Here is a 54,609-nt window from a genome sequence, read left to right on the forward strand (position 1 = left end):
GCACGGCCGTACCGCACCGAGCAGGAACGGCGCGACGCCTACCCCGCCTGGCTCCACACCTACAATCACCACCGCGGACACACCGCGCTCAAGGGCCAACCACCCGCCAGCCGCGTCCCCAACCTCACGGGTCAGAACAGCTAGGGCCTGGTCACCCGCCCGGTCGGCCGCAGCAGCCGCCAGGCCAGCAGCGCGCCGGCCAGCACCAGCAGCGCCGCCAGCCACGCGGCGGTGCCCAGGCCGTGCACGAAGGAGCCCCGGGCCGCTTCGGTGAGCGCAGTGCCGGTCGCCGCGGGCAGCGTCCGGGCGGCCTCCATCGCCGCGCCGAGCGACTGCCGCGCCTGCTCGGCCACCGCCGGCGGGACGTCCGCCGGCACCCCCACCCCGCGGGTGTAGACGGCGGTCAGCACCGAACCGAAGAGCGCTATCCCGAGCGCGGTGCCCAGCTCGTACGCGGTCTCCGAGACCGCCGAGGCGGCCCCGGACCGCGCGGCCGGCGCGGCGGTCAGCACCATGTCGGCCGAGAGCGTGTACACCAGCCCCTCGCCCGCGCCGACCACCGTGAAGACCGTGGCCAGCAGCAGGTAGCCGCTGTCCTGCTGGAGCCAGCCGAGCGCGCCGAGCGCCAGGCCCAGCGCGGCCATGCTGCCGACCAGGGTGGCCCGGGCACCGGCCGCCCGGGCCAGCCGCGCGGTCAGCACCGCGGTGACGGTCGCGCCCACGAAGGCCGGCATCTCTGCCAGGCCCGCCCTGAGCGGCGAGTAGTCGCGGACCAGCTGGAGGTACTGCGACATGAAGAACACCACGCCGGCCAGCCCCAGCACGGCCACCAGCGCGCCGACCACGGCCGCGGTGAACCGTCGGTCGGCGAAGAGCCGGACGTCCAGCAGCGGGGTCTCCAGCCGCAGCTGGCGACGGACGAAGAGGACCAGCGCGGCCGTCCCGAGCACGGCCGTGACCGGCACGTTCCAGTGTCCGGGCCCGTTCGCGGCGGCCTCCTTGACCGCGTAGACCACCGCGATCACCCCGGTCATCGACAGCAGCACGCTGAGCACGTCCCAGCGGCCAGGCCTGGGGTCGCGCGACTCCGGCAACAGCCAGAGGCCCAGCCCGATCAGCAGGGCCATCACCGGCAGGTTGAGCAGGAAGACCGAGCCCCACCAGAAGTGCTCCAGCAGGACCCCGCCGAGCAGCGGCCCGGCGGCGGCGCCCGCGGTGGCCGCCGCGCCCCAGATGCCGATCGCGGTGGCTCGTTCCCGGTCGTCCGGGAAGAGCGCGCGGATCAGCGACAGGGTGGACGGCATGATGGTCGCCCCGGCGACGCCCAGCAGCGCCCGGGCGGCGATCAGCCAGCCCGCGGCGGGGGCGTAGGCGGCGAGCAGCGAGGCCGCGCCGAACGCGGCCGAGCCGGTCATCAGGAGGCGCTTGCGGCCGATCCGGTCGCTCAGCGAGCCCATGCTGACCAGCAACCCGGCCAGCACGAAGGAGTAGACGTCACCGATCCAGAGCAGCTGGGTGGCGCTGGGCCGCATGGTCTCGGTGATCTCGGGGATCGCGAGCACCAGCACGGTCGCGTCGACGACCACCAGCACGATGGCGAGGACGAGCACCGCGAGGCCGGCCCACCGGCGGTTCCGGCCGGCGGACGCGAGGGAGGTGGGGCTGAGGGCGCGGGTGGTGCTCATGGGGAAGTGCTCCTGAGGGCTCCGCCGAGGAAGAGCTCGATGAGGGAGAAGACGCTGTCGCGAGGAGCCAGCCGGCCGTCCTGGACGGCCCAGCCGACGCCCGCGAGCAGGTCGAAGAAGGCCTCGCTGAGCCAGCCGGCCGACAGCTCGATCCGGAAGACCCCCTGCTGCTGGCCGCGCAGGAAGAGCGCGCGGACCCGGGCGTCCTGCTCCTCCCAGAGTGTGCACAGCTCGGCGTCGTCGAAGAGCTGGTTCTCGCCGGCCAGGAAGGCGCAGAGCGCGGCGTCCGGCACCAACACCTCGGCGAGCCGGCGCAGCGCGGCCTCGGCGTCGCCCTCCTCGATCGCGGCGGTGTCCAGGGCGGCGTTGTAGGTCCGCAGGCCGAGCAGGCCGACCTCGCGGATCAGCGCCTCGCGGCCCGGGAAGATCCGGTGCAGCGAGGCGCGGCTGATCCCGGCCGCCCGGGCGATCTCGTCCAGGTGGGCGGTGGGCTGCCGGGAGAGCACGCCCACGGCGGCGGCGAGGACGGAGTCGCGGTCGATGGCCATGAGAACAGAGTAGCTCATGTGAGACATACATGTCTCACATGAGATTCCGGATTCGCGGCTGCGACGCTCGGTGAGCGGCTGGGGGCGGCAAAAAACCGGAGGCGGCCTGTCGCCACCTCCGGTTCGCCGGGCCCGCGGTCCAGCTCAGCTCTGGTTGTAGAACCCGCTGTCGTCCAACGGCCGGTCGATCACCGTCACCTCGACCTCGGCCGGGGTGAGCAGGAAGACCCGGCGAGCGATCCGCTCGATCCCGCCCTGGGTTCCGAACACCAGTCCGGAGGCGAAGTCGACCATCCGCTTGGCCTCGGCGTCGTCCATCTCCGTCACGTCCATGACCACCGGGGTGCCGGACCGGATGTGCTCGCCGACCGTCCGGGCGGACTCGAAGCCCGTCGGCTTCAGCGAGACGATCTTCGCCATCTGGGGAACCGTCGGCGTCGCGTCCGCGCTCGTCCACGGATCCTCGTACACCGCGGCGGGGTAACTCCCGGAGGGCATCAGCCACCCGTTGTGGTGCTCGTCGCGAAGTGCTCCCATGCCGCGCCTCCCTGTCCTGTCACTCGTCCGGTCCCGTGCGCCCCGCGGCCTCTGACGCGTCATCCAGTCGCCGGAACTGTCCGAGTATCGCACTGATCACCACTGCGGCGCCCGCCCAGGCACGCCGTTCAGCGTAGTGGCGCATGCCATCGGCATCCGCCGTTCTCACAGTGATCGGACGAGCCGGCCGGGCGCCCGGTTGCGGGTCTGCGCCAACTGAGTAGGCAAGCTCACCCGATTGACGCCACGTCACTCACCTGTTCGGCCGTCGATCGCCTCGCGCAGCAGATCGGCGTGCCCGTTGTGCCGCGCGTACTCCTCGATCAGATGGGTGAGGATCCAGCGGAGTGTCACGCCCCTGTCACGCCCCCCGGTGGCGGCGACGCGCTCCAACGGCAGACCGCGGAGGGCCCGGTCGGCGAGTTCGACCTCCCGGCGCCAGGTCGCGAACGCCTCGGCCGGGTCGGCGGTGTCGACGTCGTCGAAGTCGCCGTCCGGCTGCTCCGGCGACCAGTAGAGCGGATCCGGCCGCTCGCCGAGCAGCACCTCCTGGAACCAGTGCCGCTCCACCGCGGCCAGGTGCCGCACCAGGCCGAGCAGGGAGAGCGTGGACGGCGGCACCGCGCGGTGGCGCAGCTGCTCGTCCGTCAGTTCGGCGCACTTCCGGGCGAGCGTGGCCCGGTGGTAGTCGAGGAAGGCCAGCAGGGTGGCCCGCTCGTCGGCGGCCGGCGGGGGATCGGTGCGCACCAGGGCGTCAGGGCTCGTCATGCCGGCCATCCTCGTGGATCGTCCGGCTGCGGGCGAGGGGATTTGACCGGACGGTACGCTCCTCGCAAGGGCCGGCGTCGGCCCACCGGACCGAGGGAGCCCCCCATGTCACGCCCCGTCACCATCGTCACCGGCGGCGGCCGCGGGATCGGCGCGGCGATCTGCCGGCGGCTCGCCGCGGAGGGGCACGATCTGGCGGTCGGTTACCGGCACGACGAGGCGGCGGCCGAGGAGGTGGCCGCCGACGTCCGGGCGGCGGGCGGCCGGGTGGTCACCGTGCGGATGGACACCACGGTGGAGGCCGACGTCGACCGGCTCTTCGACACCGCGGCCGGCGAACTCGGTCCGGTCACCGGCCTGGTCAACAACGCCGGGGTGACCAGCCCGCTGGGCCCGCTCGCCGAGGCGCGAGCCGAGGACCTGCGCCGGGTGGTGGACGTCAACCTGGTCGGTTACCTGCTCTGCGCCCGGCGCGCCGCCCGCGACCTCGGGCCGGGCGGAGCCATCGTCAACATCTCGTCCGCGGCGGCCACCCTGGGCAGCCCGGGCGACTACGTGCACTACGCCGCGACCAAGGCGGCCACCGACGCGCTCACCGTCGGGCTGGCCAAGGAGCTGGGTCCGGCCGGGATCCGGGTCAACACGGTTTCGCCCGGCATCGTCCACACCTCCCTGCACACGGACTCCGGCGAGCCCGGCCGCCCGGACCGGCTGGCGCCCGGCATCCCGCTGCGCCGGGCGGGCGAGCCGGACGAGATCGCCGGCGCGGTGGCCTGGCTGCTCTCGCCGGACGCCTCGTACGCCACCGGCGCGAACCTGCGGGTGGCCGGCGGAATCTAGTGGCAGGCCCTAGACCGTCGCGGTGGCCCGGCGTCGGGAGCGTCGCATCGCCAGCAGGCTGAGCAGGCCCAACAGCACGATCACCGCGGTCGAGGCGAGGAACGCGGGCGAGCCGGGGGAGCCCGCCGCCGAGCCGGCCACCACGTAGGCGGCGGTCCCGGGCAGCACGCCCAGCGCGGTGCCCGCCAGGTACGGGCGCAGCCGCGTGCCGGAGAACGCCGCGCCCAGGTTCACCGCCTGGAACGGCACCCCGGGCACCAGCCGCAGCAGCAGCACCGAGCGGAACCCCTGCTCGGTGAGCCGCCGGTCGAGCGCGGTCAGCGCCTGGCCGCGCAGCAACGGACGGACCGCCTCCCGCCCCAGCCCGCGGCCCAGGCCGAAGGCGAGCGCGGCGCCCAGCGTGGTGCCGAGTACCGCCACCGCGACGCCTCGTTCGGCGCCGAACAGCAGCCCGGCGGCCACGTTCAGCGCCGGCTTCGGCAGGAAGGCCAGCGTGCCCAGGGCGAAGAGCAGCACGAAGGCGGGCGCCCGCCAGGCCCCGGGCACCGCGTCGGCGGCCCGGCTCGGGTCCCAGAGCAGCACCGAGCCGGCGGCCGCGGCCAGCAGCAGCGCCAGCAGTGTGAACCGGACCCAGGGCGAGCGGGCGGAGCGGGTGAGCATCCGGCGAGCGTAGTGCAAGGCGTCGCCGGTCCGTGCGGCCCGGGTTCCGCCTCCGCCGCCGGGCGCGGCGCGAGCGGCGGTCAGCGCCGGGCCGAGCCACCCCGGGCCGAGGCGCGGCCGTCCATCAGCCCGACGGGGCCGCACCTGCGACGAGGACCTGGGCGCTCAGCGGTGCTCCGCCTTCGGGCGCAGCAGGGCCACACCCACGCCGAGTCCCGTGGTGGAGGCGAGGTGGACCAGGAGCGCCTTGCGGTTGGGTGCCCACACGCCGGTGGTCGGCCCACCGGACCACATCGCGGCGCCGATCCCGGCGGCCGCGGCGACCATGCCTCGCCACACGGCGGGGCTCCTGTCCCGACCGGCCAGGACCCCCGTCACGAGGACGCCGACCGAGCCCGCGGTGATCAGTACTTCACGTGCCATGTGGTACTGGACGTGCCCCTCACCATGGCGAACCTGCGGCGCGCGGTACGTCTCGTCGGTGATGTGGGTGGCGGTCTGCCACACCGAGGGCGCCACGGCGGCGACCCCTGCCAGGGTGACCACGGCCCCGGCCCGCTGTCGTGCCGAACTCATCGGTTCCCGACCTTCCTGGGTGCGAGCTGCCTGGGACACGAGCTCTCCGGACACGAGAGCATTCATATAATGACCCTCATTTCATCGCTGGAGCGTGATCCAGCATCAGAAGGGGCAGCAGATGAGGCGGACGCCACGCACGGACCATGTCGACGACATGGTGGAGGTCCTCGCCGGCGCGTTCGACCCCGAGCTGTTGGAGGCCAAGGCGCTCGCCTACCGCCTGCGGCGGATCAGCCACTGGCTGGAGACCGAGATCAAGCGCGAACTGGCTCCGCACGAGATCGAGTTGTGGGAACTGGAACTGCTGGCCTGCTTGATCCGCGCCCCTCACCAACGGCTCACCGCGGGTGAACTGGCACGGCAGATGCAGTTGACCTCCGGTGCTGTCAGCAACCGGGTGGGCAGGCTGGAGGCGAAGGGGTGGGTGCTGCGTGACTTCGCCCTCCACGATCGGCGCTCGGTGACGGTCACGTTGACCGAGGAAGGCCGCAGTCGAGCCCTGCGGGTGTTCGCCACCAAGACCGAGACCGAACTGCGGCTGCTCTCCGCGCTTCCGCCCGAACGTCGGCGCCGGGTCAACGACGATCTGCGCACCGTGCTGTCGGACCTGGAGGCGGGGAAGGACGCCGTCGGCGCACGGTAGGCCGGACGTCGTCACCGCGTGTTCTCCCGGTCGGCGTCGCGGACCGCGGGGTCGGGCGCCGACCAGCTGCCGAGCAGGCGCAGGGCGTGTGCGGAGGGACTGTCGGGTTCGGCGGTGTAGAGGTAGAGGGCCTGGTCCGGGTCGTCGGGCAGGGTGAGGGACTCGTAGTCGAGGGCCAGTTCGCCGACCAGGGGGTGGTGGTAGTGCTTGGTGCCGTGGGTGTACTCGAGGACGTCGTGATCGGCCCACCACCGGCGGAAGTCCTCGTCGTGCACGGACAGTTCGCCGACCAGCCCGGTCAGGCGGGGGTCGTGCGGGTGGCGCCCCGCGTACAGGCGCAGGGCGGCCACGGTGCCGCGGGCCGCGGTCTCCCAGTCGGCGAGCAGGTCGCGGGCGGTCGGGTCGAGGAAGATGAACCGGGCGAGGTTGCGGTCGCGGTGCGGCAGCGCGTCGAAGTCGGTGTACAGGGCCTTGGCCAGGGTGTTGGCGGCCAGCACGTCCAGCCGGTGGCCCATGATCATCGCGGGGGTGTCGGTCAGGGAGTCGAGCAGCCGGAGCAGACCGGGCCGCACCCGCTGCGCCGGCACCACGCGGCGCCGGGCCGAGCCCGGCCGGGGGCGGCCCAAGTCGAACAGATGGGCGCGTTCGGCCGCGTCCAGGCGGAGCACGCGGGCCACGGCCTCCAGGACCGACGCCGAGACGTTCGAGTTGCGCCCGCGCTCCAGCCGCACGTAGTAGTCGACGCTGATGCCGGCCAGCCGCGCGACCTCCTCGCGGCGCAGCCCCGGCACGCGACGCCGGCTGGTCACCGGGCCCAGGCCGGCCTCGTGGGGACTGATCCGGGCCCTGCGCGAGCGCAGGAAGTCGCGCAGCTCAAGATTGGGCTCGCGCCCCGCTGACGTGCTCATTCGTTCAGGTTAGGGCGGTGTGCGCCGTCGTGGCACGGTGAGAGGGGGGTCTGGCGGACCCCCCGTGCGCCCTGCCCCCGCTGCCGGTGCGCGGCACGCTCCCCACGGTGGTCTCCTGGAGTACGGCACACCGTTCGTACCTGTCTGAAGAGGGATCGCCTTGTCCAAGCCCCTGATCGTCATCACCGGTGCCAGCTCCGGCATCGGCGCGGCCACCGCCCGCCTCCTGTCCGCCCAGGGACACCCGCTGCTGCTCCTCGCCCGGCGACTGGAGAAGCTGGAGGAGCTCGGCCTGCCCGAGACCCTGTGCCGCAGGGTCGACGTCACCGACCGGGACGCGCTGCGGGCCGCCGTGCGCGAGGCCGAGGAGCGGTTCGGGCCGGCGGACGCGATCGTCAACAACGCCGGGGCGATGCTCCTGGGCCGGATCGCGGACCAGGACGCCGAGGAGTGGGACCGGATGGTCGACCTGAACATCAAGGGCGTGCTGTACGGGATCCGGGCCGTCCTTCCCGGCATGCTCGCCCGTGGCACCGGCACCATCATCAACGTCAGCTCCATCGCCGGCCGCAAGACCTTCCCGAACCACACCGCCTACGTGGGCACCAAGTTCGCCGTCCACGCCATGTCGGAGAACCTGCGGGAGGAGGTCGCCTCCCGCGGCGTGCGCGTGGTCACCATCGCCCCCGGGGCGGTGGAGACCGAACTGCTCTCCCACACCAGCGACGAGCAGATCAAGAGCGACTACGAGGCATGGAAGAAGTCCGCCGGCGGCGCCCTGGACCCGCAGGCCGTCGCCGAGGCCATCGCCTACGCCTACCGCCAGCCGCGGAACGTCACCATCCGCGAGATCGTCCTCGCCGCCACCGGCCAGGAGGCCTGACCAGCGTGACCCGGACGCGCGGCCGGTCGCCCCGGGGCGGTCAGCGGCCGATCTGTTCCAGGCGACGGAACCGGGCCGCGGACCAGGTGGCGTCCAGCGAGACGAGGCTGACACCGTGCCAGCCCAACTCGACGAAGGCGGGCATCAGGGTGTCGCGGCCGAGGTCGCTGACGCCGCCCTTGCGGTAGGCGATCCAGGTCCTGGTGGTGTCGGGGGTGGCCGACAGCACGGCGGGAGCATCCCGGTGCAGCTGCCGGCTGTCCTCGGCGAACAGCACGATCACGTTCGCCGACTCGCCGCCACCGGGCGGCTGGAGGGTGACGCCGTCCGGCAGCGGTCCGAGGACCGGCGGTTCGGTGTCCGGTGCGTTGATGACGGTCAGCACGTCTCCCGGTTTGATGCCGAGTTTCTCGGCCTGCGTCTTCGGCATGAGAGCTCCCCAAGTGCGAGGTTCGGACGGATCGGGTGGCGACGACGATCCGGTCGCCGTCGGACTCCTCGATGATCGCCCGGGTGCGCCGGGCGGTCTTCTCGGGTTCCTACCGGAGGGTGCCACCTGCCACCGTCAGACGGGCACAGACGTGCTCCGCGTCGGCGATCCCTCGCGGGCCGCTGGGCGCGATCCCGGGCGCGCCAGGTGCCTCCCGCCCGCCGTCGGGGCTCACCGACACCGCGGGCCCGCACCCGGCCGCAGCCGTGACCGCACGGTTCGTCCCGGTGCTGCGGCCGCCGTGGCGCGGTTCCACGGCGGCCGCGATTGATCGGGTCTGATAGAAGATTTATAGAACTGCTGCTGATTCCTATTCCTTGTCTCTCGATAATGAAATCTCTGCCGTTCGAATTCATGAGACGGTGATCATGGCGGGATTTTGCGGTCGCCGGAATTCCGGATACTCATTAGATGGCCATCTGGGTCTCATTCGGTCTTCAGTCGCGGGCGTTTCATCCGATGGCCAACGCCTCGGGTTCGCTCTACGGCCCGCCTGACCGGCGGATTGGCTGTCCGGGCCGGGTGGCAAATATGAGAATCCGATGATCCAGTTGCTCGAAGCGACTTTGGGGTTTTAGTTTTCTCGTGAGGGCAGCGAGGCGCCGGTTGGACTTCCTGAGTTCCTGGCCGTGCCTGGTGGGTTTCACACTCCTGCGGTTTTCCGTGAAGTGCGGCCGGCCGTTTCGACTGTTCTCGGGGGATGCCTGGGGGCGCAACCCGACTGGATCGTGTCCTTGTCAACGAAAGGAAAATGATCATGCTGACTCAGATGGATTTGGAAAAGCAGGGAGCCGGCCTGCTGCCGGGGCGTGAGGCGCTGGCGGTGATGCGGCTGGGCGCCGGGAGTCACCAGCCGTGCCCGCCGGTGCACCACCAGCCGGCGCCGTGTCCCCCGGCCCCGGTGCACCACCAGCCGTGCCCGCCTACCCAGCACCAGCCGGCTCCGGTGCACCACCAGCCGTGCCCGCCTACCCAGCACCAGCCGGCTCCGGTGCACCACCAGCCCATGCCGGTCCAGCACCAGCCGGCTCCGGTGCACCACCAGCCCATGCCGGTCCAGCACCAGCCCATGCCGGTGCACCACCAGCCCGCGCCGGTCCAGCACCAGCCCGCGCCGGTGCACCACCAGCCCATGCCGGTCCAGCACCAGCCCATGCCGGTCCAGCACCAGCCCATGCCGGTGCACCACCAGCCCGCGCCGGTGCACCACCAGCCCATGCCGGTCCAGCACCAGCCCGCGCCGGTCCAGCACCAGCCCATGCCGGTCCAGCACCAGCCCGCGCCGGTGCACCACCAGCCCATGCCGGGTGGCAAGTGCTGACCGGGTGATCGGTCCGGCTGGCCGCTGAACTCGGCGCTGTCGCCCTGGGCCGTCGCCCGGCTCCTGACACCGGACGACGTGCGGGTCTGATCTCGACCACCCGCACGGGCACCAAGGCGCGGCCAACGGGGGCGAGCAGTCGGTCCGAGGACCGGCAGGACCCGCCGGCGGCCTCCGGACGAGGGTGACAGGCCGAGCACTCCGGTCGCCACGACCGGTCCGGCCGCCACCGCCGGGCAGTCCTGGCCGAGCTGCCCGAAGAAGTCCCGGCTCGAAAGACCCGGGATCGAGACTCCCTCGCCGCTCTCACCGGCGAGGGAGTCTCTCCATGAAATCCGCCGGGCCGTGGTACCGCGGCCGCCGTCATCCGGCTTGTCTCCACGGCCCGGCGGTTCGGATCGCTCGCCTCCCCACGGGGAGGCTCAAGACGTCACGGTGTTCGCCGGGCGGGGAGGACGGCCAGTGGACATGTACGCCCCTGGAACGGAATTAATGCCACCGGACGGGCCACCGCCGAGTGAAGGTGTTATCGCCCTGACGCAGGCCTACCGATGGAATACCGACCGGCAGACGCTGAGGCTGAGAATAGCGCAGGTGCCACAGCTCACCGACGGGCTGGAACTCCATGGCCTTTACCACGGCTCCGGATTCGTCGAACCGCTCTACACCGCACGCCGGGGGGACGGCCAGGTCGTCCACCTCTCCCTGCTCCTCTACCAGACGGCCCGCGCAATCGACGGAATCCGCGACACCGAGCGGATCGCCGCCCGGGTGAGCGCCACCTTCGGCCAGGAGGTGAGCGCGGAAAACATCGCCTATCTCGTCGAACAGAAGCTGCGACCGCTCGGAGTCGTCGCCCATCCCGCCCACGGCACCGCGCTGGCAGCCGATGTCCCGGGCCTGGACATGCTCGTCGACCTGCGCGGACGGGGGACCCTGCTGCGCCCTCGGGCGGTCAGGACCATCGCCCGCCTACTGGCCCGGCTCCACCACCCGCTGGTCGTCACACTGGTCCTGGCCGCGGCCCTGGGCATGGACTTCTGGTTCTTCGCCGTCCACGGTGCGGTGCCCGCCCTGCTGACGGTCCTCAACCAGCCCGCCACCCTGCTGGCCGTCCTCGCCCTGGTCGCCCTCTCCCTGGTCTTCCACGAGTTCGGCCACGCCTCGGCCTGCCACTACGGTGGCGCCAGCCCAGGACGCATCGGCTGCGGCCTCTACCTCCTGTGGCCGTCCCTGTTCACCGACGTCACCGACGTCTACCGGCTGCCCCGCCGGGGACGGCTCCGCACCGACCTGGGCGGTGTCTACTTCAACCTCGTGTACATGCTCGCCCTGGTCGGCGCGTACGCGGCCACCGGCCGCCCGTTCCTGCTCGCCGCCGTCTACCTGGGGCACTTCGAGGTCCTCGAACAACTGGTCCCCGCCGCCCGCTTGGACGGTTACTACATCCTGGCCGACCTCGCCGGCATCCCCGACCTGTACGGACAGATCGGCCCCGTCCTGCGCGGGGCGATCCCGGGACGCCGCGAGGACCCGCGGGCCCAGGCCCTCACCGGTCGGGCCCGTACCGTCATCACCACCTGGGTCCTCGCGGTGTTCCCCCTCATCGCGGCCGACCTCGGGTACACGTTGTGGAACCTGCCCGGCATCGGCGCCACCGCATGGCACTCGATCAGTGCCCAGGCCGTCGCACTGGTGCGGGCGCTCGACCGCGGCCAGGCGACCGGTGCGGTCGCGTCCCTCACCGGACTGCTCATGCTGGTCGTCCCGTTCGCGGGCACCGCGCTCATGCTCGTCGGCCTGGCCAAGGCACTGGCCCGAGGAGCCGCCGGGATCAGGGCGCGCCGGTCGGTAGCCCGGCGGCGCCCGCACCGGCGGCCGGCCGCGACCGCCCCCGACCGCCGCCGGCGCAAGCGCGACGGGGCGGCATGAGCGGCCAGGCATGGAGCGCACTGGTCGGTGGCCTCCCCGCCCTCCTCGTCCCGCCACCGGCCGACCCGGTCGACCGACCCGTCCGGGCCCGGGACGGCTGGTACGACCAGGACCAGCCGTGGAGCCTCGCGGCTCCCCACCGCGGGTGGCAGGCCGTGCTGCGCGGGGAGCGGGCCCTGACCGTCAATCGGCCCGGCGGGTCCCTCTGGTACCGGGGGCACCCCCACCTGCCGTCGCACTGGCGCAGGGCGGCCCACACCCAGCACGTCCTCCTCCTCGTCACCGGCCCCTTCCAGCGCCTCACCGACTTCCCCCGGGCCGTCGAGGCCAACGCGCTGAAACTCCTCCTCACCCCGCTGCGCGTCCAGGCCCTGTCAGCCGGCCAGCTGCGGGATGACGGATCCTGTGACGCGTGCGGGACAACCCCCTGACGCATGATCACGCGGGTCGGTCAGCCATCCGTGATTCGGTCGCGGCGACGCACCCGTCGACGAGGTGCGGGCGCCAGTGGATCCGGTCGGGCTCACGCCCGACCGGAACGGCCGGACGGGTCAGCTCGCCGGGGCGGTCGACTTCGCGACGGCGGCGGCGAAGTCCGGCTGGACGCCCAGTTGGGCGAGCATGACGCTCAGTCCGACGTAGCAGTTGAACTCCTTGATCCTGCCGTCCTCGATGTACCAGAAGTCGGCGGTCGGGATGCTGAGCCTGGCACCGGTCGGCTGGACGGTGCCGGCGGGCGTCTCGAACGGCCCGGTGAAGGTGCCCTCGATCGTCAGCTCGACGGCGACGAGGTCGCCCATGACGTGGAAGCGGTGGAGCTCGCGGTGGATGTCGGGCGCCAGCCGGCCCATGAAGACCACTTGGTCGCCGAGGCGCTCACCCCGGTAGCTCTCGCCCGCGACGACGTTGTTGAACACGCCGTCCTCGGCGAACAGGTCGATGAACCCCTGGACGTCCAGGACGCTGCCCTCGGCCGCGTGGTACGCCGCCCGGACCACGGCCGCTGCGTCGGTAGTCATTGCCTCCCCTTCCGATAGAACAAATCAAACGCTTGCTTTAAATTGTGCGCACGGCCCGACCCCTGTCAAGGAGTCGTCCGGATTCTTCGGGTCCGATGGGCGCCAGCGCGAGCCAGTTCAGCAGGCCGGCCGCCTCAGGCCTGGAGCGTCAGTTGCGGCAGCTCGCGCAGGGACTGGCCCGGCAGGACGCCGCGGCGCGGATCACCGAGCTGCTGGTGGCCGAGCGGCCCGCCTTCCGGGTGCGGACCTCGGAGGCCGCGCGCGCCTTCACCGCGGTGAAGCCCGCCGACCTCGACGGCTCGGCCGTGCAGGCACTGACCGGCGCACGGATCGCCCAGGGTCGCCAACGGCGCGAAGCGAGCACCGCGCTGCCGGGTGCGTTGCGCGAAGATCCGCCGCGGCGGCCGGACCGCCTCGACCTCCCGTGCCCACACCGGGGAACCGGGCGCGAGCGGGTGTCAGCCGCTGGGTGACGAGCGGTGCCGCCACCGCTGATCAGGCCCCGGGCTCGTGCTGCCTCGTGGTCATCCCGGTGATCGTGGCGGTCAGGATCCTGGCCAGTCGGGGTTCGACCTCGATGACGGCGTGGGCGAGGCGGGGGTCACTGCGGTAGAGGGCGGCGACGTCCGCGGGCGGCGTCGCGATCTGCCACAGCGCCCCGGCCAGCGCGACGGCGGTCGCGATCAGGTCGCCGGCGTCCTGCTCGTCCAGGGTGGGCAGTTGCTCGCGGACGGCGGCGATGATCGGCCCGCGGGCGGCGAGCGTGGCGAGTTTGAAGTCGCGCACCGCGTCCAGCGAGACGTTGCGTTCCAGGTTGAGCGGGGCGTGGGCGAGCAGGTCGCAGAACATCCCGCGGGTCGCGAGCGTGGCCGCGAAGGCCCGCGCCACGCTCTCCGGGCCCGGATCCGCGCTCGCACGCAGCTGCTCGGACAGCTCCCGCGACCACTCCTGCCAGCCCTCGGCGGTCAGCCGCAGGAAGATCTCCTCGCGCGTCTCGAAGTACCGCAGCAGGGCCGACTTGTGCATCCCGACCGCGGCGGCGATGTCCGTCAGGGTGACGGTCCTGATGCCGTGCTCCCGGCCGAGCGCCTGGGCGGCCTCCAGGATCGAGGCCTCGCGCAGACGCTTGGCCTCGGGGGAGCGGGCGCGCTGAAACTCCGAGGCGTTCACCCGAGCATGGTATCGGAACGCCGTTGCGTTATTAGCAGAACGCTGTTGCGTTATTAGCGCAACGGTGTTTCACTAGCTGCATGCAACAGACCTGGTTCATCACCGGCTCCTCGCGCGGCTTCGGCCGCACCCTCGCCACCGCGGCCCTCGAGGCCGGCGACCTGGTGGCCGCGACCGCCCGGCGCCCCGAGCAACTGGCCGACCTGACCGAGCGCTTCGGCGAGCGGATCCGCCCGATCGCGCTCGACGTGACCGACCCGGCGGCCGCACGCGAGGCTCTCGCCGAGGCGCGGCAGTACTTCGGGCGCATCGACGTCCTGGTGAACAACGCCGGCTACGCCAACGTCTCACCGATCGAGACCACCGAGGACAGCGACTTCCGCGCGCAGTTCGAGACGAACTTCTGGGGGGTCTACAACGTCACCAAGGCCGCGATCCCGCTGCTGCGCGAGCAGAAGGGCGGGCTGGTCATGCAGTTCTCCTCCATGGGCGGCCGGGTCGGCGGCTCTCCCGGGATCGCCTCGTACCAGGCGGCCAAGTTCGCCATTGACGGGTTCAGCCGCGTCCTGCGCGCCGAGACGGCCCCGTTCGGCGTCAAGGTCCTGGTCGTCGAGCCCAGCGGGTTCCGCACCGACTGGGCCGGTCCCTCGATGACCGTCCACGACGTCCCGGCCGCCTACGCCGAGACGGTCGGAGCCATCCACGCCCGGCTGCGGCGGAACAGTGACGGACCTCCCGGTGACCCCGTCCGCGCCGCCGAGATCCTCGTGCGGATGGCGAAGCGGCGCGACATCCCCCACCACCTGCCGCTGGGCGTCAACGCGGCCGAAGGCTCCATCGCGATGGACCGCCAGCTCCTCCACGAGGACCTGACCTGGCGCGAGGTCGCCCGCTCGGCCGACTCCACCGAGCCCTATCCCGCGCCCTTCCCGCCCGACACCGTCGGCTGACCCCTCGCGGCCGAGGCGGCCGGTGATCCGGCCACGACCGTTCCGTCGCCGCGCGCGGTGCGGTGCGCCGTCGCACGGGAGTCGCCGGCGGGGGAGCAGCTCGAGAGGCCACCTGGCGCTGCGGCCTGAGGTCCAGTGCGCGGGGCTCGCTCTCAGACGAGGTTCAGCGCGTCCAGGAAGTGGTCCGCCACCTCGTGGTCGCCGGTCACGGTCGTACGCTCGCGCCAGGGCAGCCGGGTCGTGGCCCAGCCCGTGAAGTCGTGCGCGGTCGACTCCACGGTGGCAGCCGCGGGAGGGTCGGCGGTCGCCCGTGTCACGGTGATCCTCCCTCGGCCCGGGTCGAGCATCGACTCGCCACCGCCCGGCCCGGTCAGCCTCAGCCGGATGGGCCCGGCCAGGCTGTCGACGAGGCCCGGCTGCATGTTCGGCAGGCCGGCCAGGAGCCAGTTCACGGCAGGCCGCAGCCGGACCTCGTCCGGTTGGGGCAGCCGGCTCCGCAGCGGGCCGCGGGGAGCCAGGACGTCCCAGCGCAGATGGTCGTGGAAGTCGAACGCGCAGAGGTCGGCCATGGTGTGCAGGGGATAGGTCCCCAGGTCGAGGTAGGGCGCACGGGTGGAGGCATACGGCTCGTTCTGCAGGGAGCCGAAGACCGTCAGGGCTTCGGCGGACCGCCGTGTGAAGTCCCTGAGCACGTCGTCGGGGGGCCAGTCGGCCTTCTCGGACACGTGCAGGTCGTTGAGGCGCTCGATGCCGAGGTCGGTGTCAAGGACGTCGCCCCTCACCGCGGCCATCAGGATCCCCAACAGATCAGCCAGGTGAGCGGCGACGTCCTTGACCGACCAGCCGGCGGCGGCGCTCGGGGCGGTCCATTCGTCGTCGCTCAGCGGCCGGAGCACTCCCAGGACGTCGTCGGTGGTCACCCGCAGGCCGGCCATGCCCTCCACACTCATCTCATCCACTCCTCGGCGCGGACGACGCGTGCATGCGAACCGCTACATCCATGCTCGTGCCGACTCGTCGGCGTGGCATCACGCACCGACGCGATCGCATGGGACACCGACAAGAATCCGTGGCCACTTCTGGCGAAGATCACCATCACCGACTGGGGCCCGCTCGCCGAGGATGTGAGCCGGGCCCGTCCGGTGCGAGCCCCGGGGCATCGACAGCCTCGTCCGATCGAAGTGGTCACCGCCCCGGGGGCGCGTTCGGCAACGTCGTCCCCGACGAGGCCACCGTCCCGCTGGAAACCGTCGACGACGTCCGCCGCGGCGTGGAACCGCTCACTGCCGCGGCAACCTCCATCTCCGCACCCGAAGGGCCCCACGAGTGAGCCTCCGCGAGATCAAGCCCGGCAACCGCGGCTACCTCTACGTCAACAGCCATCCGACCGGCTGCAAGACGGTGGTCGACCGCATGTGGCAGCGGACACCGGACCCTGCTGGCGACCGGCCCGGCCCGGTCGCCCTCGTCATCGGCTCCAGCGGCGGCTACGGACTGGCCGCGACCCTGGTCGGCCTGCGCGCCCACCGGATGCGCGGACTCGGCATCGCCTTCGAGTCCACGGCGACCGAGCGCCGCACCGCCAGCGCGGGCTGGTACCGCACCGCGCGGACCGCCGAACTCGCCGCCGAGGCCGGCGCCGACTTCACCTTCCTCAACGGTGACGCCTTCTCCGACGGCGTCAAGGACGAGGCCGCCGACCAGCTCGCCGCCCGCTTCGGCAAGATCGACCTGCTCATCTACAGCATCGCGGCCCCGCGTCGCACGGACCCGCTGACCGGCGAGGTCCACCACTCCGTCATCAAGCCGCTCGGCGCCGACTACCAGGCCAAGACCCTCGTGTTCGAGGACGGCCTCCCGCGGATCGGCGAGCTGCACCTGCGGGCCGCGGACGAGGCCGAGCGCGACGCGACCGTCCAGGTCATGGGCGGCGCCGACTGGCAGCTGTGGATCGACGTCCTGCGGTCCAAAGGCCTGCTCGCTGAGGACTTCCAGACCGTCGCCCTCTCGTACGTCGGATCCGACATCACCGCCCCCATCTACCGGGCCGGAACCATCGGCGCCGCCAAGCAGCACCTGGAGGACACCGCCCGCGCCATCAACACCCGGCTCAGGGGCACGGGCCACGCCTACACCGTCGTCGCCGGCGCGGCCGTCACCCAAGCCTCCACCGCCATCCCGAGCATCGCGCTCTACACCAGCATCCTTCACCGCGTAGCCGGTGACAGCTGGCAGACCACCGTCGACCAGGCGGCGGCCCTGTGGGACCGGCTCGCCGGCGACGCCGAACTCGACCTGGACGACGAGGACCGCATCCGGCTGGACGGCTGGGAGATGACCCCCGGCGTTCAGGCTGCCGTCCACGCCACGTGGGACCAGGTTGACGCCGACACCGTCGCCACCAGCGCGGACACCGGTTGGTTCCGCGACCAGGTCGGCCAGCTCCACGGTTGGGACGTTCCCGGCGTCGACTACGAGGTCGCGACCGAGACCACCGTCCCGTGGCCCGCTGTCCCGTCGTCCGACGTCTGATCACCGAGGACGTCGGCGAACGGCTCCCCCCGGCTGCCCCGCTGCCGGGGGCCGGTCTCAGGTGAAGCGGTGGAGCCATCCGCTGACGAGGCCGTCCAGCCGGTCGGCCCGCAGCCGGTAGACGCGTTCGCGTCCCTGCAGCTTGACCTCGATCAGTCCGGCTTCCTCGAGGAGGCGGAGGTGCCGGCTGGTGGTCTGCCACGTGTTGGTGAACAGATTGGCGATGGCGCCCGAGGTCATCGCGCCGCCGTTCGTGTGGAGCACCAGCAGGATCGCCCGGCGGGTGCGATGGGCGAGTGCGCTGAAGACCCTGTCGAGCTCCTCCAGTTCGACGAGGCCGCGCATCGGCTTGTCGCTCACTGGTCGAGCGTGACCGGGCGGTAGGCCGGGAAGGTGATGCCGACGGGGTCGGTCGGGACGGCCCGCGGTTCGACGAGGCGCTTGATGGCCTCCCAGAGCGGGATGACGTCGGGGTGCACGTGCGCGGGGTCCACCCCGCCCGGCTCCCAGGTCATGACCTCCACGTACACCGGAGGCTCGGAGACGCTGCGGAGGACCAGGGGGCGGTCGTCCGTGACGAATCCCAACGCGTTGAGCGTGGGCCAGTTCCTGGCCAGCACCTGTTCGAACTCCGCCTCGGCACCCGGGCGCACGAAGTACGTGCCGATGACCGTCTCGCGCCTGTCGTTTTCATCAGTCATATGGCTTAGATTAAGCGACTCTGCTGAGAGTCACAAGCGGTTCCGCCCCTCGACCGCGGGCACCGCGGCGGGCCGCCGCGGCGCACCAGTGCTCCTCGGTCTCGCTGCTGCGGTGGTATGGCCCGTTCGGGTGCCTGCTGGACCGTGGGGATGTCGCTGGGGGGTCTGAGAGCCGGTGGGGTGGGGTGCAGGTCGATGGTGGCGTTGATGGTGAAGGCGGTTGCGGCGGATCAGTAGGTGCGCCTGCCATCCGGGGTGGCGTCCCCGGCCCACTCGGCGATGGTCCAGCAGTTCCCGCGAGGCGGATCCGATAGGAGGTCGAGCACGAACTGCCGTATCCACCAGTGGGGTTCGACCCCGTGAACCGGTCCGCGATCCGGTCCGCGATCCGGTCCGTCAGGGCCTCGAATGCCTCCTGCCGGCGGGCAGGGTCTGTGGTGTGACCCGCCGACGCCGTGTGATCGCTTGTCTTCATTCAATGCCGGAGGAGTTCGCAGAAGCGGTCCAGGGCGCGGTCGGTGCGGCGGCGGTCGCCGGTGGTCGTGAGGTCGAACAGGAGGCCCCGGATGACGGCCATGACCAGCGTGGGAGCAACGGTGTCGTCGGGGCCGGTGGCGATGTCGCGGAACGTGGCGCCGAGGGTGTTGAACCAGTCCGTGATCGCCTCGGCCTGGTTCGGGTAGTTCTCGGGGTGGGCCAGGCCGTCTGCGTGCACCTCGAAGAACAGTCGGACGAACGCGGCGCGCTCGGGTGCGCTGATCCAGGCCCAGATGCCGCGCAGGCGTTCCTCCGGAGAGGCTGCCTCCGGCGGGAGGTTCTCGGCCAATCGTGTCGCACCGCGGCGCCGGGCCTCGGCGAGGACCGCGGACACCAACTCCTGCTTGCTGCCGAAGTCATAGAGCAGCATCCGCGGGCTGGTGTCGAGAGCCGCGGCCAGCGGCCGCAAGCTCAACCCGGCCAGGCCATGAACCAGTACGTAGTCGGTCGCCCGCGCCAGCGTGCGCTCCCGCCGCGCGGGATCTGGGGGTCGCCCCACGGTGGATCATCCTCTCGGTCCCACGGATCTGAGCCAACGTCAGTATATGGTACGACTGTTTCAATAATGGGAAGGGGACAGTCATGTACACACTCGATCGGGCACTCGCACTGGGCGCTGGAGGCCCCGTTGGCGCGGCCTGGATGGCCGGACTGGCCTGCGGACTGCGCCGCGGCGGGGTGGATCTCAGCGAGGCCGATCTGATCGTCGGCACGTCGACTGGCGCGATCATCGGCGCAGTCCTGGCCACCGGCCAGGACCCCGGCCGGCTCGCCACCCCTGTGCGCCCCGCCGACTCCGACGGCACCCCGCCCCAGGTGGACGGGCGCCGGCTGGGCGAGGCGTTCACCGTGCTCGGCGATGCCGCCTCGAACCCGGCCGAGGCGTGGCGCCGGGTGGGCCGGATCGCACTCGTCGCCGAGACCGGTCCCGAGCAGGCGCATCTCGACCGGATGCGCGCCATGGTCGGCGCGGACCAATGGCCGGACCGGAAGCTTCTCATCACTGCGCTGGACGCCGAGACCGGCGAGCAGGAGATCTTCGACCGTGCGAGTGGCGCACCGCTGCCCTCCGCCGTGGCGGCAAGCACGGCCTTCCCCGGCATCTACCCACCGATCACCATCAACGGCCGTCGATACATGGACGGCTCCCTGCGGTCGGCGACCAATGCCGGACTCGCGGTCGGAGCCCGCACGCTCGTCGTCATCGACCCGCAGGCGCACCTGTTTCCCCGTGAGTTGCTCCTCCAGGAGCTGATGGGCGTCGGGGCGCACACAGTGGTGACCATCGAGCCCGATCCAGCATCAGTACGCGCCTTCGGCTCGGACCTGAACGACCGGAGGGCCTGGGAGCCGGCCTACCAGGCGGGCCTTCGCCAGGCCGCCGATGCTGCGGTGCGGCTCCGCCTCGCGTGGAAGACCGGATCCGACACGGACTGATCGCCGCCCGATCTCCGGAGTGGTGCTGCCCCGCCCTCGGCCCTGGCCCTGCCGATGGCTGATCCGCGACCACTCACCGACCGTCAGCAGGCCGGCCGGTCACGGATGCAGCTGGGGCAGAGCCGGTTACCAGGGCATGTACGTCTGCGTGGCGCTGGTGTCCACGTGTACGCCGCAGTACCCCTTGTTGTTCCCGTTGTGGTTGACGGTCCAGGATGGCGTCACCTGCTGATGGTTGGAGCCACAGATGGAGATTCCTGCGAAGTCAATGTTGCCGCTGGCTGGGAGCTGGTTGCAGCCCTTCATGCCGTAGAACTCCATGATGCCGCCCTGCGCGGAGGTGAAGGACTGCCCGGCATTGATGCTGAGGTATTTCTTAGGAGGTGGGCTGTGTCGGGCCTCAGCTTGATGTTGAACGTCGCTGGTCACCCGACCGGCTGACGTGCGGTTCTTCTCGGGACAGCAAGAGCAGCCGTCCCCCGCGCTTCGGGATGTCGGGTAACGAAGCAGAGGAAGTCGGCCGCTGATGACGAGTCAGCCCGTCGGGCCGCCGCCCGCTGTCGAGGCCTTGAATGATTACGAACCAAAGGCGGGTGGCCGGTTACTGACCCACGCTCCTGGCCGAGTCCCGAACCCTCCTGCAGTAACTGTCCGTTGATATCGGAAAGTTCCGGAGGCATCCCAGTTGGTTTGATCGACAGGACGTCAGGTACTCACTCTCCCGATCCGATTCGGCCCGGCGGGCGCGACTGATCGAATCCGCGACAACCTCGTTCCCCCTCTCGTCGAGGCCGAGCGCGCGGGCTGGCTCGGCGAGCCCGAAGGACCCAAAGGCAACCCCGCTGGCGCCGAGGACAAGCTCGCCAAGTTGGACACCACCGCAGCCCGCACGGCCACGGCGGTCGATCTCGAGATGCCCAGCTCGACCCAGATCACCGGGCGTTCCGGGGACACGTGAAGACGGATATGCTTCGGCGACTCAGCAGATCGGAAGCGCAAATCTGGGGGTGTCATGAGTCTGCCGTTGCTGTTCCTCGACGTCGACGGACCCCTGAACCCGTATGCGGCGAAGCCTGAGAAGCGCCCGGAGGGCCACACCACCCTCCGCGTCCCACGGGAGAACGGGGTGGCTGGGGAGCCCGGGAGGCTGCGGACCCGCACGAGGCCACTGCGGGTGTGGCTCAACCCCGATCACGGGCGGGCACTGCTGGCTCTCGGCTACGAGATCTGCTGGGCCACAACCTGGATGAGCGACGCGAACAAGTGGATCGGACCTGCGCTCGGTCTGCCGGAGCTGCCTTTCGTCGACTTCGGTGACGCCCTGTTCAACGAGCGCCCCGATGGCGTTCATTGGAAGTCGGAGCCATTGGTGGAGTACGCCAACGGCCGACCGTTCGCTTGGGTGGACGACGAACAGGGCGAGGCGGATCATGCACACGTGGCTGCCAACCACCGCGCACTTGCCTTGCTTCACCACGTCAATCCACGGATCGGTCTGCGGAACGACGACTTCACTGCCCTCGCGGCCTTCGCCGCATCCATCGGCACGCCGACGCACACTCCCTGAGCTTCAAGCGACTAAGACCGATCGGCAAATGGCTCACTTGAGGCGGTGGGTGGTGGGGCGCCTGGCGCCACCTCAGCGCGGTCTGAGGCCGTCCATGAGCAGGTCGAGCAGGCGTCGGGCCTGGGCGGGTTCTCCGGACTTGGCGGCGACGGCGAGCATACCGAGGATGCTTGCGGAGACGTCGTCGGCGCGAGCATCGGCGCGGATGTCCCCAGCGGTGGCGCCGGCGTCGAGGATCGTGGTGATGGCCGACAGGAGCTCCTGTCGAGTGTGGGCGAGGGAGATTTCGCCGGAATCGATCATGGCGAGCAGGGTGTCGGTCATGCCGTGCTTGGTGGCCTGCCATTCCGCGAACAGGTCCATCCACAGGCGCAGCGCCTGCGCGGGCGGGTGGCTGGCGAGCAACTCGCGTGCCCCGGCCGTCAGTCGGACGACCTGGTCTTGATAGACGGCGTCGACGAGCGCTTCCCGGGTCGGGAAGTGGCGGAAGAGGGTGGCGACGCCGACGCCCGCCTGTCGAGCGATAGCGCGCATCGATGGCTCGGTGTCGGAGGTGGCGAAGGCGCGGGTGGCCGCAGCGAGCACGGTCTCGCGGTTGCGCGCGGCGTCGGCGCGCAGCTGCTGGTGGGCTGCCGGGGATGGTTCGGTGGCCATGTCTAAGCGGATCACGTTCCATTTGAGTCGGTCCTGGGGGTAGTCTAGGCCCGAGATAAACGGAACACGTTCCGATTAACCCTGGAGGAGACCTCATGGCCGAACCCGCTTCCGCGCCGGGCATCATGCGCACGGTGCGCTTCCACGAGAACGGCGAGCCCGTCGACGTCCTGCGCCTGGAGACCGCTCCCGTGCCCGAGGCGGGACCCGGCCGCATCCGTGTCGCCGTGCACGCGTGCGGACTGGCCCCGGCCGACTGGGCGCTGTGCCGCGGGCTCTTCCCCGGGAGCCTGCCGCGCGGCATCGGCTGCGACGTCTCGGGCACCGTCGAGGCCGTCGGCGCGGGCGTCACGGACGTGGCCGTCGGCGACCGCGTGTTCGGCACCGCTGACTTCGCCGGCCAGCCGAGCGCCGGCGCGGCGGACCGCGCCGTGCTGGACCACTGGTTCGCCGTGCCCGAGGGCCTGGACCTCACCCGGGCCGCCGCGCTCCCGATGGCGCTGAGCACCGCATCCTGGCACCTCGCGCGACTCGGCTTGGCCGCGGACCGCACGATCCTGGTCAACGGTGCCGGAACCACCATCGGCTACGCGGCCGTGCAGATCGCTCTCGTCCGCGGGGCGCGGGTGATCGCGACCGCCGGGGAGACCTACACCGAGCAGTTGCGCGACCTGGGAGCCACGGTGGTTGGCTACGGCGAAGGCCTGGCCGAGCGGGTCAAGGCCCTCGGCGTCGGCCAGGTCGACCTCGTCTTCGACACCGCGCCGCCCAACGGCGCCCTGCCCGAACTCGTCGAGATCGTCGGCGGCGATCCCAAGCGTGTGCTGACCTGCTCCGACCTCGCCGCGGCACCGGAGATCGGGGTGCGCGACACCTTTCACGAAGACCCCGCGAAGCGGACCGACGACGAACTCTTCGGCGTCTTCCCCGAGTTCGCCCAGCTGGCCGCCGAAGGCAGGTTCACCGTGCCGGTCGCCGGAACCTTCCCCCTCGCGGACTGGCGCAAGGCCCTTGAGATCAGCCTGACCGGGCGCGCCCGCGGGAAGCTCCTGCTCCTGCCCGCCGTCGGCGCCGATTAACGACCTGGTGCGTGATTGCGACGGCGATGTGACTGCCCGATCGCCCGTCCTCGGTCAGGCGGTGGCGGTACGGTCGGAGACGAGGCCGGCGATGGCGAGGTAGGTGGCGGGGAGGGTGTCGCGGCGGTGGGTCCAGCGCGCCAGGCCCTTCCAGCGTTTGTGGTCGGCGAGGGCGTGCTCCACGGGGATGCGCTGGGACGAGTGCTCGTGGCGGGCCTGCTCCCGGGCCTCGTGGACTTCCGGTGCGGCGATCTTGTTCGGCTTCCTCGGTGGTGTGACCGCCTTGCCGGGATGGTCCCTCCGCAGACCCAAGTAGCCGTCGTCGAGAAGCACTTGGACTTTGGGGAACTGTCGGAAGAGGTCGTCGATGCCCTCTCCGCGTATCGCGGTGGTGTCGTGCATGCGTCCGGGGCGGAGGTTGCCGGCCCAAAGGGTGCGGCCCTTCGCGTCGGCGATGACGGTGGCCTTCATCGTGTTCTGCTTCTTCTTGCCGGAGACGAAGGCCCGCCGCCCGCCCCGGTGCGAGGCCGGGCGGCGGACCTGGACCTCGGTGGCGTCCAGTCGCAGCACGACGCCCTCGGCCTGGGCATAGGCGAAGACGTCTGCCAGGGTCCGTAGCCGGACCCCGGGACGGTCGGGCACCGCGAAGCCGCGGGCGGCGAGCAGGCCCCTGACCTCGCTGATTGCCCGGGTTACGGTGGAGCGGTCGACGCCGAAGAGCAGGGCCAGGACGGCGTGGGGCAAGTCGTGGCGCAGGTGGATGAGTGTGACGGTCACCCGGTCGACGAACACGAGCCGATGCCTGGCACCCGCGCCGGCCGCCCGTTGCCGTGCTCCACCACGGGAAGCGTCGCGTCGGCCCTCGACCACGGCCTGCCACGGAGTAGCCACTTCGACGACCAGATCCGCCAGATGCCGCCGCGAGACGCCAGTCAGCACACGATGGCTGAGGACCGCGCGGTTCACCTTGATCGTCACACCGTCAAATCATGCCGCCCACAACACCCCTGGTCACATCGCCATCGCAATCACGCACCAGGTCGTAAGTAACCGGAGAGACCACCCGGGCTCGAGACATTCACCGCACTCAGGGCGAGCCCGACCGCAGGCCGACCCAATGGGCGGGTCGCCGCCCGAGAATACGACGCCCCCGGAATAGGACCGACCGGCGATGGGCGCTGGAGGGCTGGGGCGGGCGGCAACGGGCACGGCCCTACGCGATCATGGAGTTCTCTACGTTCTGTGAGTGTGTCCGAGGAGGAGCTCGATGTAGGACGAGTTGCTTGTTGCGGAAACCTGTTCCTGCACTACGCGTTCGACTTGTGGCTGGGTCGGGAGTTCCCGACCGTGCAGTTCGAACGCTACGCGGACGACGCGGTGATCCACTGTGTGACCGGGCGTCAGGCCCACGGGGTCTTGGCGGCACTCGGGGACAGGATGGCGGAGGTCGGGCTGCGGCTGCATCCCGACAAGACCCGAATCGTCTACTGCCGGGACGGGCAACGACGGAGCTCATACGAGCACACGTCGTTCACGTTCCTGGGGTTCACGTTCCGACGCCTCCAACTGACGATAGGTCAGTGTGCCACCGCTCGCGCAGTCGCCGACCGCGACCCGTTCGGGCCAGCGCCGCGCCGACGCGCGCAGGAGCTCGGTCAGCGTCGCCGGCGCGTGGTCCTGGGCGCGCGTGCTCATGTGGTTGCCCTTCCCGTCGTCTTCTCGGGTCCAGACTGCGTACCGGGCTGACGACCGTGCCTCATCAACTTCTGGTGATCCGTCCGGCCCGGCGTTTGTCACGCGGTCTGGATGACGCCCGGTGATCAGAAGTCCGGCGATCGTAGGCCGTGTTGGAGCCTCGACCGGCGCGGACCAGCCTGAGACGGACCTGGAGGCAGATCCATGTCCCAATTGCCCAATGGTGCTTCAAACACCGGTGGATCGTCGTCGGCGGCTGGCTGATCGCCCTGGTCGTCGTCCTCGGGCTCGCGAAGACGACGGGCAGCGACTTCAACTCCGACTTCACGCTGTCCTCCACCGATTCCGGGGCGACCGTGTCCCTGTTGCACGAGGACTTCCCTGCGGCGTCCGGGGAGAACGACCAGATCGTCTTCCGGGCGACCGGCGGCGCCACGACCCGCGCGTCCGCCGTGCGCGCCCGCGTGACCGCCGCGCTCGAGCGGGTCACCCACGGGCCGCGCAGGCCGATACGGCCCGGGAGAAGATCGCGGAGCTGACAGCGCTGCTGGACGGGCTCAACACCGCCGCCGAGGAGATCCGGATCACCCGGAAGACGCTGTTCGAGCTGCTCGATCCACCACAGCCCGTGCCGCTGGACGCCAAGCTGTCGGACCGTCCGCCCGTCCGCCCGCGCGCCCGTCAGGCTTCGTCCTGGTCGACGCGCTCGATCTCGGCCAGGAGGGTCAGCCCGGTGGCGTCGCGGCGGACGGTGAGGGTCTTCACCTCGGCGTGGGCCGCGGCGTGGACCACGGCGGTGATGTCGTCCTCCTCGCGTTCGATCAGCGGCCAGTTGGCGCCGTACTTCATGGCGACCGCGAGCGGGTTGCCGGTGGCGATGTTCGAGAAGTAGAAGGTCCCACCGGGTCGGACCAGGCGCTTCAGGGCGGCGCGGATGAGGACCTGGGCGGGGCGCTCGTCGAGGTAGTCGAACAGGCCGCCGGCCAGAACCAGGTCGAACGGGCCCGCGTCGGCGGCGAGTTCGGCGGACTTGCGCAGGGCGTTGCCCGGGACGGTGCTGGCGTGGGCGGCGGTTTCCGCCGGGAGATCGGCCAGCGCACGGGTCAGCGCGTCGGGGTCGATGTCGTTGAGCACGATCCGGTCGTCCGGTTGCAGCAGCGCGGGATCGACGCGGCGCAGATCGGCGGCCGCACCGCAGGCGATCAGCAGGATCCTGCGGGGCGGCCGGGATTGGCCGCCGGACAGGCATGCCGCTATCAGCGCGGCCTGGTGGGCGATCTTGTTGTGGTGCTGCTGCGCGGCGTCGGAGTGCAGCAGGAAGTCGTCGAACGCCCGCCCCCAGCTGCCCGGTTCGCCGTCCGGGTGCCGCGCGAGCAGGTACTCGATGATCTCGAAGTCGCCAGCGTAGCCACGTGGTTGCCGCTGAGCCCGGTGGACCAGGGCGGAGGCGGACGCCACGCCGGCCAGCGGCGCCAGCGCGGTGGCGAGGTCCTGCTCGCTCACCGCGGCCCCGTGGGCCTGCCGCACGGTGGCGGGGAAGTCGCGCAGCAGGAAGTCGGCGAAGACGGCGCGCGCCTGCTCCTCGGTCAGCTCCTGGGTGGCGGGCAGGGCTTGGCAGTAGTGCTGGGCGAAGTCGGACACGCGATCCAGTGCACTATCGGCGCAGGCGAGTTCGGACGTCATGACGGGGACCTTCGGCTCGGTGATCACGGACGTGAGGACCGTGGCATCATCGCGCGCCGGGGAGCCCCGTTTCACACCGGACCCCCCGGTCGCGGGCACCCCCGCGCCGATCCGCCGAATTGCCCGGCCCGACCGGTCAGCCGGTGTAGGTGTACTGGTCCCCGCTCGCCACCGGGCTGAGCCCGCCTGCCGTGAGCACCCGGACGTCGACCGTACCGGTACCCGCCGGAACCGTGGCGCTGCACAGGTTGGTACCGCAGGAGGAATCGGCGGCCGGCTTGCCGCCGACGAGGACCAGGCCGCCCGCCAGATTGCCACCCGCCAGGTAGATCGCGTTGCCACCGGCGGCCGGCCCGCTCGTGACATACAAGGCGGCCAGCGCGGGGGCCGGGGGCGCGGGCGGCGGCGGGCCCGTGTACAGGAAGGCCGACGGGGTGTACGCGGTACCGCCGGGCGTGACCACCGCGACCGGGACGAGGCCCCGGCCGCCGGGCGCGGTCGCGGTGCAACTGGTGTCGGTGCAGGAGACGTTGGTGGCCGGCGTGTCGCCGAAGAGCACCATGCCGTTCGCCAGCGAGGTGCCCGCGATCGTCACCACGGACCCGCCGACCCCGGGGCCGGTGCTGGTGTCCGAGCTGACGGCGCGCGGCGCGGCAGGGATCACCGGCGGCGGGGCGGCCTCGCCGCCGATGCCCGCGGTGGCCACGTTGTTGGCCGGATTGCGGTCGCCGGGATTGGACACGGTCGCGGTGATCACGCCGGGCGGGATGGTGAGGGCCGAGGAGACGCGCGCCTGCAGGATCTCGGTCTGCCCCGGCTTCTGGGTACCGGTGTACAGGGCGGTGAGTTTGTGGCCGTCGGGCGAGATGGTGTAGCTGAAGGTGTAGGTGGGTTCGTCGGTCATCATGAGGCTGCCGAAGGTCATCCAGGACGGCAGGTCGAGGGTGATCTGGGTGGGCCCGGTGGTGTCGACGGTGCCCACCGCCGTCCAGTGGACGTCCACCTCGCCGTAGCGCGGGACGACGTCGGGGTAGACCGTGACGGTCTCGTCGGCCCCCTGGACGGGAATGACACTTGCAGCGGGAGCAGTCGGTGCAGCGGCCACGGCCGGCACGGTGCCCGCCAGGACGCCGGCCATGGCGAGTGCCGAACAGGCCAGGCCAAGTTTGAGCTTCATCCGGTTCCCCTCTCGAAGCTTTCGCGGGGCCTCCTTATATCGCATCCAGATGCCAGTTCGACGACCTGTAAGGAAATTGACAGACCATCAAGTCTGCTTTGAGTCGCCCCCCTGATGCCGACCGGCCCAGAGGCACGGACCTGCGCGGTGGGTGCGTTGCGGATGCGCAGCTGCGCCAGCTCAGCGCCGGACCCGACCAGCAATAGACGGACGATCTCTGGTAGTTCGCCGCTAGGTCCGTCGCGTCTGGCCCAGGCGTCGAGGTCGCGGGGTTACAGCAGCAGCGCATCGAACCGGTACTCGGGCGCGGTCAGCGGTTGCTCGGACCAGATGACCTTGCCTCGGGCCGTGTACCTGGTCCCCCACCGCTCGGCCAGCTGGGCCACCAGGAACAGGCCCCGTCCGCCCTCGTCCGTGCTGGCGGCGTAGCGCAGGTGCGGGGCGGTGCTGCTGCCGTCGGATACCTCGAAGACCAGGCTGCGGTCGCGCAGCATGCGCACCCGGATCGGCTCGGCGCCGTGGCGGATGGCGTTGGTGATCAGTTCGCTGAGGATCAGCTCGGCAGTGAAGCTCAGCTCCTCCAACCCCCAGGCCTCCAACTGGGCGACGCATTCGTTCCGGACGCGGGACACGGCGGCAGCCTCCTGCGGTACGTCCCAGGTAGCCACCTGGTCCGGCTCGAACAGGCGGGTGCGGGCGACGAGGAGTGCGATGTCGTCGCTGGGGTGTGGCGGGACCAGCGCGTCGAACACCGTCCGGCAGGTCTCCTCCGCGGATCCGTCGGTCTGGGTGCCGGCCAGGGAGGCACGCAGGGCGGCGAGCCCGTTCTCCAAGTCGCGGTCGTGGGACTCGACCAGCCCGTCGGTGTAGAGCACCAGCGCGGTGCCGGGTGCCATCCTGAGTTCGGCGCTTTCGAAGGGCAGGCCGCCCACTCCGAGCGGCGGGCCGGCGGGCAGGTCGACGAACTCCACGCTGCCGTCGGGGGTCACCAGCGCGGGCGGTGGGTGACCCGCCCGTGCCATGGTGCAGTGTCCGGAGACCGGGTCGTAGATCGCGTACAGGCAGGTGGCGCCCGTGACACTGGCCGTCTCGTCGTCCTGGGTGGCCTCGCCTTGGTCGAGCCGGGCGATCAGTTCGTCGAGCCGGGCGATCAGTTCGTCGGGTGGTAGGTCGAGGGCGGAGAAGTTCAGCACGGCGGTGCGCAGTCGGCCCATGGTGGCGGCGGCGTGCAGGCCGTGGCCGACCACGTCGCCGACGACCAGTGCCACGCGGAAGCCGGGCAGTGGGATGACGTCGAACCAGTCCCCGCCGACCCCTTGCTGCGCCGGCAGGTAGCGGTAGGCCGCCTCCAGGGCGCTCTGCTCGGGCAGTCCCCGGGGCAGCAGGCTGCGCTGCAGCGTCTCGGCCATCCGGTGTTCGCGGGTGTAGCGGCGGGCGTTGTCGACGGTGATCGCCGCGCGGGCGACCAGTTCCTCGGCGAAGGAGACGTCCTCCTCCCCGAACGGCTCGGACTCCGCCGCGCGCCAGAAGTTGACCATGCCCAGGGTCAGACCGCGCGCCTTGAGCGGTGCGGAGATCAGCGAGTGGACCCCGTACGCGAGGATGCGGTCGGCGGTCTGCGGGTCGCGCGCCCGCCAGGCGGGCGCCTGGTGCAGATCGGCGGTGAGCGCGGCGCGCCCGGTCGCCAGGGCGCTCTCCTCCGGTGTGCCGGGCAGCGGGCTGATCTGCGAACCCACGGGGTAGAACGGCCGGTCCTCGCTGATGCCGCTGGCGGCCGTGCGGCGGATCCGTGGACCCTGCGCGCTGCCCGTATCCGGGAGGGGCTCGTCGCCGTGCAGCACCGGGTCGGCCAGCTCGACCGTGGCGAAGTCCGCGAAGCGCGGAACCGCCACGTCGGCCAGTTCCTGGGCGGTCCGCACCACGTCCAGGGTGGTGCCGACCCGCAGCCCGGCGTCGTAGAGCAGCCGCAGCCGGGTCCGGGCCGCCTCGGCCTGCCCGGCCAGTGCCCGCAGCTCGGTGGTGTCCCGGATGGTCGCGACGCTGCCGGGCTCGCCGCCGAACGGCGCGGTCGGGCGGCTGCTGACGGCGAGCAGCCGGTCTTCGGCCAGGTGCACCTCGTCGGTGACAGCCCCCCTGGACGCCAGCAGCTCGGCCAGAGCGGGATCGAGCCCCAGGTCGGTGACCGGCCGCCCCTCCACCTCGGGCGGCAGCTCCAGCAGCCGCCGGGCCTCGTCGTTCGCCAGCACGACCCGCCCGTCCCCGCCGACGATCAGCACACCCTCGCGCACCGCGTGCAGCACCGCGTCGTGGTGCTCGTACATCCGCGTCATCTCGGCCGGCCCCAGGCCGCGAGTCTGGCGGCGCAGCCGCCGCCGCACCAGCGCCGCCCCGCCCGTGCCCACGGCGAGCGCGGCCGCCGCACCACCGAACAGCACCGGCAACTGCCGACTCACCGCGCCGCCCGTGTCCTTGACGTAGTACCCCACCGAGAGGAAACCGGCGACCGAACCGTCCGGCCTGGTGATCGCCGCGGTGGTGTCCACGTCGGGTCCCAGCGGTATGTTCTCGGCCACGGTGTACGGGCCCTTCAGGGCGTCGTGGTAGTCGCCGTAGACGTGCTTTCCGATCAGCTCGGGATGGGCGGTCTGGGCGTAGCGGATCCCGTCGGGGCGAAAAATCACGATGTAGTCGAAGCCGCCGCTCCTCTGTACGTCCAAGGCCAGCGGCTGCAGCACGGCGGTCGGATTAGCGCTGTCCAGAGCAGCCGCCATCCCGGGATAGTGCGCCAAGGTGACGGCCGCGGCGCGCGTGCGGTGCTCGGCATCACGCGTGGCGTAGCTGCGGGCCTGCAGGATGAGCGCCGCCAGCGCCGCGGCGACCAGCAGCACCACCACGACCAGCAGCCACAGGAACACCTGCCCGGCGACACTACGCACCCGCAGCCGTGAGCGCAGCCAACCCCAAGCAGACCGGTGTTCCTCCGGTCCGCCCTGTGCCTTGCCCTCAGGGGCAGGGCTCCCTGTGTGCATCCGGGCCGTCCCCGCGCATCTGGATCCTTCTCTCCCACGCTGCCACCCTGCCCGAAGACACGCACGCGAGAAGCCACCGCAGGGCCGGACAGACCGCCCGGCAGGCCGGCGACTGGTCCGCCAACTGATCCGACTCGGCTATCGGGTCACCCTTCAACCTGCAGAGGCTGCCTGACCTGTGACAACAGGCTACGAGGGGGCTGCGTATACCGTTGCTGCACGCGATCGGGGGCGACGATGTGACCACGGCGGTGGTGGACTGTTCGGTGCTGACGTTCTGTGACTCGGCGTGGCTGAACGTGTTCCGGCATGCCCGCTTGATCGCCGAGGAGGCCCGGGTGGAACTGCATCTGGCGGCCCTTCCTGGACGGGTGGCCCGCCTGCTGGAGGCGCCGGCGCGCGCTGGTGGACCAGCGCCGACCGGAAACCGCCAGCTCGACGGGATGATTCCATGATGGTGTCATTTCATCGTGCTCTACTCTCTGCCCACGCTCGAAGACGCCGATCAGACGGTCCTCACGGAGATCGAGGGGATGCGGGATCGGCTGCGCCTGCGCCTGCGCATGCCCCGGCGCTGGGAGGGGCAGCTGCGGCGCAACCTGATGGCGCGGGCGATCGCCGGGTCGAACACGATCGAGGGCTACGCGGCGAGCGTGTCGGACGTCGAGGACATCATGGTCGGCGAGGCGCCGATCGAGGCGAGCGAGACCGTCGCGGCCGAGATCGAGGGCTATCGGCAGGTGATGACCTACATCCAGCGCCTTGCCGGGGCCGGGGAGGACTTCGCCCACAGCAAGGGCCTGCTCGACTCGCTGCACTTCATGTTGCAGGGACACCACCTGCTCAAGCGCCCCGGCTGGTGGCGCTCGGGGCCGGTGTACGTCACCTCGGCCGAGGACCCGACGATCGCTGCCTACACCGCGCCGGACGCCGAGCAGGTGCCGGCACTGACCGGCGAGCTGGTGGCGTGGCTGAACGACGGCGACGTCGACGCACCCGGGCTGGTGCGGGCGTCGATGGCGCACCTGAACCTGGTGGCGATCCACCCATGGGCGGACGGCAACGGTCGGATGTCCCGCGCCCTGCACACTCTGGTGTTGGCCCGCGAGGGGATCACGGCGCCCGAATTCTCCAGCATCGAGGAATGGCTGGGCCGAGCCCGCAACACCTACCGCTACTACGACATCCTCGCCGAGGTCGGCGGCCCCATCTGGACCCCGGAGCGGGACACCCTGCCCTGGGTGCGGTTCTGCCTGCGCGCCCACCACCAGCAGGCCCAGACCGTCGCACGCCAGGTCAACACCACCCGCGAGGTCTGGAGCGCCCTCGACGAGGCCGTCGAGCAACGCCGGTGGCCCGACCGCATGCTGTACGCCCTCTACCCGGCCGCCATGGGCAACCGCGTGCGCCGCGCCACCTACCAGGCCGATGGCATCGGACGACGTCGATGCCGGCGGCCGGGCCGGGAGGTGGGTGGGTAGCGGTGTACGGGGGGTCAGTGCTGCTGCCAGCTGAGGTTCGTGGCGATGGCCGTGAGCTGGTCGATGGTGAGGGCGGGCGCGCCTTCCCGGATGTCGTAGCCGTTGCTGCCGTTGGTCTCGTCGATGGTGACCCCAGTGCCGTCCGGCAGCATGACCTCGACCGTCCATCGGGTGGCGGGGCCGCCACTGCCCGTGGTGGCGGCGGTCGTTGAGGTGATCACGCTGCTGCCGTTCGCCGCGCGGGTCAGCTGCTGGCCGGGCTGGACGCCGCCCTCGAAGGCCCGCCGGGGATCCCCGGCGCCCTGGTCCAGGCGGGGATCGACCGTGATCACCAGCACGCTGGTGCGCCCGGCGGCGGTGACCGTCAGATGCGCCTCGCCGGCGCTGATCTGCGGTGTGCTGCCGTTGTCGTGCTGCACACCGGCGGGCAGCAGCCGGTCGGCGTCGGCCAGGATGTCGGCCGGCCGTGGCGCCTTCGGCGAGGCCTGCCCGGATGCCGGGGCGGAGACCGGACGGGCCGTGGTGACCAGCCGGTCCCAGGACCTGCTGGTCACCACGGCGGTCAACTGCTCGGCGGACAGTGCGGGGTCGGCCCCGGTCACCGGAGGAGTCCCCGTACGGGAGTTGTACTCGTCGAGCTGCACCTGCCGCCCGTCGGTGCCGGTGTACACCGCGCTCCAGTTCTTGACCGGGTTGGCGGGCGTCGGAGCCGACTTGTCGATGACCAGGATCGAGCCGTCCGCCCGGACGGTCCGGGTACAGACCTCGGTGGGCACCATGAACGGGTCCTGACACTGGGTGCCCGCGGCGTCGCCGCCGAGCGGCAGGCCGACCGTGGCGGTGGACAACTGCAGCAGCGTGGCGCCGCGGCCGTCGTCGAAGACGAGCTTCGCCGCCGGCCCCGGGCCGGTCACGTGGTCAAGGCCGTTCTGATCGCTGGTCCGGCCCGGCGGGAGCAGCGGGAGGAGGGTGGCGAGCACCGACTGCGGTCCCGGAGCGGCGGTGCTGTGCCGGCTCGCCGGCGTCGTCAGATCGCCGCCGGGGCGCAGCTGGACGGCGGCCAGGCCGGCTACGGCCAGCGCGGCCACAGCGCCGGCCACGGCGGCCCGGCGGCGGGCGACCCGGCGGCGGCCGCGCCGCTCGCCGGCGTCGGCCAACAGCTCGCCGGGTGTGTCGGGGGCAAGGTCGGCGGCCTCGCTCAGGAGTTCTGTGAGGGAATCCTCAAAGGGCATGGCGGAGAGGGCCTTTCTCGGTGGCGGGGATGGTGCGCGGGGCGTCCGGCCGGGTCAGGGGCGCGGCAACTCGTCCAACTGGTCGCCGAGCACGGCGCGCAGCCGCTCCAGGGCCCGGCTGCTGCGGGAGCGGACCCCACTGGCGCTGAGCCGCAGGACCACGGCGGTCTCCTCGACGCCGCGGTCCTCCCAGAACCGCAGGACCAGGACCGCGCGGTCCTGGACGGGCAGTTGGCCGAGCGCGCGGAGCAGGGTGAGGCGCAGGGCCGGGTCGGGGTCGCTGACGGCCCTCTCCGCGAAGCGGTCGGTGACCTGCTCCGTGCTCGCACGGCGCCGACGGTGGGAGAGGAAGGTGTGGAACAGCACGGTCTGGGCGTAGCCCGCCGGGTTCTCCAGCCGGGATATCCTGGGCCACTTGCCGTAGATCCGACCCAGGGTCTCCTGGGCGAGATCCTCCGCGAGATGCGCGTCACCACCGGTCAGTAGGAAGGCCGTTCGCACCAGCCGGCGCCCCATCGCGGCGGCGAACGCCCGGAATTCCAGCGGTTCCGGCGAAGCGGAACTCGTCGTTGTGCGGTCCATACCTGGATAACGCGGTGGGGCAGAACGCGCGTCCCAGACCGCGCACGACGACGTCCCCCCGGCGCGTCGAGTGCGTCCAGGGCGCGTATTTGGTCGTGCTCAACGGGGGCCCGGGTGAGGTCTCTGATCCAGATCATCGAGGCGCGAAGGTGGAGGCCTGCGAGGTAGCTCTCCGGGGTCCTGTCATACCGGGTGGCGATGCCTCGCCAGGCCTTCCTGGCAGGACACGCTCAGGGCGACACGCCGCCGGGAAGATCACGTTCGGTAGTCGGTGGGTAGTCGAGCTTGTCTGGCCGTAGATCTCGGGAAGTTCGGAAGGTTTCCGGTCAAACTCATGCAAGCCAGGACGTCGGCGACGGTGTGGCCCTCGACCTGGCCGAGCAGCCAGCCGTGACCGAGGGCGTCGACGAAGCCGGTGCGCCACCGGTCCCGGGTCAGGCGCCACTGGCCGGTATCCGCATCCTGTTCCCAGCGGGGCCGTCCGCGCCGGGTCTCGTCGATGCCCAGGACTGTGACCTGCGGTAGTGGTGCCTCGGTGACGTTGCGGGCCTGCGTGCGGAAGGCTTCCATCACGGTCGGCCAGGACAGATGCAGATCCCGCGCGGCCTGGATGACCGTGGAGCCGGCATCACGTAGGCGGCGCCCGGCCGCGCCCCGCAGCCGGGCGGTCGGCCTGGCACCGGCCGGGATCTGCGGGATCTGCTCGGTGAAGGACCGGCGAGGGCAGCCGGCCTCGCGGCACCACCAGCGGCGCTCGTGCCAGCGGAACTCCAATCCGCCCTCGCCGTAAGGGAGATCGCGCGGGCGGGTCACCGCCGTGCCCTTCACCCGGGTGGCGAACACCCCGCAGGCCGGGCAGGACCTGGCTGTCTCGTCGGCCGTGACCAGGCGAACTCAGCGCCTTCCGTCGGCCAGCCGCTCAACCCGCGCGACGGACACCCCGTCGAGGTCGAGCGGCAACGTCGTATCGTTGAGCACGCCTGTGGCTCCTGCGTGATCGTTCTGGGTCGAGAACAGGGATGATCACACAGGTCCACGGGCATCCTGCATCCGGAGCCGTGCCCGAATGCGTCACGACAGTCGGCCGGGTGTGGTTGGCTGCTGGGGTGACTCAGGACTTGGAGATCGTCGCATTCGAATCCGCCGAGGCATTCCAGGCGTGGCTCGGCGAGAACCACGCCGTCTCGTCCGGCATCTGGCTCAAGCTTCGCAAGAAGGGCCCCGGGATCGTCGCGCTGGACTACGCCCAGGCGCTCGACGTGGCACTCTGCTACGGCTGGATCGACGGCCAGAAGGCCAAGTTCGACGACCAGTGGTGGCTCCAGCGGTTCACCCCGCGCAAGCCGCGCGGCAAGTGGTCCAAGGTCAACCGGGACAAGGTGGCCGCCCTGATCGAGCAGGGCCGGATGCATCCCCAGGGGCAGGCCGAGGTCGACCGCGCCAAGGCGGACGGCCGCTGGGAGGCGGCCTACGACAGCGCGAAGACCGCCACGGTGCCGGACGACCTCGCGGCGGCCCTGAACGCCGACCCGGCCGCGGCCACGTTCTTCGAGACACTGGGCCGGCAGAACCGCTACGCGATCCTGTACCGGGTCCAAGACGCCAAGAAGCCCGAGACCCGGGCGCGCCGGATAGAGAAGTACGTAGCGATGCTGGCGAAGGGCGAGAAGCTGTACCCGTAGTCCCGGAGAGGGACCGCAGCCGTGTAGTGGCCCCGGGCCCGGCGCGCCTGCGTCCCCGGCCGCAGCCACCAAATGCCCTCACCGCTCTCCCCACACGACGGCGAAGACGAGATCACCTCTGTCACCAAAGCCGCTGTAGCCGCACTCACCAGGCGGCACGACGGGATCAGAGGGTAAGGACGAGCTTGCCCTGGAGGTGACCGCTGTCAAGCAGTCGGTGCGCGTCGGCGACGTGCTCGAAAGGGAACGTCCCCTGCACGTGGACCCGGAGCTTTCCCTGTTCGACGAGCTCGACGAGACCGCGCAGGGCGACCGGGTCGGGGTCGACTGCGATACCGCTGAAGCGCATGCCCGCCGCCTCGTATTTGGCGATGAGCTCCAGGTCATCATCGGCGGTTGCCGTCACCAGGTGACCGCCGGGGCGGAGCACTCCGAGGGACCGCTCTACGGTGTCGCCGCCGATCGTGTCGAGCACGACGTCGATGTCGCTGACCGCGTCGGTGAAGTCGACCGCCGTGTAGTCGATCACTTCGTCGGGACCGAACCCTTCGACGAACTCCCGCTTGCTCCCACTGGCGGTCGTGATCACATGCGCGCCAAGGGCCTTCGCGATCTGGATCGCGACGTGGCCAACCCCACCGCCCCCGCCGTGGACCAGGACGCGATCACCCTCGCTGACGCCGGCGAGGTCGACGAGCCCCTGCCACGCCGTCAGCCCGACGATCGGGAGCGCAGAGGCTTCAACGTGGGAGAGGGAGGTCGGCTTGCGTACCAGGTGCAGCGCCGGCGCCGATACAAATTCGGCGTACGCGCTCGCCGGCCGCGGGAACAGCGGCATCCCGAACACCTCGTCACCGGGCCTGAACCGCCACGTCTGCGGTGACTCCTCGACCACGCCGCTGATGTCCCAGCCGAGGACGAACGGCGGCCGGCCGATCAGCGGGAACTCCCCGGCGCGAAGGCGCGCCTCCAACGGGTTCAGCCCGATCGCCTTGACCCGCACGAGCACCTCGGTCGGGAGAGGCTGGGGCTCGGGCGCGTCCACGATGGTGAGCATCTCGGGACCGCCGAGCGTCTGCTGGGTGATGACTCGCATGACTCTCCTAGCTTGGGAAGAGGGACGGATTCCAGGCTAGGTTTCCGATAGGAACCAGCAGGTACCTTTGAGGCCGACAGGTACCGTTGGCGCCATGAGCAGTTTCTCGCCCGGTGATCCTTTTCTCGCCGACTGTCCGGCGCGGCTGGCGGTCGAGCTGATCGCCGATAAATGGACGGTGGTCGTGCTCTACGGCCTCAGCCAGGGCCCGGTTCGCCATGGCGAGCTGCTCAAGCTGATCGGCGACATCTCCCGCAAGATGCTCACGCAGACGCTCCGACGGCTCGAGGCGCACGGGCTCGTCCGCCGCCACGCATACGCCGAGGTCCCGCCCCGCGTCGAGTACGAGCTCACCCCGCTCGGGGCGACGCTGATCGATCCGATCCACATACTGACCGAGTGGGCGAGAGCAAACGGCGACGCAGTGCTCGATGCGACCGACGCCGATCCCGAGCCGGTCGCCCAGGGCCTACCGGGCCGAGACTGAGGAGCGGCTGAGAGGGCACTCAGTGCCTTCTTGGTCCCAGTGGGTGAGGCAGACAGCCGAGGCGCGCTCGTACCGCCACATGACGCCCTTCATGAGTCCTGTCCAGTCCCGTCGTCGTCCTCGTCCAGGTCGAGCGCGTTCGGGTCGCGTAGCGGGCGCAGGGCACCGGCGGCCAGGACGCTGGCTGTGAAGCTGTAGCGGCCGAGGAGGTTCAGGTTGCGGTGCTTGAGCGGGGAGAGCCGGGCAACGTCCTCCTCGCGAATCTCGTGGCCCGCCCGAAGGGTGTCTCTATTGTTGCTACGGTTGCTGATCTGCGGCTTTGCGCGTGGGCGGGTTCTGGGCATGATCGCTGACCGTGGTTCTTCGACTGCTTTACTTGATCTTCTGTCGGGTGCTGGGCTGGCTGGCCCTGCTGGGGCGTTCCTCCGCCGTGAAGAACGTCGAGATCCTGGCCCTGCGCCACGAGGTCGCCGTACTGCGCCGCCAGGTGGGCAGGCCGCGGATGTCCTGGGTGGACCGCGCCGTGCTCTCCGCACTGGCCCGCCAGCTGCCGTCGATGCTGCGTAGGCATCGACTCGTCACTCCGGGCACGCTGCTGGCCTGGCACCGGCGTCTGGCGCGTTGGAAGTGGCGGCAGCCACCGGCCAAGCTCGGCCGTCCGCCACTGCCTGAGGAGATCGTCGCGCTCATCCGGCGCTTGGCCAGGGAGAACCCGACCTGGGGGTACGTCAGGATCCAGGATGAGCTGCGGCGGCTCGGCCACCGGGTCGCCGCTGCCACCATCCGTCGAGTCCTGCGCCGTCTGGGCCTGCCGCCCGCTCCCCAACGCGTCGGTCAGCAGAGCTGGCGGACCTTCCTGCAGGCGCAGGCTCACACGCTCCTTGCCTGCGACTTCATGCACGTGGACACCGTCTTCCTCCGGCGCCTCTATGTCTTCTTCGCCATGGAGATCAAGACCCGGCGGGTCCATGTCTTCGGCGTCACAGCACACCCGACGGGGGAGTGGGTGGCCCAGCTCGCCCGGAACTTGCTGATGGACCTGGGAGACAGAGCCGGCGAGTTCCGGTTCCTCGTACGCGACCGTGACGCGAAGTTCACCACCGTCTTCGACGCCGTCCTCGCCGGCAACGGCACGAGAGTGATCCCAACCCCGCCGCAGAGCCCACGCTCGAACGCCTTCGCGGAACGGTGGATACGCACCGTGCGCGCCGAATGCACTGACCGATTGCTCATCGCTGGTGAACGACACCTGAGCGCCGTGCTCGACGAGTACGCCAAGCACTACAACGCCGGACGGGCCCACCGCAGTCTCGATCTGCGTGCCCCGGACGACGCCCTGAACGTCATCTCCATGACCGTTGCCGCGGTCAGTCGCCGCCGAGTGGTTGGAGGCCTACTCAACGAGTACCACGCCATCCCGACGCGTCCACCCGTCGACCCAACGGAAAGGCCCAGTTCAGCGGCCTGATCGGAGTTTTGACACCCTTCACGCCACACCCGCCACGTCAACCTCGCGCTGCGCCATCTCCTCCAGTCCTACCGCGACTCGGTCGCCCCCTCGCTCGAAGCTCGCATCGAGACGCTGTGCCACCTGTTGAGCGTCCTCGTACTGAGCCTGGCCCACGCCTGCCCCGCCCCAACCTCCGCCGGTGCGGCCAGCGAGGTCTTCCGCAGCTTTCGCGCCGCCGTTGAAAGGGACTTCGCGCGCTCCCACCACGTCGCCGACTACGCCGCCGCGCTCGGCTATAGCGTGCGCACCCTGACCCGGGCCGCCCAGGCCGCCACAGGCTTCACCGCCAAGCAGTACATCGACGCCCGCATCCTCCTGGAAGCGAGGCGCCTGCTGGCCCACACCGACGCCACCTCCGCGGAGATATCCCGCCGCGTGGGCTTCCACGACCCCAGCGATTTCGCGAAGTTCTTCCGCACGCGCGACGGGAACGCACCACTGCGCTTCCGTGAGGTCGCCAGAGGGCGGACCCCCGGAGTGACCTCGCGGCCCCACGCCGTCGTGACTGCGGCCGGTCCGGTCGAGGTCACGACGGAGCGGGTGGGCCGCCAAAACGGGACGTCTCACCTGAAACTGTCACAGAGGGAGCCCGATCCTCTCACCTAACCGCCGACGCCCGGTCCGACCCTATCCACGCCGGGTATGGCACGTTTCCGACGTATTCCGATTGGCGCCCTGCCGGCCGCTGGCGCACCCGATCCGCACGTCGTCAGCTGCGGCGGGACGCTGCGTGACCGGTTCCATCGCCGGAAGGCGGACCGGATGGCCGGGGGAGAGTCATCTCGGTTTCTCCGAGCGGGAGTTCGAGCCGACCGGCCTGGGTGGAGGGTCGGCCCGCTGCCGGGGCCGGGAGGACCTCGCCGGCGGAGCGGGCGTAGTCGGTGGGGGTCTGTCCGTAGTGGCGTTTGAAGGCGCGAGTGAAGTGGCTGCTGTCGGTGAACTGCCAGTGGGCGGCGAGTTCGGAGATGCTCGGCCGGCCGGGCATCGTGGTGAGGGCGAGCCGGGCCTCTTCCAGCCGTCGGCGGCGGATGTAGGCGGACACCGACTCCCGGGTGGTCGCGAAGGCACGGTGCAGGGTGCGCACGGAGACGTTGAGCCGACGCGCCAGCAGCGCCGGGGACAGCTCCGGATCGGTGAGGAGGCGGTCGGCCATGTCCTTGGCGGCCTGGGCGAGCGCGGGAGCCAGGCGGGGCTCGGCCTCGTCGAACCGGTGCAGGGCCACGGCCTTGGCCAGTTCGATCAGTGTGCTGTGGGCGGCCCGCAGGCCGACGGGGCCGAGGCCGGTGCGGGTGGAGTGGATCATGTTGGCGTGGGCGACCAACAGTCGTACCTCGGCGGCGTCGGCAGGTCCTGTGACGATCCGGTTCCCGAGCAGCGGTCCGAGCGCGCCGGCAGGCAGGACCAGAACCTTGGCCGTCGTGTGGGGTGCGGTCTGGAAGTGCGTGGGCCGTCCGACGTGCCGGAGCAGGACCTGCCCGGCCTCCACGGTCTGCGCGGCATGGCGGGGCGAGTCGGCCAGCGTCCACGCGCCGCGGTACACCGCGTACATCCGCACCTGATCCTCGACGTCGCCCAGGGCGCCTTCGGTCCGCAGGACCGAGGCGCACCTCATATCGGTGATTGCCGCGTCGCCGACCCTGGCAGCCCGGGCCTTGACCCGGAAGTCCCCGACCGTGGCGGGCGCGAAGCTCGGCATCGGGAAGCCGTCGCCGACCTGCGTGCGCCACGCATGCAGGAAGGTGTCGAAGGCCCGCGGCGTGGCCTGCGGGGCCGTGAAGTCGAGGCTGAACGCCCCGGTGGCGTCCGTGTCGTCCGTGTTCATCGCATCTCACCGCCAGTGGCACTGATGTCCCGTCAGGATGGCGCTGCCGTCCAAGCGTGCGCCACTGCGATCGTCCTAGCCTGTGGCCGTGGCCGCAATCCCCGGCCGCGACGCGCGCTGTCTCCAGCGAAGGAGGAGGCCGATCATGTCCCGTGGTGAAGCGCCATCCAACTCCCGTGCCCGGTGCGGCGGGATCGCCCTGCTGATACCGGTCCTGGCACTGCTGCTCGGCCTGGCCACGGCGGTCCCGGCGGGAGCCGAGGTGATCCCGCCGGGATCCCCGGTGTACGGCAAGATCTACGGGCTGGAGAGCAGTCCCGCCAACTGCGTCGACGTCTGGGGCGGCACGCCGGCCAACGAGCAGCCCGTGGACGTGTACGGCTGCATCAACGAGGACAACCAGCAGTGGACCTACAACATCAGCGACAACAGCATCCGCTCCGGGATCCAGGCCGGGCCGGTCGGACAGTTCTGCCTGACCGCCCTGCAGGGCTCCGAAATCGGTGATCCGAGCTTCCCGAACGCGGTCGTCATCAACGTCTGTGACGGCGGCGCCTGGCAGGTGTGGCGCATCGTCAACCAGACCCTCTACAACCCTTCGACCAACACCTGTCTGGACGACACTGCCTACGGCGGCCAGGGGACCTTCCTGGAGACCTGGCCCTGCAACGGCGGCTCGAACCAGAACTGGGACGTCGTCGGGTACTCGTCCAACTGAGGCCGGCCACGAACATGGCACCGAAGTCCAGGCATGAGCCCTGCCGGCCTCCTTGCCTTCCGGCCTGGGCGCAAATCCTCTTCCGACTCGACACTCACGAAAGTTGAGGGACTCGTGATCCACCGTGGTTTGGGCCGCGTGGTCGTCATCACAGGCGCCGGTACGGGCATTGGAGCCGCGACCGCGGCCCGGTTCGCCACCGACGGGTACACCGTGGTGCTCGTGGGCCGCACCGAGGCGACCTTGCGCCGGACCGCGCAGGAGGGGCCGGACGGCGCGGACATGCACCCCTGGGTCGCGGACGTGCGCGACCCAGGCGCTGTCACCGCGGCCGTCAACGGCGTGGCCGAGCGGTTCGGACGCTTGGACGTGCTGGTCAACAACGCGGGCACGGTGACCGCGGGCACGGTCGACCAGATCGACCTCGCCGGCTACCGGGCCATGATGAGCACCAACGTCGACGGTGCCTTCTACGCCTCGCGCGCCGCGCTGCCCCACCTGCGGGCGGTGCGCGGCTGCATCGTCAACATCGGCTCCGTGGCCGGCTTGCGCGGCGAGTGGAACCAGGCCGCCTACAACATGACCAAGGCCGCGTTGGTGGGTCTGACCAACTCGATGGCGCTGGACCACGGCCGGGAGATCCGGGTCAACGCCGTCCACCCCGGCGTGACGCTCAGCAGACGCGTCCTGCGCGAGGCCCTGGCCGAGGGCACCACGCTGCACGAGCGTTTCGCGGACCGCGTGCCCATGGGGCGACCCGGCGAACCAGTCGAGGTGGCTGCTGTCGTCGCGTTCCTCGCCGGCCCCGATGCCGCGTACCTCAACGGCGTGCACATCCCCGTGGACGGGGGCTTGACCGCCTCGGACGGCCAGACCAACCTGTACCGGATCGACGGCTGACACCGGGGAGCGGCGCGGACGGACAAGCCTCAGCCTGTCGCACGGCAACCCGGATCGCCGACCTTGCCCGATCTTGGTGGCTAATTCCAACTGTCATGCAGCAAGAGCGAGTTGGAGTCTTGCGAGGTGGCTATGGTTGGCGCGGTCGAGGGGGTGGCCGTTCCACCAGGCGTGGAGGCGGATGAGATTGAGGGCGGCAGCGCTGGTGGTGTGGTCGAGGTGAGTCTTGGCCAGGCCGCGATAGCGGGCGCGGCGTAGTCCGGTGGTGTGAGTGGCCTGGCGGATAGTCCCTTCGATGCCGGCGCGAAGTGCGTAGTCGCGTTGCCAGGTGCCGTCCTGTTGCTCGGTGCGGGCGGCGCGGATGGCTGCGGTGAGTTCGCGGGGGTGGAGGCTGAGCCGGCGGCCCTTTCGTGAGCTGGTGCACTGCTCCTTGGCGGGGCAGGGGATGCAGTCCAGGGCGGCGAAGGAGACGACGGTCTTGGCCACGCCTTCCTGGACGACGTTGTTCCAGGTGGCGCTGGTCTTTCCGGCCGGGCAGATGGCCTGCTTGTTGTTCCAGTCGATGGTGAAGTCGTGGGCGGCGAAGCCTTGTTGGGCCTTGGCCTGGCGGGAGGTGTCGAGCAGGACCGGCGTGATGAGGGCGATGCCATAGGTCTTGGCGGCGGAGACGATCAGGTCGGCACTGGGGTAGCCGGAGTCGAGGTAGTGCCGGGCGGGCAGCAGGTGGCGGCGGTGAAGGGTCTGGTGGATCGTGTCCAGGGCCTTGCTGTCCGGGAGGGTCGAGCAGGTGGTGGTCACGTTGGTGATGATGTTCGGCCGGGCGGGGCGGTCGCCGTCGGCCTGCGGGTGGCAGGTCTCCGAGACGTGCAGTTTGTACCCGTTCCAGAACATGTCCCGTTTGGCAGACCAGCGGGCGTCGGTGTCGTAAGGGGAGGCCAGGCGTATCGGGCTGGGCGGCAGTCCGTCGCCCCCGTCCTCGGCTCGCTCGCGACGCTTGACGCGGATGTGCCCGTTGCCGGCCGTGGTGCGGGTGTAGTTCTGCACCAGCACGATTCGCAGGCTCTGCACCGCCGGCAGCTCACGCAGCCATGCCGGGGAGCCGTGTGCGTACACCGCTTGCAGCAAGGTGTAGCCGTCCTTGGCGTAGTCGAGCGCGAGTGCCTCTTGCTTGGCCCTGGAGGTGGGAAGGCGCCAGGTGTCGATCCGGTCCGCGTAGCGGCGGCTCCAGTCCTCCACGGCCAGCATCTGGTCGACCCAGTCGGGGCAGGCGGCGGCCAGCGCGTTCAGGGCCGCGCGGACGCTTTCGCCGGTCAGCTCGAGCCGGTTCAGATCCCGTACCGCTGCCACGATATGCGTGGAGTCGGTGCGCTGGCTGCCGCCCGCGTCCACCAGGCCCAGCTCGCGCAGACGCTCCAGCAGCAGGTCCAGCGCCCGCTCCTCCGACCCGTGGGTGACCACGCGGGAGCGGAACTCCGACAGCACACTGTGGTCGAACCCCGGATCCTCCAAGCTCAGACCCAGCGCGTACTTCCATGCCAGGTTCTCTCGGACCTCGTCGGCGGCCTGCCGGTCGGTCAGGTTCGCGGCCTTCTGCAGGACCGTGACCAGCGCGAGCCGGCCTGGCGACCAGCCCGGCTTGCCCGCCCGGCCGAACGCGTCGGCGAAGGCCGCGTCCGGGAACAGCTCGCCGAGCTGGTCGCGGACCTGCACCGCAAGCGGGGTCTCCCGCTTGCCCCGGTACATCGCCCGGATGGCCGCTGCGATCTGCGGATCAGGCTGGGGCCAGGGCTGTGGTTGCACCGACACGACATGCTCCGATCCAAGAAGAGGCCCGAGAGATCACCAGCGCTCATGATCCACTGCACCGTGGCCACCCTGCCACCCCTGGCCCAAGGAACAAGTCCCAGAACGCTCCCCGGATCGCCCCAAGACATCCCAACTCGTAATCATCGCAAGGAACTTAGAATTAGCCACCAAGATCTTGCCCTTGCCGAAAACCTCATCCGGCCTGGTCAAGCGGCATGTTGGTATTCGTGGAGTAGGCCGCCGAGTCGGTCGCGTCTGCGTATGTCGAGGCGGGTGATCTGCTCGGGGTCGCTGATCGGTTGGGGGAGTGGGTGGAGCGGGCGGGCGTTCGCGATGCCCTGGTGCGGCCGGTGCCCGTTGTAGAAGCGCTCGAACTCGCGCAGCGCGTGCATGAGGTGGCGCTGATCCCAGACCAGCGTGCGGTCCAGCAGCTCATGCCGGCAGGTCTGCACCCAGCGTTCCATGATGGAGTTCATTCTCGGTATCCGGATGCCGCTGAGCACGACCTCGATGCCCGCGTCCTGCAGGATGGCGTCGAACAGGTCGGGGAACTTCCCGTCCCGGTCGCGGATCAGGTAGCGGGCCCGGCAGCCGGCGCCCTCGAGGTCCATGACGAGGTTCTTCGCTGTCTGCGTCACCCAGGCTGCGGTCGGATGCGCGGTCGCGCCCAGGACCTAGATCCGCCGGCTCGTGTGCTCGATCACCGCGAACACGTACAAGCGGCCCCGGACAGGGTGACCGTCTCGAAGAAGTCGCACGCGAGGAGCGCGTCGGCCTGGGAACGCAGGAAGTCCGCCCAGGTGCTCGAGGCTCGCTCGGGTGCCGGCGGGATGCCGGCGTCCTTGAGGATCTCCCGGACCGTGAAGGTGGCCAGGCACAGGACCAGGGCGCGGACCGAGCGCACGGTCCGCGGTCGACCTCCGCGCTTGGGCCGGGACCGCTCGGCATGACGACGGGCGACCAGGTCACGATGCCAGCGCAGCACGGTGTCCGGCCGCACCAGCAGCCGCATCCGACGCAGCACCTGGGTCGGCAAACCGTGGAGCAGGGCTGCGAGGAATGCCCGGTCGCTCGCTTCGAAGCGGACCCGCACTCCGTTCAGCTGCCGTTCCAGCACGGTGATCTGATGGCGCAGGGCCAGGATCTCCACGTCCTTCTCGCGGTCGCTCATCGGCAGCAGCCGCAGCATCGCGAACGTGTTCGTCACACCCAGATATGCCAGTCTCAGCAGCACAGCCGATCATCATGCCGAGGTGACCGCCGGCTCCGCCAGAGCGCCGACCTGAGCAGCCCCTGCCCGACACCGAAACCGCCCTCACCAGCACGGATGGGGTTCTCGGCAAGGGCAGAGTTGCCTGCGCAGCACCGCGTTCTCATGCTGTAGCACCAGCAGTTCGGCGTCCTTGGCCGCGTCCCGGCGCAGCAGCACCGCCGGAACCGACAGCAGCTTCCGCGCCACCTGATACACCAGTGAGACGATCACCCGGACAGGGTTCCAGCAGGCCGTGACGGCGCGCCAGACCCACTCCTAGCAGCACCGATGAGTATCCGAACGGCACATGTTGACCGCGCCGAGGCTCGCGATGAAGACCCATTTGGACCACATGGCGGCGGTGATGTCCGAGGACAGCTCGGTGTCGAACCCGGCGCCGCTCAGCGCGCGGTGCACCTCGTCCAGGCGGGGATCGGGCCAGCCGCCACGAGCGCCGTAGGTCAGGAGTCGATCTTGCGGCATTCCCCGGTCGTGCTCGCGCGGCTCAGCGGGCAGGGCCCGGGCCCGGCAAGGGTGTTTGCTGGGCCCGGGGCTGCGGCCACCCGCCGTACGGCGATGCGGTGGCGGGCTCGGGATGCTGTCAGGCGAAGGTGTTGGTGCTCCAGATGGCGCCGCCGGTGCCTTCGCCGCCGTCCTTCTTGTAGACGACGAGGTTGCCGTCGTCCTGGAGCTTCAGGTAGGCGCCGGGTGACCAGAAGGTGCCCGAGGACCAGAGGGCGCCGGTGCCGCCGCCTCCACCGGCGCGGTAGACGACGAGGTTGCCGTCGGACTGCACGGCCAGCCAGGCACCGGGGTTGCCGGCGGTGTTGCTGCTCCACAGCGGGGTGCCGTCGCTCTTGCGGTAGAGGACGAGGTTGCCGTCCTGCTGCATCTCCAGCACGGTGGACTTCGCCTCCATCCAGCGGGTGCTCCAGATGGGGGTGTTGGAGGGGACGGTGCTGCTCTCGCGCAGGGTGCCGCTGTTCCACAGGGCGCCGGTGGAGTTCTCGGGACCGTCCTTCTGGTACATGACGATGTTGCCGTCGTCCTGCAGACGTAGGTAGGCGCCGGGGTGGGGGTAGGTCTGGCTGGTCCACAGGGCGCCGGTGGCGGCCGATGGGTTGCCGTCCGTGGTGTAGACGACGAAGTTGCCGTCGGTCTGCATCTGGGCGCAGGCGCCGGGGTGTCCGCCGGTACCGGTGCTCCACAGGATGCCGCCGGGGATGCCGCGGTGGGTGACGGTGAGGTTGCCGTCGGCCCGCATGGTGAGCTGCAGGTCCTTGCCGGCCACGGACTGCCCGGAGGCGATCCTGGTGCCGGGGGCGAGGAGCGGTCCGCCCTGGGAGAGTGCGGAGTTGACCCAGCCCGTGAGGTCGTCGACGCGGCTGGCGACGGCGCCGGTGCGGGTTTCGGTCTCGTCGAGGCAGCCGCCCTGCCAGGAGCGGGTGGCGACGGCGGCCAGCTCGACGCCGCCGTTCCTCTCGTGCAGCACGGGAGCGCCGGCGTCGCCCTTGCAGATCGCCCCGGCCGCGCTCTTGGGGGTGATACCGATGGTGGTGGCATCGACGGAGTCGACGGCGGTGGTGCCGGTGTGCGGGCGGTCCGGGACCCACTCGTCCTTGGTGCGGCCCCAGCCGGCCGCGCGCAGGGCGTCGCCCGCGGTGGCCGGGGCGTTGGCCAGGGTGGCGGGGGCGGTGCCGAAGACGGGGCGGGCGAGCTTGGCCAGGACCAGGTCGCGATCCTGGCGCGGAACCAGGCTGACGACGTCCGTGCCGGTGCCCGCGACGACAGCGGTCGTGCGGTCCTTGGGCGCGCCGGCCGACAGGCTCGCCGCCTGGCCGGGGTCGTCGGTGAAGCAGCTCGCGGCGGTCAGCACCCAGGACGGGTCGACGAGCACGCCCGTGCAGGCGCGCGTGCCCGCGCCGATGTCGAGCTTCGCGGTGAACGCGTACGTCCCGTCGGGGGTTTGGTCGCCGACGACGGCAGCGGCGGGGGTGGCGGTCAGTGCGCCGGCCGCGATGACCGCGACGGCGAGGCCGGTCGCTCGCGCGGTGCGGGCCGGAGTGGACATCATGGGGCTGGTGGTCCTTTGCATGTGAACTGGTGGCCTCGGCCGGTGTGGAGGAGTCCTGACGCGCGGGGGGGTCAGGCAGTGACGCGGAGTTCGACCAGGACCGTCGGCGCCGCGCCGATGCCCTCGCCGACACCCTTGATCTGGTCCTTGGGCACGTCGAGCACCTGGGTCTTGCCCTCGGCGGTGAGCTTGGCCTGAATCGCGCGCTCCTGGGTCTGCAACGCGAAGACCTCGGGCACTTCCAGGGCGAGGTAGCCGGTCTTGCCCACGACCCGGAAGCAGACCTTCCCTTCGGCGCTGGTCCGGGTCAGCACCTGGATGTTCTCCTTGCCGGTGCAGTCGTCCAGCAGGATGCGGCCGTCTCCCCGCTTCAGTGAAATGCCCTTCTCCTTGAGGATCCTGGCAGCGCCGGGATACCCGAAGTCCTCCACCGCCGAGGGCGGGGCAGCGCTGTCGGCGGCCTGGGCGGCCGGCTTCGCGGGAGCGCCGGGTCCGCTGTCGGCGGCCGCCAGCGTGACGGTACCCGCCACGAGCACGGCGGCTGACGCGGCACCGGCCGCCAGCAGTCCACGCACACGAAGTGTCACCAGATCATCCTTTCGGGGTCCTGTGACCGGTCGGCCCGGCCGAAGCTGAGCACCCATCACAAAGTTTTGGCAAAGAAAGTACCATGGGAATGAAATATCAATTTACGTGACGCGGATCACGGCCCATTCATCTCAATCGCGACCGGCGGCTGGTGATAGCTTTTCGGGCAGCCGCGGAAATGGACTCGAGAAGACCGATCCGGTCCTGCCGACGCACTCGTGCGCATGTCGACGCCTTCCGTCGGAGCGCCCTTTCCGCGGTTTCTCGTAGACCCTGGCTCGGCTTTACTCCCGCGCCGGCGGCTCCTGCCCGTTCCCGTCGTGGCAGCGGTCTCCACACCGCGGGCTCCGAGTGCCAACGGGTCACCGCCAAGAGATGAGAGAGGTCCGCCTGGTGCGTAGAGGGGTATCGGGAACGACGAGGGCGAGGGGGACCCGGCGTCCGGGCATCCGTGCCTTGGGGGTCGGCTTGCTGCCGCTGACACTGCTGCCGGGGCTGCTGGGCGCGGCCCCGGCCGAGGCGGCGGACGGCAGCGAGGAGACGGCGCCCGGCACGGTGCCGGCGACCGACCGCGGCCGGGTCGTCGCGCTCTGGGTCTCGGGTGGGCCCGGAGTCAAGGCCGCCGCGGAGGCCGCCCTGGCCGGCACCGATCAGGACGTCAAACGCTTCCTCGACAGCGAGCGGGCGATCGCCGAGCTGAGCGACGACCGGGTTGCCACGGTCCAGTTGTTCAGCTCGGGTGGCCGCGGCGTCCGGGCGGCCGCGCAGCAGGCGCTCGCCGGGTCCCCGGCGGACCTGCGCACCTTCCTGGCCAGTGGCTGGCAGGCCCCGCTGGAGCAGGACCAGCGGGTGCGGGCCGTCCAGATCGTCAGCGCCGGCGGCCGGGGCGTGCAGCTGGCCGGGCAGGCCGCGCTCAACTCCGGTATCGAGGACGTCCGGGCGTTCCTCTCGACGGGCCAGTACACGGCCCGGGACAACGACGACCGGGTCCAGTTGATCCAGCTGATGAGCAGCGGCGGACCGGCGGTGCAGGCCGCGGCCAAGGTGGCTGTCAACGGCTCGATCGACGACGTCAGGGAGTTCCTGCGGGTGGGCCGCTACGTGGCCCAGGCCCGGGATCAGGAGCGGGCCACGATCGAGCAGTTGGCGCAGCAGGCGAAGGATGCCGGGGCACAGGCCGTCCGGGAGACGGAGGCGGCCAAGGACGCCTCGGAGCGCGCGGTCGGCGCGGCCGCGCTGGCCAAGCAGGCCGCCGCCCAGGCGGCGGCGGAGACCGCGGCGGCGAAGGATGATTCGAGCCGGGCCGCGAACGCGGCGGGTCGGGCCGCCGACGCCACCGTCAAGGCCGCGGAGGCCGCCCGGACGGCGATCGGTGCGGCCCAGGCGGCGAACGCCTCGGCCCGGGTGGCGGCCAGTGCCGCGGCCCAGGCGGCATCGGCCGCGGCGGGTGCCGCGAACGCCGCCTCCGCCGCCCGTTCGTCGGCCGCCGCGGCGGCCTCCCGCCAGGGTGAGGCCGCGGCGGCCAACCGGGACGCGGATCTGGCCCGCCGTGCCGCCAATGGCGCCCGGCTGGCCGCCGAGGCGGCCGACCAGGCCGGGAAGGCAGCCGCGGCCGCCGGTGACGCCGCCGACGCGGCCGCCGGTGCCGGGGCCAACGCCGCCGCGGCCGCGGACGCGGCCGACACCGCCGGCAACCTGGCCGGCAAGTCCGGTGCCCATGCGGCACGGGCGAAGCAGGCCGCGGACACCGCCCGGCGGCATGCCGGCGAGGCCACCCGCGCGGCCGGCGCCGCCAAGTCGCTGGCCGCCGAAGCCGCGAGCGCCGCCTACGCGGCGCGGGACGCGGCCAACTCCGCCGCCGGGCACGCCGACGCGGCCGCCAAGGCGGCCGACGAGGCCGCGCGGCGCGGCGCGGACGCGGGGGCGGACGCCAAGCTGGCCACCGATCAGGCCGCCGCCGCCCAGCAGTCCGCCGACGCCGCGAGCGCGGCCGTGGCACAGGCCCGCACGATCCAGGAGCTGGCCCGGAAGACCGAGTCCGAGGACCTCGGCTCCCGCACGGCGGAGGCCGTCGAGCAGGCCAGGGACGCCCAGACGGACTACCAGCGGCAAGTCGCCGAGACGGACGGTGCCGCCGCCGAGGCCGAGCGGCTCGACCAGGAGGCCAATCGCCTGGCCGCCGAGGCCGCCAAGCCAGCGGCGGACCCGCGCCAGTCGGCCGCTGACGGGCGCAAGGTCGCCCTGCGGGATCTGCGGACCCGCGGCGCGTGGCAGCAGGCCGCTGCAAAGGCGGCGCTCGGCGGTACGGACCAGGAGGTCGTCGACTACCTGCGCACCGGTCGGACTGAGGCAGCGGGCCGCGACCAGCGGGACCGGGTCAACCGCCTGGCGAGCGACGCCGACTCGGCCGCGATCCGTTCGGCCGCCGACGCCGCGCTCCAGGGTGACGCCGCCGGGATCGCGCGGTTCCTCGACAGCGGCCAGCACCAGGCCGCTGCCAACGACTACCGGGTGCGCGTCGTGCAGATCGTCGGCACCGGTGAGCGGGGCGTCAAGGAGGCCGGTCAGGCCGCCCTCAAGGACAACAGCCCCGACGCGCTGCGCGAGTTCCTGACCAACGGTCAGTTCGTGGCCCAGCTCAACGACGACCGGGTGCGGGCCGTCCAGCTGGTGAGCAGTGGCGGCCCGGAGGTCCAGGCGGCCGCCCGGATCGCGCTCGCCGGGCCGCCGCAGATGGTGCACGCGTTCGTCACCGTCGGCCAGTACCAGGCCGCGCGCAAGGACCAGTTGGCGGCCACCCACGTCGCCCGGGTCCAGCAGGTCATCGCCGAATCGGCTGCGGTCGCCGACGGTGCGCAGCAGAGCGCGGCCGAGGCCGGGCGGGCGGCCGCCGTCGCCCGGCAGGCCGCCACCGAGGCCGACGGGTACTCCCGCCAGGCCCGCGACTCGGCCGACCGGGCCGCCGGCTACCAGGCCCAGGCCAAGCAGTCCGCCCAGCAGGCCGAGCAATCGGCCGCCCAGGCTCAGCAGGCGGCCAAGTCGGCTGCCACCGCGCAGGTGGCGGCCGATCGGGACGCCGGCCGCGCGGCCTACTCGGCGGTCCGGGCCGGGCTCTCGGCCGAGCGGGCGAACGCCTCGGCCGCAGCAGCCTGGGGCGCGGCCACGGCGGCGCGCAACTCGGCGCTGGCGGCGGGCAAGGACGCCAACGCCGCGAGCGCGGCAGCGAAGGAAGCCCGCGAGGCCTACGACGCCAAGGCGCTGGAGGAGTGGCAGGAGCGGCGGCGGCAGGAGGAGCAGCGCCGCAAGGACGAGGAACGCCGGGCGCAGGAGGCGAAGGATCAGGAGAAGTCGCCCGCGCAGTCGCAGCGGGAGTACCTGGAGATGCTCGCCGAGATGATGCGCAACGGACCGATCGCGGAGCGGCCCAAGCCGAGCGCGTTCCAGCTCGGCTTCCAGTGGGTGCTCGGACTCGGCGATCGCCAGGTGGACTACAAGGCGGGCGACAAGTTCACCGAGGAACTCCGCAAGGACCACTCGATGGACGTGGTCCGCGGCCGGATCAGGGAGGGCATCGCCAAGGGTCTGACCTCGGACAAGGACGGTTACAGCGTTCTCGGCCAGGAGGGGGTGCCCCGACTCCTGTCGGATGCGCTCGACGTCCAGACCTTCGGCATCTCGGGTTGGCTGGACGGGAAGACCAGTGGCGGCAAGTCCGGCAGTGCCAGCTCAGTCTTCATCGGATCCTACGACTACTCCTATAAGGTTGTCGGTCGCGACGACCAGCGCGGGACGGCCCAGGTGGAGGTCAGGATCAAGAACGACACGACGTTCAATTCGCTCGTGCACCCTCCCGTGTTCCGTGACGCCTGGGACACCTGGGTCGGCGGACCGGTCAACAGCCTGGCCGACTGGGTCGGCGGCCCGATGTCCACCAGGACCCAGACCGTCACCTGGACCGAGGAGGTGAGCCTGCGATGAGGAAACGGCTGGCGATCGTGCTGCTCGTTGGCGCGCTCGGGATCGCGGGGCTGATCGCCGCCGTGTTCCTGGTGCCCGGTGCCACGGGCGGCCGGGCCACGCCAGAGCAGGTGGTCGGCTCCTGGGCCAGTACGCAGGGTGCGCGGCTGACGCTGCACCCGGACGGCACCCTCACCGCCGCCGATCTGCCGACCGACTTCTCGACACCCGACAACCTGCCGATCCACCCCTTCACCGGTGACGGCTCCTGGACACTGGAGCCGAAGCCGAGCCTGGGCGACCAGGAACTCAAGCTCGTGCTGAGCACGGCGGAAGGCCGGATCGGGGTCCGGGTGCTGATCACGGACGAGGGCGCCCGGGGCGGGATCTACCTCCCGATCGACGAGGGCTCCGGGAGCAAGTACCTGCTCAGGAAGTCCGCCTGAAGCCGGTCGCGGAAGGCTCGCGCCACGAGCCCGAACCCCTGCTCCGGCCCGGGATTCCGTGCGGCGACGGGGAACTCGCGCAGCGGGGCGACGGCTTGCACCACGTGGTGCGGGCCGTCGCCCCGTACGTCGTCGGCGGGTTCCCGGACCAGCCGGGGCCGATGCCTCGCGTCCGGTGCCGAACCGGCCGCAGCGGCGGACCGGTCACGCGGCGGCGCCGTCCCGGCCGGCGGCCGGATCGGTGATGGCCTCGTCGGGCTCCAGGACGGCCGCCGCCGCGCACCCACGCCCGTGGCCGCGCACCTTCGGCCACTTTGGACCACGAAAAGGACACCGCAATGCTGTACTCGGCCGATCGCCTCATCCTCGGCGAGACGACGATCACCTATCTCGCCGACGGGTCCGGCCGGCACAACCCGGACACCATGCTGCCGGGCGTGGACTGGGCGGCCCACCCCGGCGCCCTGGATTGCCGTTGTCGAGGCACTGTCCAGTGTGGGCGTTCTGGATGTAGTACTCGGACCCGTCGAGGCTCGTCAGGATCGTCCACCGCTGCCAGGCGCCGGTCCCGTTGTCGTAGCACGGGTTGACGTTGGCGAACGCGTCCAGGCAGTCTCCGGAGGCCCAGTTGCGGATGATCCCCGTGTACTGGGCCACGAGCGTGCCGTCAGCGTGGGCCGCGGACGCTGGCAGGACGCCGGCGAGCGCCATCGCGGTCGCGGCCACGGCACCCGAGCGGTACACCGCCCGGAGGCGGCTCTTGCCGGGCCGACGGTCGCTGGATCGGGCCCGCACACCAAGCATGGCGATCCCCACTGGGAGCAGCGGTGCTGAAGATCCGTCGGCGGTTGGGCCGGTCGTGACCCGGCCGCCGGCCGGGGCGATGCAGGTTCAGTGCTGCCTGCGGGCCGGGCGTTACAGCTCTCGCCCCGGTCGGATCTCCCGCGAGGACGACGAGGCCGGCGGACATCCTCGCCTCGGCGAAGGTCTTCACCATCGCCCGCAGCAGGTCGGGAGTCGCCGAGGTCGAACTTGGCGACGTGGTGCGGCAAGTTGATTTTCCGTCAGGTGGCCGCACCCGGGGGCTCCGTACTGGTCGCTGACACGCTGGATCGCCGACCTCTTACGAAGCGCTAACCGTGACCGTGGAGACAGGGCGAGATGGCTATCCTGCCTGGAGCTGGTTCGCTATCGGACAGGAGGAGCCTTCGTGGGACACACACTCCGTCTGCCGTCCGACGACGCCCTGATACAGCGTCTTCGCGACGGCGACGAGACGGCCTTCCAGCTGCTCCTCGACGCCTGGTCGCCGTCGATGCTGCGACTGGCCCGCTCGTTCGTGTCCACGAACGAATCGGCTGAGGAAGTGGTGCAGGAAGCCTGGCTCGGCGTGATCCGAGGCATTGGCGGCTTCGAGGGACGGGCTTCGCTGAAGACGTGGGTGTTCCGGATCCTGGTGAACATCGCGAAGACCCGGGGCACGAAGGAGAGCCGCACCCTGCCATTCAGCAGTCTGCTGCCCGAGGACGAAGGGCCCACGGTCGACCCGTCCCGATTCCGGTCGGACGACGATCAGTATCCGGGGCACTGGAGATCGGGAGAGAAACCAAAGCCCTGGACGCTGCCGGAGAGCGCCGCGCTGAACGCCGAGGTTCGAGGCGTCATCGCCGCGGCCTTGGCCGCGCTGTCCGACCGCCACCGGATCGTGGTGACGCTGCGCGACATCGAGGGTCACACCTCCGACGAGGTCTGCGACATGCTGAAAATCTCCCCCGGCAACCAACGCGTCATCCTGCACCGGGCACGGGCCGTGGTACGCGCCCGGCTCGAGTCCTACTTCGCCACCGTCGTCGCGGCGGAGTCCGACGACCTGGCATGAGGTGACGGCGTTCCGAGGCCCCTACCGTCGGAGCGGTCGATCACCCACGCTTGAATCCGCGGAAGGCGGCCAG

At 71.1% G+C, this 54,609-nt stretch carries 57 protein-coding genes and 6 pseudogenes (1 of these 63 only partly in view); 25 read left to right on the top strand and 38 right to left on the bottom strand.

The genetic code is table 11. The features are described 5' to 3' along the window. Positions 1-144 (top strand): annotated as a pseudogene (locus tag ACIGXM_RS33950) (IS481 family transposase); the annotation flags it as partial. Here the strand turns inward: ACIGXM_RS33950 and ACIGXM_RS33955 are convergent. From ACIGXM_RS33955 to ACIGXM_RS33970, 4 genes are all read right to left on the bottom strand, one after another. Next, entirely contained in the window at positions 141-1,685 is a 1,545-nt protein-coding gene (locus ACIGXM_RS33955) for an MFS transporter (protein ID WP_396567825.1), read from the bottom strand. The pseudogene ACIGXM_RS33950 and the gene ACIGXM_RS33955 sit on opposite strands and share 4 nt — an antisense overlap. Beyond that, positions 1,682-2,233 (bottom strand): TetR/AcrR family transcriptional regulator, encoded by a 552-nt coding sequence (locus ACIGXM_RS33960; protein ID WP_396567827.1) that lies wholly within the window; start codon positions 2,231-2,233, stop codon positions 1,682-1,684. The genes ACIGXM_RS33955 and ACIGXM_RS33960 overlap by 4 nt, the downstream gene beginning before the upstream one ends. Positions 2,234-2,377: 144 nt before the next feature. Beyond that, a complete protein-coding gene (locus tag ACIGXM_RS33965) occupies positions 2,378-2,770 on the bottom strand; it encodes a cell division protein SepF (protein ID WP_396567829.1) in 393 nt (130 codons plus the stop codon). Positions 2,771-3,019: 249 nt separating this feature from the next. Next, positions 3,020-3,538 (bottom strand): DinB family protein, encoded by a 519-nt coding sequence (locus ACIGXM_RS33970; protein WP_396567831.1) that lies wholly within the window; start codon positions 3,536-3,538, stop codon positions 3,020-3,022. A gap of 105 nt (positions 3,539-3,643) precedes the next feature. Here ACIGXM_RS33970 and ACIGXM_RS33975 point away from each other — a divergent pair, with 105 nt between their 5' ends. Continuing rightward, on the top strand, positions 3,644-4,378 hold the full coding sequence (locus ACIGXM_RS33975; RefSeq protein ID WP_396567833.1) for an SDR family oxidoreductase: 735 nt from the start codon (positions 3,644-3,646) through the stop codon (positions 4,376-4,378). Positions 4,379-4,387: 9 nt separating this feature from the next. Here ACIGXM_RS33975 and ACIGXM_RS33980 read toward each other — a convergent pair whose 3' ends face one another. Both ACIGXM_RS33980 and ACIGXM_RS33985 read right to left on the bottom strand, forming a co-directional pair. Further along, positions 4,388-5,038 (bottom strand): TVP38/TMEM64 family protein, encoded by a 651-nt coding sequence (locus ACIGXM_RS33980; protein ID WP_396567835.1) that lies wholly within the window; start codon positions 5,036-5,038, stop codon positions 4,388-4,390. Between the two features lie 165 nt (positions 5,039-5,203). Continuing rightward, entirely contained in the window at positions 5,204-5,614 is a 411-nt protein-coding gene (locus ACIGXM_RS33985; RefSeq protein WP_396567837.1) for a hypothetical protein, read from the bottom strand. 121 nt (positions 5,615-5,735) lie between these two features. Between ACIGXM_RS33985 and ACIGXM_RS33990 the strand changes: the two genes are divergently transcribed. Beyond that, a complete protein-coding gene (locus tag ACIGXM_RS33990; RefSeq protein ID WP_396567839.1) occupies positions 5,736-6,260 on the top strand; it encodes a MarR family winged helix-turn-helix transcriptional regulator in 525 nt (174 codons plus the stop codon). A gap of 11 nt (positions 6,261-6,271) precedes the next feature. Here ACIGXM_RS33990 and ACIGXM_RS33995 read toward each other — a convergent pair whose 3' ends face one another. Continuing rightward, complete coding sequence (locus tag ACIGXM_RS33995) at positions 6,272-7,168, bottom strand: helix-turn-helix domain-containing protein (RefSeq protein ID WP_396567841.1); 897 nt, start codon at positions 7,166-7,168, stop codon at positions 6,272-6,274. 160 nt (positions 7,169-7,328) lie between these two features. Here ACIGXM_RS33995 and ACIGXM_RS34000 point away from each other — a divergent pair, with 160 nt between their 5' ends. Then, complete coding sequence (locus tag ACIGXM_RS34000) at positions 7,329-8,051, top strand: SDR family oxidoreductase (protein WP_396567843.1); 723 nt, start codon at positions 7,329-7,331, stop codon at positions 8,049-8,051. Between the two features lie 40 nt (positions 8,052-8,091). Here ACIGXM_RS34000 and ACIGXM_RS34005 read toward each other — a convergent pair whose 3' ends face one another. Together ACIGXM_RS34005 and ACIGXM_RS34010 are read right to left on the bottom strand one after the other, a co-directional pair. Further along, the gene (locus ACIGXM_RS34005) at positions 8,092-8,481 is read right to left on the bottom strand and encodes a hypothetical protein (protein WP_396567845.1); all 390 of its coding nucleotides are present in this window, start codon (positions 8,479-8,481) and stop codon (positions 8,092-8,094) included. A 703-nt stretch (positions 8,482-9,184) separates the two neighbouring features. Next, positions 9,185-9,835, bottom strand: a complete 651-nt coding sequence (locus ACIGXM_RS34010) for a hypothetical protein (RefSeq protein WP_396567847.1) — start codon at positions 9,833-9,835, stop codon at positions 9,185-9,187. 621 nt (positions 9,836-10,456) lie between these two features. Between ACIGXM_RS34010 and ACIGXM_RS34015 the strand changes: the two genes are divergently transcribed. Together ACIGXM_RS34015 and ACIGXM_RS34020 are read left to right on the top strand one after the other, a co-directional pair. Then, positions 10,457-11,794, top strand: coding sequence for a hypothetical protein (locus tag ACIGXM_RS34015; RefSeq protein WP_396567849.1), 1,338 nt, complete (start codon positions 10,457-10,459; stop codon positions 11,792-11,794). After that, positions 11,791-12,225 carry a hypothetical protein gene (locus tag ACIGXM_RS34020; protein ID WP_396567851.1) on the top strand — a complete coding sequence of 145 codons (435 nt, stop codon included), beginning with the start codon at positions 11,791-11,793 and terminating at the stop codon, positions 12,223-12,225. Before ACIGXM_RS34015 ends, ACIGXM_RS34020 begins: the two co-directional genes overlap by 4 nt. Positions 12,226-12,345: 120 nt before the next feature. On the opposite strand, the gene ACIGXM_RS34025 is transcribed toward ACIGXM_RS34020, so the two are convergent. After that, positions 12,346-12,813 (bottom strand): ester cyclase, encoded by a 468-nt coding sequence (locus ACIGXM_RS34025; protein WP_396567853.1) that lies wholly within the window; start codon positions 12,811-12,813, stop codon positions 12,346-12,348. A gap of 95 nt (positions 12,814-12,908) precedes the next feature. Between ACIGXM_RS34025 and ACIGXM_RS34030 the strand changes: the two genes are divergently transcribed. Continuing rightward, entirely contained in the window at positions 12,909-13,286 is a 378-nt protein-coding gene (locus tag ACIGXM_RS34030) for a hypothetical protein (protein ID WP_396567855.1), read from the top strand. Positions 13,287-13,308: 22 nt separating this feature from the next. Here ACIGXM_RS34030 and ACIGXM_RS34035 read toward each other — a convergent pair whose 3' ends face one another. Next, positions 13,309-13,983 (bottom strand): TetR family transcriptional regulator, encoded by a 675-nt coding sequence (locus ACIGXM_RS34035; protein WP_396567857.1) that lies wholly within the window; start codon positions 13,981-13,983, stop codon positions 13,309-13,311. 80 nt (positions 13,984-14,063) lie between these two features. Here ACIGXM_RS34035 and ACIGXM_RS34040 point away from each other — a divergent pair, with 80 nt between their 5' ends. After that, positions 14,064-14,933, top strand: a complete 870-nt coding sequence (locus tag ACIGXM_RS34040; protein ID WP_396567859.1) for an SDR family NAD(P)-dependent oxidoreductase — start codon at positions 14,064-14,066, stop codon at positions 14,931-14,933. 152 nt (positions 14,934-15,085) lie between these two features. Here the strand turns inward: ACIGXM_RS34040 and ACIGXM_RS34045 are convergent, their stop codons facing one another. Continuing rightward, on the bottom strand, positions 15,086-15,883 hold the full coding sequence (locus ACIGXM_RS34045) for a maleylpyruvate isomerase N-terminal domain-containing protein (protein WP_396567861.1): 798 nt from the start codon (positions 15,881-15,883) through the stop codon (positions 15,086-15,088). A gap of 376 nt (positions 15,884-16,259) precedes the next feature. Between ACIGXM_RS34045 and fabV the strand changes: the two genes are divergently transcribed. Further along, positions 16,260-17,465, top strand: a complete 1,206-nt coding sequence (gene fabV / locus ACIGXM_RS34050) for an enoyl-[acyl-carrier-protein] reductase FabV (RefSeq protein ID WP_396567863.1) — start codon at positions 16,260-16,262, stop codon at positions 17,463-17,465. Positions 17,466-17,522: 57 nt separating this feature from the next. Here fabV and ACIGXM_RS34055 read toward each other — a convergent pair whose 3' ends face one another. The 4 genes and pseudogenes from ACIGXM_RS34055 to ACIGXM_RS34070 all read right to left on the bottom strand — a co-directional run bounded on the left by ACIGXM_RS34055 (position 17,523) and on the right by ACIGXM_RS34070 (position 19,202). Continuing rightward, a complete protein-coding gene (locus tag ACIGXM_RS34055; RefSeq protein WP_396567865.1) occupies positions 17,523-17,825 on the bottom strand; it encodes an ArsR/SmtB family transcription factor in 303 nt (100 codons plus the stop codon). After that, entirely contained in the window at positions 17,822-18,166 is a 345-nt protein-coding gene (locus tag ACIGXM_RS34060; protein ID WP_396567867.1) for a hypothetical protein, read from the bottom strand. The genes ACIGXM_RS34055 and ACIGXM_RS34060 overlap by 4 nt, the downstream gene beginning before the upstream one ends. Before the next feature lie 248 nt (positions 18,167-18,414). Further along, positions 18,415-18,641: pseudogene (locus ACIGXM_RS34065) on the bottom strand (IS701 family transposase); the annotation flags it as partial. Further along, entirely contained in the window at positions 18,642-19,202 is a 561-nt protein-coding gene (locus tag ACIGXM_RS34070) for a TetR/AcrR family transcriptional regulator (protein WP_396567869.1), read from the bottom strand. A gap of 83 nt (positions 19,203-19,285) precedes the next feature. Here ACIGXM_RS34070 and ACIGXM_RS34075 point away from each other — a divergent pair, with 83 nt between their 5' ends. Next, the gene (locus tag ACIGXM_RS34075) at positions 19,286-20,140 is read left to right on the top strand and encodes a patatin-like phospholipase family protein (protein ID WP_396567871.1); all 855 of its coding nucleotides are present in this window, start codon (positions 19,286-19,288) and stop codon (positions 20,138-20,140) included. A 126-nt stretch (positions 20,141-20,266) separates the two neighbouring features. Here ACIGXM_RS34075 and ACIGXM_RS34080 read toward each other — a convergent pair whose 3' ends face one another. Continuing rightward, the gene (locus ACIGXM_RS34080) at positions 20,267-20,569 is read right to left on the bottom strand and encodes a hypothetical protein (protein ID WP_396567873.1); all 303 of its coding nucleotides are present in this window, start codon (positions 20,567-20,569) and stop codon (positions 20,267-20,269) included. 583 nt (positions 20,570-21,152) lie between these two features. On the opposite strand from ACIGXM_RS34080, the gene ACIGXM_RS34085 reads away from it, so the two are divergent. Then, entirely contained in the window at positions 21,153-21,707 is a 555-nt protein-coding gene (locus tag ACIGXM_RS34085; RefSeq protein WP_396567875.1) for a hypothetical protein, read from the top strand. A gap of 72 nt (positions 21,708-21,779) precedes the next feature. Here ACIGXM_RS34085 and ACIGXM_RS34090 read toward each other — a convergent pair whose 3' ends face one another. Then, positions 21,780-22,361, bottom strand: coding sequence for a TetR/AcrR family transcriptional regulator (locus ACIGXM_RS34090; RefSeq protein WP_396563074.1), 582 nt, complete (start codon positions 22,359-22,361; stop codon positions 21,780-21,782). Positions 22,362-22,486: 125 nt separating this feature from the next. Between ACIGXM_RS34090 and ACIGXM_RS34095 the strand changes: the two genes are divergently transcribed. Beyond that, on the top strand, positions 22,487-23,440 hold the full coding sequence (locus ACIGXM_RS34095; RefSeq protein ID WP_396567953.1) for an NADP-dependent oxidoreductase: 954 nt from the start codon (positions 22,487-22,489) through the stop codon (positions 23,438-23,440). 54 nt (positions 23,441-23,494) lie between these two features. On the opposite strand, the gene ACIGXM_RS34100 is transcribed toward ACIGXM_RS34095, so the two are convergent. After that, positions 23,495-24,418, bottom strand: coding sequence for a transposase family protein (locus ACIGXM_RS34100; protein ID WP_396567877.1), 924 nt, complete (start codon positions 24,416-24,418; stop codon positions 23,495-23,497). Between the two features lie 369 nt (positions 24,419-24,787). Here ACIGXM_RS34100 and ACIGXM_RS34105 point away from each other — a divergent pair. Next, positions 24,788-24,934, top strand: a pseudogene (locus ACIGXM_RS34105) (reverse transcriptase domain-containing protein); the annotation flags it as partial. Between the two features lie 18 nt (positions 24,935-24,952). Here the strand turns inward: ACIGXM_RS34105 and ACIGXM_RS34110 are convergent. Continuing rightward, entirely contained in the window at positions 24,953-25,135 is a 183-nt protein-coding gene (locus ACIGXM_RS34110; RefSeq protein ID WP_396567959.1) for a hypothetical protein, read from the bottom strand. A 152-nt stretch (positions 25,136-25,287) separates the two neighbouring features. On the opposite strand from ACIGXM_RS34110, the gene ACIGXM_RS34115 reads away from it, so the two are divergent. Continuing rightward, positions 25,288-25,674 carry a hypothetical protein gene (locus tag ACIGXM_RS34115; RefSeq protein ID WP_396567879.1) on the top strand — a complete coding sequence of 129 codons (387 nt, stop codon included), beginning with the start codon at positions 25,288-25,290 and terminating at the stop codon, positions 25,672-25,674. Positions 25,675-25,816: 142 nt separating this feature from the next. Here ACIGXM_RS34115 and ACIGXM_RS34120 read toward each other — a convergent pair whose 3' ends face one another. The 3 genes from ACIGXM_RS34120 to ACIGXM_RS34130 all read right to left on the bottom strand — a co-directional run bounded on the left by ACIGXM_RS34120 (position 25,817) and on the right by ACIGXM_RS34130 (position 31,024). After that, a complete protein-coding gene (locus tag ACIGXM_RS34120; protein ID WP_396567881.1) occupies positions 25,817-26,776 on the bottom strand; it encodes a class I SAM-dependent methyltransferase in 960 nt (319 codons plus the stop codon). Positions 26,777-26,954: 178 nt separating this feature from the next. After that, on the bottom strand, positions 26,955-27,995 hold the full coding sequence (locus ACIGXM_RS34125) for an IPT/TIG domain-containing protein (RefSeq protein ID WP_396567883.1): 1,041 nt from the start codon (positions 27,993-27,995) through the stop codon (positions 26,955-26,957). Between the two features lie 272 nt (positions 27,996-28,267). After that, positions 28,268-31,024: a SpoIIE family protein phosphatase gene (locus tag ACIGXM_RS34130; RefSeq protein WP_396567885.1), complete on the bottom strand. Its 2,757-nt coding sequence runs from the start codon at positions 31,022-31,024 to the stop codon at positions 28,268-28,270. 206 nt (positions 31,025-31,230) lie between these two features. Here ACIGXM_RS34130 and ACIGXM_RS34135 point away from each other — a divergent pair, with 206 nt between their 5' ends. Further along, a complete protein-coding gene (locus tag ACIGXM_RS34135; protein ID WP_396567955.1) occupies positions 31,231-31,479 on the top strand; it encodes an STAS domain-containing protein in 249 nt (82 codons plus the stop codon). Positions 31,480-31,494: 15 nt separating this feature from the next. Beyond that, entirely contained in the window at positions 31,495-32,505 is a 1,011-nt protein-coding gene (locus ACIGXM_RS34140; protein WP_396567887.1) for a Fic family protein, read from the top strand. A gap of 14 nt (positions 32,506-32,519) precedes the next feature. Here the strand turns inward: ACIGXM_RS34140 and ACIGXM_RS34145 are convergent, their stop codons facing one another. From ACIGXM_RS34145 to ACIGXM_RS34160, 4 genes and pseudogenes are all read right to left on the bottom strand, one after another. Then, the gene (locus ACIGXM_RS34145; protein WP_396567889.1) at positions 32,520-33,737 is read right to left on the bottom strand and encodes a hypothetical protein; all 1,218 of its coding nucleotides are present in this window, start codon (positions 33,735-33,737) and stop codon (positions 32,520-32,522) included. Positions 33,738-33,791: 54 nt separating this feature from the next. Beyond that, positions 33,792-34,319 carry a SigE family RNA polymerase sigma factor gene (locus ACIGXM_RS34150; protein WP_396567891.1) on the bottom strand — a complete coding sequence of 176 codons (528 nt, stop codon included), beginning with the start codon at positions 34,317-34,319 and terminating at the stop codon, positions 33,792-33,794. Between the two features lie 110 nt (positions 34,320-34,429). Then, positions 34,430-34,534, bottom strand: a pseudogene (locus ACIGXM_RS34155) (IS5/IS1182 family transposase); the annotation flags it as partial. A gap of 40 nt (positions 34,535-34,574) precedes the next feature. Continuing rightward, on the bottom strand, positions 34,575-35,207 hold the full coding sequence (locus ACIGXM_RS34160; protein WP_396567957.1) for a helix-turn-helix domain-containing protein: 633 nt from the start codon (positions 35,205-35,207) through the stop codon (positions 34,575-34,577). Between the two features lie 200 nt (positions 35,208-35,407). Here ACIGXM_RS34160 and ACIGXM_RS34165 point away from each other — a divergent pair, with 200 nt between their 5' ends. After that, complete coding sequence (locus tag ACIGXM_RS34165; protein WP_396567893.1) at positions 35,408-36,001, top strand: YdeI family protein; 594 nt, start codon at positions 35,408-35,410, stop codon at positions 35,999-36,001. A 166-nt stretch (positions 36,002-36,167) separates the two neighbouring features. On the opposite strand, the gene ACIGXM_RS34170 is transcribed toward ACIGXM_RS34165, so the two are convergent. Then, the gene (locus ACIGXM_RS34170; protein WP_396567895.1) at positions 36,168-37,097 is read right to left on the bottom strand and encodes an NADP-dependent oxidoreductase; all 930 of its coding nucleotides are present in this window, start codon (positions 37,095-37,097) and stop codon (positions 36,168-36,170) included. A 94-nt stretch (positions 37,098-37,191) separates the two neighbouring features. Between ACIGXM_RS34170 and ACIGXM_RS34175 the strand changes: the two genes are divergently transcribed. Beyond that, positions 37,192-37,584, top strand: a complete 393-nt coding sequence (locus ACIGXM_RS34175; RefSeq protein WP_396567897.1) for a winged helix-turn-helix transcriptional regulator — start codon at positions 37,192-37,194, stop codon at positions 37,582-37,584. Positions 37,585-37,673: 89 nt separating this feature from the next. Here the strand turns inward: ACIGXM_RS34175 and ACIGXM_RS34180 are convergent. Then, positions 37,674-37,865: pseudogene (locus tag ACIGXM_RS34180) on the bottom strand (hypothetical protein); the annotation flags it as partial. A 74-nt stretch (positions 37,866-37,939) separates the two neighbouring features. Here ACIGXM_RS34180 and ACIGXM_RS34185 point away from each other — a divergent pair. Both ACIGXM_RS34185 and ACIGXM_RS34190 read left to right on the top strand, forming a co-directional pair. Next, positions 37,940-39,052 carry an integrase core domain-containing protein gene (locus ACIGXM_RS34185; protein WP_396567899.1) on the top strand — a complete coding sequence of 371 codons (1,113 nt, stop codon included), beginning with the start codon at positions 37,940-37,942 and terminating at the stop codon, positions 39,050-39,052. Between the two features lie 126 nt (positions 39,053-39,178). After that, positions 39,179-39,700, top strand: coding sequence for a helix-turn-helix transcriptional regulator (locus tag ACIGXM_RS34190; RefSeq protein ID WP_396567901.1), 522 nt, complete (start codon positions 39,179-39,181; stop codon positions 39,698-39,700). A gap of 103 nt (positions 39,701-39,803) precedes the next feature. On the opposite strand, the gene ACIGXM_RS34195 is transcribed toward ACIGXM_RS34190, so the two are convergent. Continuing rightward, positions 39,804-40,916, bottom strand: coding sequence for a helix-turn-helix domain-containing protein (locus ACIGXM_RS34195; RefSeq protein WP_396567903.1), 1,113 nt, complete (start codon positions 40,914-40,916; stop codon positions 39,804-39,806). Between the two features lie 145 nt (positions 40,917-41,061). On the opposite strand from ACIGXM_RS34195, the gene ACIGXM_RS34200 reads away from it, so the two are divergent. Next, positions 41,062-41,634 carry a ricin-type beta-trefoil lectin domain protein gene (locus ACIGXM_RS34200; protein ID WP_396567905.1) on the top strand — a complete coding sequence of 191 codons (573 nt, stop codon included), beginning with the start codon at positions 41,062-41,064 and terminating at the stop codon, positions 41,632-41,634. Between the two features lie 138 nt (positions 41,635-41,772). Further along, positions 41,773-42,534: an SDR family NAD(P)-dependent oxidoreductase gene (locus tag ACIGXM_RS34205; protein WP_396567907.1), complete on the top strand. Its 762-nt coding sequence runs from the start codon at positions 41,773-41,775 to the stop codon at positions 42,532-42,534. A gap of 93 nt (positions 42,535-42,627) precedes the next feature. On the opposite strand, the gene ACIGXM_RS34210 is transcribed toward ACIGXM_RS34205, so the two are convergent. The 6 genes and pseudogenes from ACIGXM_RS34210 to ACIGXM_RS34235 form a co-directional block, all read right to left on the bottom strand. Then, positions 42,628-44,340: an IS1182 family transposase gene (locus ACIGXM_RS34210; protein WP_396567909.1), complete on the bottom strand. Its 1,713-nt coding sequence runs from the start codon at positions 44,338-44,340 to the stop codon at positions 42,628-42,630. Positions 44,341-44,546: 206 nt separating this feature from the next. Continuing rightward, positions 44,547-45,574 (bottom strand): annotated as a pseudogene (locus ACIGXM_RS34215) (integrase core domain-containing protein). Positions 45,575-45,655: 81 nt separating this feature from the next. Next, a complete protein-coding gene (locus tag ACIGXM_RS34220) occupies positions 45,656-45,823 on the bottom strand; it encodes a hypothetical protein (RefSeq protein ID WP_396567911.1) in 168 nt (55 codons plus the stop codon). A 45-nt stretch (positions 45,824-45,868) separates the two neighbouring features. After that, positions 45,869-46,075 carry a ketopantoate reductase family protein gene (locus tag ACIGXM_RS34225; protein ID WP_396567913.1) on the bottom strand — a complete coding sequence of 69 codons (207 nt, stop codon included), beginning with the start codon at positions 46,073-46,075 and terminating at the stop codon, positions 45,869-45,871. Positions 46,076-46,193: 118 nt separating this feature from the next. Further along, on the bottom strand, positions 46,194-47,666 hold the full coding sequence (locus ACIGXM_RS34230) for a trypsin-like serine protease (protein ID WP_396567915.1): 1,473 nt from the start codon (positions 47,664-47,666) through the stop codon (positions 46,194-46,196). Between the two features lie 71 nt (positions 47,667-47,737). Then, positions 47,738-48,253 carry a hypothetical protein gene (locus ACIGXM_RS34235; RefSeq protein ID WP_396567917.1) on the bottom strand — a complete coding sequence of 172 codons (516 nt, stop codon included), beginning with the start codon at positions 48,251-48,253 and terminating at the stop codon, positions 47,738-47,740. Positions 48,254-48,722: 469 nt separating this feature from the next. Between ACIGXM_RS34235 and ACIGXM_RS34240 the strand changes: the two genes are divergently transcribed. Continuing rightward, the gene (locus ACIGXM_RS34240) at positions 48,723-52,232 is read left to right on the top strand and encodes an ALF repeat-containing protein (protein WP_396567919.1); all 3,510 of its coding nucleotides are present in this window, start codon (positions 48,723-48,725) and stop codon (positions 52,230-52,232) included. Continuing rightward, positions 52,229-52,657 (top strand): hypothetical protein, encoded by a 429-nt coding sequence (locus ACIGXM_RS34245; RefSeq protein WP_396567921.1) that lies wholly within the window; start codon positions 52,229-52,231, stop codon positions 52,655-52,657. The genes ACIGXM_RS34240 and ACIGXM_RS34245 overlap by 4 nt, the downstream gene beginning before the upstream one ends. A gap of 381 nt (positions 52,658-53,038) precedes the next feature. Here the strand turns inward: ACIGXM_RS34245 and ACIGXM_RS34250 are convergent, their stop codons facing one another. Beyond that, positions 53,039-53,461, bottom strand: coding sequence for an RICIN domain-containing protein (locus ACIGXM_RS34250; protein WP_396567923.1), 423 nt, complete (start codon positions 53,459-53,461; stop codon positions 53,039-53,041). Positions 53,462-53,867: 406 nt separating this feature from the next. Here ACIGXM_RS34250 and ACIGXM_RS34255 point away from each other — a divergent pair, with 406 nt between their 5' ends. Beyond that, positions 53,868-54,536, top strand: a complete 669-nt coding sequence (locus ACIGXM_RS34255) for an RNA polymerase sigma factor (protein ID WP_396567925.1) — start codon at positions 53,868-53,870, stop codon at positions 54,534-54,536. A gap of 40 nt (positions 54,537-54,576) precedes the next feature. On the opposite strand, the gene ACIGXM_RS34260 is transcribed toward ACIGXM_RS34255, so the two are convergent. Further along, positions 54,577-54,609 carry the end of an anti-sigma factor family protein gene (locus ACIGXM_RS34260; RefSeq protein WP_396567927.1) on the bottom strand. 198 nt of this gene lie beyond the right edge of the window, so the window shows 33 of its 231 coding nt (coding positions 199-231); the start codon falls outside the window, past its right edge — the gene reads right to left on this strand; its stop codon occupies positions 54,577-54,579.

It is taken from the genome of Kitasatospora sp. NPDC052896 (assembly GCF_044547075.1).
GTDB lineage: Bacteria > Actinomycetota > Actinomycetes > Streptomycetales > Streptomycetaceae > Kitasatospora.

Coding starts and splice junctions, on each gene's coding strand:
- ACIGXM_RS34060 (WP_396567867.1), bottom strand. CDS start 18,166: ATGACTGATGAAAACGACAGGCGCGAGACGGTCATCGGCACGTACTTC.
- ACIGXM_RS34145 (WP_396567889.1), bottom strand. CDS start 33,737: ATGCCCTTTGAGGATTCCCTCACAGAACTCCTGAGCGAGGCCGCCGAC.
- ACIGXM_RS34175 (WP_396567897.1), top strand. CDS start 37,192: ATGAGCAGTTTCTCGCCCGGTGATCCTTTTCTCGCCGACTGTCCGGCG.
- ACIGXM_RS34040 (WP_396567859.1), top strand. CDS start 14,064: ATGCAACAGACCTGGTTCATCACCGGCTCCTCGCGCGGCTTCGGCCGC.
- ACIGXM_RS34225 (WP_396567913.1), bottom strand. CDS start 46,075: ATGCCGCAAGATCGACTCCTGACCTACGGCGCTCGTGGCGGCTGGCCC.
- ACIGXM_RS33985 (WP_396567837.1), bottom strand. CDS start 5,614: ATGAGTTCGGCACGACAGCGGGCCGGGGCCGTGGTCACCCTGGCAGGG.
- ACIGXM_RS34030 (WP_396567855.1), top strand. CDS start 12,909: ATGGGCGCCAGCGCGAGCCAGTTCAGCAGGCCGGCCGCCTCAGGCCTG.
- ACIGXM_RS34075 (WP_396567871.1), top strand. CDS start 19,286: ATGTACACACTCGATCGGGCACTCGCACTGGGCGCTGGAGGCCCCGTT.
- ACIGXM_RS34250 (WP_396567923.1), bottom strand. CDS start 53,461: ATGCTTGGTGTGCGGGCCCGATCCAGCGACCGTCGGCCCGGCAAGAGC.
- ACIGXM_RS34025 (WP_396567853.1), bottom strand. CDS start 12,813: ATGACTACCGACGCAGCGGCCGTGGTCCGGGCGGCGTACCACGCGGCC.
- ACIGXM_RS34195 (WP_396567903.1), bottom strand. CDS start 40,916: ATGAACACGGACGACACGGACGCCACCGGGGCGTTCAGCCTCGACTTC.
- ACIGXM_RS33995 (WP_396567841.1), bottom strand. CDS start 7,168: ATGAGCACGTCAGCGGGGCGCGAGCCCAATCTTGAGCTGCGCGACTTC.
- ACIGXM_RS34085 (WP_396567875.1), top strand. CDS start 21,153: ATGAGTCTGCCGTTGCTGTTCCTCGACGTCGACGGACCCCTGAACCCG.
- ACIGXM_RS34020 (WP_396567851.1), top strand. CDS start 11,791: ATGAGCGGCCAGGCATGGAGCGCACTGGTCGGTGGCCTCCCCGCCCTC.
- ACIGXM_RS34110 (WP_396567959.1), bottom strand. CDS start 25,135: ATGAGCACGCGCGCCCAGGACCACGCGCCGGCGACGCTGACCGAGCTC.
- ACIGXM_RS33980 (WP_396567835.1), bottom strand. CDS start 5,038: ATGCTCACCCGCTCCGCCCGCTCGCCCTGGGTCCGGTTCACACTGCTG.
- ACIGXM_RS33965 (WP_396567829.1), bottom strand. CDS start 2,770: ATGGGAGCACTTCGCGACGAGCACCACAACGGGTGGCTGATGCCCTCC.
- ACIGXM_RS33990 (WP_396567839.1), top strand. CDS start 5,736: ATGAGGCGGACGCCACGCACGGACCATGTCGACGACATGGTGGAGGTC.
- ACIGXM_RS34005 (WP_396567845.1), bottom strand. CDS start 8,481: ATGCCGAAGACGCAGGCCGAGAAACTCGGCATCAAACCGGGAGACGTG.
- ACIGXM_RS33970 (WP_396567831.1), bottom strand. CDS start 3,538: ATGACGAGCCCTGACGCCCTGGTGCGCACCGATCCCCCGCCGGCCGCC.
- ACIGXM_RS34170 (WP_396567895.1), bottom strand. CDS start 37,097: ATGCGAGTCATCACCCAGCAGACGCTCGGCGGTCCCGAGATGCTCACC.
- ACIGXM_RS34045 (WP_396567861.1), bottom strand. CDS start 15,883: ATGAGTGTGGAGGGCATGGCCGGCCTGCGGGTGACCACCGACGACGTC.
- ACIGXM_RS34095 (WP_396567953.1), top strand. CDS start 22,487: ATGCGCACGGTGCGCTTCCACGAGAACGGCGAGCCCGTCGACGTCCTG.
- ACIGXM_RS33955 (WP_396567825.1), bottom strand. CDS start 1,685: ATGAGCACCACCCGCGCCCTCAGCCCCACCTCCCTCGCGTCCGCCGGC.
- ACIGXM_RS34245 (WP_396567921.1), top strand. CDS start 52,229: ATGAGGAAACGGCTGGCGATCGTGCTGCTCGTTGGCGCGCTCGGGATC.
- ACIGXM_RS34230 (WP_396567915.1), bottom strand. CDS start 47,666: ATGATGTCCACTCCGGCCCGCACCGCGCGAGCGACCGGCCTCGCCGTC.
- ACIGXM_RS34090 (WP_396563074.1), bottom strand. CDS start 22,361: ATGGCCACCGAACCATCCCCGGCAGCCCACCAGCAGCTGCGCGCCGAC.
- ACIGXM_RS33960 (WP_396567827.1), bottom strand. CDS start 2,233: ATGGCCATCGACCGCGACTCCGTCCTCGCCGCCGCCGTGGGCGTGCTC.
- ACIGXM_RS34125 (WP_396567883.1), bottom strand. CDS start 27,995: ATGAAGCTCAAACTTGGCCTGGCCTGTTCGGCACTCGCCATGGCCGGC.
- ACIGXM_RS34200 (WP_396567905.1), top strand. CDS start 41,062: ATGTCCCGTGGTGAAGCGCCATCCAACTCCCGTGCCCGGTGCGGCGGG.
- ACIGXM_RS33975 (WP_396567833.1), top strand. CDS start 3,644: ATGTCACGCCCCGTCACCATCGTCACCGGCGGCGGCCGCGGGATCGGC.
- ACIGXM_RS34150 (WP_396567891.1), bottom strand. CDS start 34,319: ATGGACCGCACAACGACGAGTTCCGCTTCGCCGGAACCGCTGGAATTC.
- ACIGXM_RS34130 (WP_396567885.1), bottom strand. CDS start 31,024: ATGCACACAGGGAGCCCTGCCCCTGAGGGCAAGGCACAGGGCGGACCG.